At 66.4% G+C, this 40,622-nt stretch carries 39 protein-coding genes and 4 pseudogenes; 11 read left to right on the top strand and 32 right to left on the bottom strand.

Annotated features, from left to right (window positions below; all coding sequences use genetic code 11):
* The 22 genes and pseudogenes from ACVWY0_RS19635 to ACVWY0_RS19530 all read right to left on the bottom strand — a co-directional run.
* Nucleotides 1-278: acetyl-coenzyme A synthetase N-terminal domain-containing protein (locus tag ACVWY0_RS19635; protein WP_485838167.1), on the bottom strand; the 278-nt coding region annotated here is incomplete at its 3' end.
* A gap of 208 nt (nt 279-486) precedes the next feature.
* Nucleotides 487-2,127, bottom strand: coding sequence for a malate synthase A (gene aceB, locus ACVWY0_RS19630; RefSeq protein ID WP_485838166.1), 1,641 nt, complete (start codon nt 2,125-2,127; stop codon nt 487-489).
* Between the two features lie 226 nt (nt 2,128-2,353).
* Entirely contained in the window at nt 2,354-3,670 is a 1,317-nt protein-coding gene (aceA, locus tag ACVWY0_RS19625; RefSeq protein WP_485838165.1) for an isocitrate lyase, read from the bottom strand.
* Nucleotides 3,671-3,916: 246 nt separating this feature from the next.
* Nucleotides 3,917-4,927, bottom strand: a complete 1,011-nt coding sequence (gene adhP / locus ACVWY0_RS19620; protein ID WP_485838169.1) for an alcohol dehydrogenase AdhP — start codon at nt 4,925-4,927, stop codon at nt 3,917-3,919.
* Between the two features lie 420 nt (nt 4,928-5,347).
* Nucleotides 5,348-5,885: pseudogene (locus ACVWY0_RS19615) on the bottom strand (transcriptional regulator); the annotation flags it as partial.
* A 1,004-nt stretch (nt 5,886-6,889) separates the two neighbouring features.
* On the bottom strand, nt 6,890-7,444 hold the full coding sequence (locus ACVWY0_RS19610; protein ID WP_485838164.1) for a DUF6036 family nucleotidyltransferase: 555 nt from the start codon (nt 7,442-7,444) through the stop codon (nt 6,890-6,892).
* Nucleotides 7,441-8,085, bottom strand: a complete 645-nt coding sequence (locus ACVWY0_RS19605) for a helix-turn-helix domain-containing protein (RefSeq protein ID WP_485838163.1) — start codon at nt 8,083-8,085, stop codon at nt 7,441-7,443. The genes ACVWY0_RS19610 and ACVWY0_RS19605 overlap by 4 nt, the downstream gene beginning before the upstream one ends.
* Nucleotides 8,086-8,494: 409 nt before the next feature.
* The gene (locus tag ACVWY0_RS19600) at nt 8,495-8,617 is read right to left on the bottom strand and encodes a hypothetical protein (protein WP_485838162.1); all 123 of its coding nucleotides are present in this window, start codon (nt 8,615-8,617) and stop codon (nt 8,495-8,497) included.
* A gap of 100 nt (nt 8,618-8,717) precedes the next feature.
* Nucleotides 8,718-9,710, bottom strand: a complete 993-nt coding sequence (locus tag ACVWY0_RS19595; RefSeq protein ID WP_485838161.1) for an SDR family NAD(P)-dependent oxidoreductase — start codon at nt 9,708-9,710, stop codon at nt 8,718-8,720.
* Between the two features lie 55 nt (nt 9,711-9,765).
* On the bottom strand, nt 9,766-10,032 hold the full coding sequence (locus tag ACVWY0_RS19590; RefSeq protein ID WP_485838160.1) for a hypothetical protein: 267 nt from the start codon (nt 10,030-10,032) through the stop codon (nt 9,766-9,768).
* Between the two features lie 79 nt (nt 10,033-10,111).
* A pseudogene (locus ACVWY0_RS19585) lies at nt 10,112-10,828 on the bottom strand (zinc-binding dehydrogenase); the annotation flags it as partial.
* A 375-nt stretch (nt 10,829-11,203) separates the two neighbouring features.
* Entirely contained in the window at nt 11,204-12,169 is a 966-nt protein-coding gene (locus tag ACVWY0_RS19580) for a glycoside hydrolase family 3 C-terminal domain-containing protein (protein WP_485838159.1), read from the bottom strand.
* A gap of 29 nt (nt 12,170-12,198) precedes the next feature.
* Nucleotides 12,199-13,527 carry a glycoside hydrolase family 3 protein gene (locus ACVWY0_RS19575; protein ID WP_485838158.1) on the bottom strand — a complete coding sequence of 443 codons (1,329 nt, stop codon included), beginning with the start codon at nt 13,525-13,527 and terminating at the stop codon, nt 12,199-12,201.
* Nucleotides 13,528-13,869: 342 nt separating this feature from the next.
* Entirely contained in the window at nt 13,870-14,235 is a 366-nt protein-coding gene (locus ACVWY0_RS19570) for a hypothetical protein (RefSeq protein WP_485838157.1), read from the bottom strand.
* Nucleotides 14,236-14,346: 111 nt separating this feature from the next.
* A complete protein-coding gene (locus ACVWY0_RS19565) occupies nt 14,347-15,567 on the bottom strand; it encodes a cytochrome P450 (RefSeq protein WP_485838156.1) in 1,221 nt (406 codons plus the stop codon).
* On the bottom strand, nt 15,564-16,241 hold the full coding sequence (gene bioD / locus ACVWY0_RS19560) for a dethiobiotin synthase (RefSeq protein ID WP_485838155.1): 678 nt from the start codon (nt 16,239-16,241) through the stop codon (nt 15,564-15,566). The genes ACVWY0_RS19565 and bioD overlap by 4 nt, the downstream gene beginning before the upstream one ends.
* Nucleotides 16,238-17,395: an 8-amino-7-oxononanoate synthase gene (locus ACVWY0_RS19555; RefSeq protein WP_485838168.1), complete on the bottom strand. Its 1,158-nt coding sequence runs from the start codon at nt 17,393-17,395 to the stop codon at nt 16,238-16,240. The genes bioD and ACVWY0_RS19555 overlap by 4 nt, the downstream gene beginning before the upstream one ends.
* Nucleotides 17,396-17,403: 8 nt before the next feature.
* Entirely contained in the window at nt 17,404-18,762 is a 1,359-nt protein-coding gene (locus ACVWY0_RS19550; RefSeq protein ID WP_485838154.1) for an adenosylmethionine--8-amino-7-oxononanoate transaminase, read from the bottom strand.
* Entirely contained in the window at nt 18,759-18,995 is a 237-nt protein-coding gene (gene bsaP, locus ACVWY0_RS19545) for a biotin synthase auxiliary protein BsaP (protein WP_485838153.1), read from the bottom strand. Before bsaP ends, ACVWY0_RS19550 begins: the two co-directional genes overlap by 4 nt.
* Nucleotides 18,992-20,017 carry a biotin synthase BioB gene (gene bioB / locus ACVWY0_RS19540; RefSeq protein WP_485838152.1) on the bottom strand — a complete coding sequence of 342 codons (1,026 nt, stop codon included), beginning with the start codon at nt 20,015-20,017 and terminating at the stop codon, nt 18,992-18,994. The genes bsaP and bioB overlap by 4 nt, the downstream gene beginning before the upstream one ends.
* Nucleotides 20,018-21,356: 1,339 nt before the next feature.
* Entirely contained in the window at nt 21,357-22,175 is an 819-nt protein-coding gene (locus tag ACVWY0_RS19535) for a DUF1206 domain-containing protein (protein ID WP_485838151.1), read from the bottom strand.
* A 124-nt stretch (nt 22,176-22,299) separates the two neighbouring features.
* Nucleotides 22,300-22,731 carry a DUF309 domain-containing protein gene (locus ACVWY0_RS19530; RefSeq protein WP_485838150.1) on the bottom strand — a complete coding sequence of 144 codons (432 nt, stop codon included), beginning with the start codon at nt 22,729-22,731 and terminating at the stop codon, nt 22,300-22,302.
* A gap of 272 nt (nt 22,732-23,003) precedes the next feature.
* On the opposite strand from ACVWY0_RS19530, the gene ACVWY0_RS19525 reads away from it, so the two are divergent.
* From ACVWY0_RS19525 to ACVWY0_RS19495, 7 genes and pseudogenes are all read left to right on the top strand, one after another.
* On the top strand, nt 23,004-23,159 hold the full coding sequence (locus ACVWY0_RS19525) for a hypothetical protein (RefSeq protein WP_185263375.1): 156 nt from the start codon (nt 23,004-23,006) through the stop codon (nt 23,157-23,159).
* Between the two features lie 213 nt (nt 23,160-23,372).
* Nucleotides 23,373-23,606 (top strand): annotated as a pseudogene (locus tag ACVWY0_RS19520) (type II toxin-antitoxin system RelE/ParE family toxin); the annotation flags it as partial.
* A 57-nt stretch (nt 23,607-23,663) separates the two neighbouring features.
* Nucleotides 23,664-25,121 (top strand): NAD-dependent succinate-semialdehyde dehydrogenase, encoded by a 1,458-nt coding sequence (locus ACVWY0_RS19515; protein WP_485838149.1) that lies wholly within the window; start codon nt 23,664-23,666, stop codon nt 25,119-25,121.
* Complete coding sequence (locus tag ACVWY0_RS19510; protein ID WP_485838148.1) at nt 25,121-25,801, top strand: SDR family oxidoreductase; 681 nt, start codon at nt 25,121-25,123, stop codon at nt 25,799-25,801. Before ACVWY0_RS19515 ends, ACVWY0_RS19510 begins: the two co-directional genes overlap by 1 nt.
* A gap of 77 nt (nt 25,802-25,878) precedes the next feature.
* Entirely contained in the window at nt 25,879-26,952 is a 1,074-nt protein-coding gene (locus ACVWY0_RS19505; protein WP_485838147.1) for a DNA polymerase IV, read from the top strand.
* Complete coding sequence (locus tag ACVWY0_RS19500) at nt 26,949-27,338, top strand: carboxypeptidase-like regulatory domain-containing protein (protein WP_485838146.1); 390 nt, start codon at nt 26,949-26,951, stop codon at nt 27,336-27,338. Before ACVWY0_RS19505 ends, ACVWY0_RS19500 begins: the two co-directional genes overlap by 4 nt.
* A gap of 91 nt (nt 27,339-27,429) precedes the next feature.
* On the top strand, nt 27,430-27,810 hold the full coding sequence (locus tag ACVWY0_RS19495; protein WP_485838145.1) for a YidH family protein: 381 nt from the start codon (nt 27,430-27,432) through the stop codon (nt 27,808-27,810).
* Between the two features lie 257 nt (nt 27,811-28,067).
* Here the strand turns inward: ACVWY0_RS19495 and ACVWY0_RS19490 are convergent, their stop codons facing one another.
* The 4 genes from ACVWY0_RS19490 to ACVWY0_RS19475 form a co-directional block, all read right to left on the bottom strand.
* Nucleotides 28,068-28,286: a three-helix bundle dimerization domain-containing protein gene (locus ACVWY0_RS19490; RefSeq protein WP_058932601.1), complete on the bottom strand. Its 219-nt coding sequence runs from the start codon at nt 28,284-28,286 to the stop codon at nt 28,068-28,070.
* 107 nt (nt 28,287-28,393) lie between these two features.
* Nucleotides 28,394-29,638 carry a non-homologous end-joining DNA ligase gene (gene ligD / locus ACVWY0_RS19485; protein WP_485838144.1) on the bottom strand — a complete coding sequence of 415 codons (1,245 nt, stop codon included), beginning with the start codon at nt 29,636-29,638 and terminating at the stop codon, nt 28,394-28,396.
* A 105-nt stretch (nt 29,639-29,743) separates the two neighbouring features.
* A complete protein-coding gene (locus tag ACVWY0_RS19480) occupies nt 29,744-30,412 on the bottom strand; it encodes a DUF4386 domain-containing protein (protein WP_485838143.1) in 669 nt (222 codons plus the stop codon).
* Between the two features lie 273 nt (nt 30,413-30,685).
* Nucleotides 30,686-31,087 carry a RidA family protein gene (locus ACVWY0_RS19475; protein ID WP_485838142.1) on the bottom strand — a complete coding sequence of 134 codons (402 nt, stop codon included), beginning with the start codon at nt 31,085-31,087 and terminating at the stop codon, nt 30,686-30,688.
* Between the two features lie 254 nt (nt 31,088-31,341).
* Between ACVWY0_RS19475 and ACVWY0_RS19470 the strand changes: the two genes are divergently transcribed.
* Nucleotides 31,342-31,521, top strand: coding sequence for a hypothetical protein (locus ACVWY0_RS19470; protein WP_485838141.1), 180 nt, complete (start codon nt 31,342-31,344; stop codon nt 31,519-31,521).
* A gap of 224 nt (nt 31,522-31,745) precedes the next feature.
* On the top strand, nt 31,746-32,381 hold the full coding sequence (locus ACVWY0_RS19465) for a dihydrofolate reductase family protein (RefSeq protein WP_485838140.1): 636 nt from the start codon (nt 31,746-31,748) through the stop codon (nt 32,379-32,381).
* Between the two features lie 22 nt (nt 32,382-32,403).
* On the opposite strand, the gene ACVWY0_RS19460 is transcribed toward ACVWY0_RS19465, so the two are convergent.
* From ACVWY0_RS19460 to ACVWY0_RS19435, 6 genes are read right to left on the bottom strand one after another with little or no spacing between them, the layout of a single operon-like run.
* Complete coding sequence (locus tag ACVWY0_RS19460; RefSeq protein WP_485838139.1) at nt 32,404-33,228, bottom strand: HpcH/HpaI aldolase family protein; 825 nt, start codon at nt 33,226-33,228, stop codon at nt 32,404-32,406.
* Nucleotides 33,213-33,998, bottom strand: a complete 786-nt coding sequence (gene hpaH / locus ACVWY0_RS19455; RefSeq protein ID WP_485838138.1) for a 2-oxo-hept-4-ene-1,7-dioate hydratase — start codon at nt 33,996-33,998, stop codon at nt 33,213-33,215. The genes ACVWY0_RS19460 and hpaH overlap by 16 nt, the downstream gene beginning before the upstream one ends.
* A gap of 2 nt (nt 33,999-34,000) precedes the next feature.
* Nucleotides 34,001-35,086: a 3,4-dihydroxyphenylacetate 2,3-dioxygenase gene (gene hpaD, locus ACVWY0_RS19450; RefSeq protein ID WP_485838137.1), complete on the bottom strand. Its 1,086-nt coding sequence runs from the start codon at nt 35,084-35,086 to the stop codon at nt 34,001-34,003.
* Between the two features lie 32 nt (nt 35,087-35,118).
* The gene (hpaE, locus tag ACVWY0_RS19445) at nt 35,119-36,633 is read right to left on the bottom strand and encodes a 5-carboxymethyl-2-hydroxymuconate semialdehyde dehydrogenase (protein ID WP_485838136.1); all 1,515 of its coding nucleotides are present in this window, start codon (nt 36,631-36,633) and stop codon (nt 35,119-35,121) included.
* A 57-nt stretch (nt 36,634-36,690) separates the two neighbouring features.
* On the bottom strand, nt 36,691-37,398 hold the full coding sequence (locus tag ACVWY0_RS19440; RefSeq protein ID WP_485838135.1) for a GntR family transcriptional regulator: 708 nt from the start codon (nt 37,396-37,398) through the stop codon (nt 36,691-36,693).
* Nucleotides 37,391-38,911, bottom strand: coding sequence for a fumarylacetoacetate hydrolase family protein (locus tag ACVWY0_RS19435; RefSeq protein ID WP_485838134.1), 1,521 nt, complete (start codon nt 38,909-38,911; stop codon nt 37,391-37,393). The genes ACVWY0_RS19440 and ACVWY0_RS19435 overlap by 8 nt, the downstream gene beginning before the upstream one ends.
* A 204-nt stretch (nt 38,912-39,115) precedes the next feature.
* Here ACVWY0_RS19435 and ACVWY0_RS19430 point away from each other — a divergent pair, with 204 nt between their 5' ends.
* Together ACVWY0_RS19430 and ACVWY0_RS19425 are read left to right on the top strand one after the other, a co-directional pair.
* Nucleotides 39,116-40,129, top strand: coding sequence for a LacI family DNA-binding transcriptional regulator (locus ACVWY0_RS19430; RefSeq protein WP_485838133.1), 1,014 nt, complete (start codon nt 39,116-39,118; stop codon nt 40,127-40,129).
* Nucleotides 40,130-40,234: 105 nt separating this feature from the next.
* Nucleotides 40,235-40,622 (top strand): annotated as a pseudogene (locus ACVWY0_RS19425) (ribulokinase); the annotation flags it as partial.

Here is a 40,622-nt window from a genome sequence, read left to right as displayed (position 1 = left end):
GCGTTGACCTCGCCGCCCACGAACCATTTGGCGAACGGCGGGTTGGACCAGTCCAGCGCCTGGTCGAAGTCCTTGCTCCAGGTGAGCAGCTCGCGGGCCTGCTTCGCCCAGAAAGCCGGGCGGTCGGCGTCGGCCTCTGCGTAATCGGCGGCGGTGACTACGGCGTCGGCAGCGAATTCGGGGCTGGGGGCGAAAGTGCGGTTTTCGTGCAGCAGGTTTTCAAAGGCGTCGCCCTGCTTTGCCTGGTCGGAGGATGTCGCTGTGGGGGCGTTGGACATAAGTAAACCTCTTTGCTTTCTCTGCTATGTGCTGCGTTGGAAATGTGCTCTTTACCCACAAAAGAAGGGTGGTCCGGACCCGGCGGACCCGCCCCACACAAATCCATGCGGGGGCGTGGGCGATGGAGCTGAGTTTCCGCCCGCCGGGCCGCGGCCCGTCTCTCGGGGTGCCTGTTGCGAAGGCGTCGCCGACCGGCGGACGGACGTTTCAGACGGCCAGGGTCTCCGGTTCCCGGGATCCGTCGACGTACCGGGCGTACGCCGGAACTGTAAGGAAGGCAGGGAAGCCTGGGCCGAGGGTGACTTCTTCAAAGATGTCGCGGGCGTCGGCGAAGCGGTCGCCTTCGAAGCGTTCGAGTTTCGTGTATTCCTCGTCGAGCATGTTTTCCACCCAGTCGTGGGTGATGATTTCGCCGTGGTCGGTGATGGCGTGGGAGTAGATCCACTGCCACAGTTGCGAGCGGGAGATCTCCGCGGTGGCGGCGTCCTCCATCAGGTTGTGGATGGCGACGGCGCCGTTGCCGCGGAGCCAGGATTCGATGTAGCGGATGCCCACTTCGATGTTGTTCCGGATGCCCTGTTCGGTGATGGTCCCGGTGGTGGCGGCGATGTCCAACAATGCCCGGTCGTCGGGGGTGACGTCCTCGCGGAGGCGGTCCAGCTGGTTGGGACGTTCGCCGAGGGTGGCATCGAACACTTCGCGGCAGACCGGCACGAGGTCCGGGTGGGCCACCCAGGAGCCGTCGAAGCCGTCGTTGGCCTCGCGGGTCTTGTCCGCACGCACCTTCTCGAACGCGTTGGTGTTGGCGGCTTCGTCCTTGCGGTTGGGGACGGCGGCGGCCATCCCGCCGATGGCCATGGCGCCGCGCTTGTGGCAGGCGCGCACGAGCTGTTCGGTGTAGGCGTGCATGAACGGTTGGGTCATGGTGATCTGGCTGCGGTCCGGCAGGACGAAGCGGGGGCCGCGGGTGCGGAAGTTCTTGATGAGGGAGAAGATGTAGTCCCAGCGGCCGGCGTTAAGGCCCGAGGCGTGGTCTCGGAGTTCGAAGAGGATTTCTTCCATCTCGAAGGAGGCGGTGATGGTCTCGATCAGCACGGTGGCGCGGATGGTGCCCTGCGGGATGCCCAGGAGGTCCTGGGCAAGGATGAAGATGTCGTTCCAGAGCCGTGCTTCGAGCCGGTTTTCGATCTTGGGCAGGTAGAAGTACGGGCCTTTGCCCTGGGCCAGGAGGCGGCGGGCGTTGTGGAAGAAGTACAGCCCGAAGTCCACGATGCCGCCGGCAACGGGTGTCGCATTGATGAGCATGTGCTTCTCGGGCAGGTGCCAGCCGCGGGGGCGGACCACGATGGTGGGCAGGTCCTCGGCGGGACTGAGTTTGTAGTCCTTGCCTTCGGGGGAGGTGAAGTCGATCCGGCGTTCGAGGGCGTCGGTGAGGTTCAGCTGGCCCTGGATGACGTTGCGCCAGGACGGGGTGGAGGAGTCCTCCATGTCCGCGAGCCAGACCTTGGCGCCGGAGTTCAGGGCATTGATGGTCATCTTCTTGTCCACGGGGCTGGTAATTTCGACGCGGCGGTCTTCCAGGCCGGGGGCCGGGGGTGCGACGCGCCACTCGGGATCGTTGCGGATCCACGCGGTTTGGGGGAGGAAACGCGGGTCCCGGCCCTGGCGGATCTCGGTGCGCCGGTCACGGCGGGCCTGCATCAGCTCCTGAAGACGGGGCGCCGCTGCCTCGTGCAGCCGGGCCACGAAGGCCAGCGCATCCGGAGTGAGGACCTCGCCCTGGCGCTGGATGGGCCGGGCAGTCAACGTGACGCCGTTGATCGTGAAGTTGTCAGTGAAGCTGTTCATCTCAATCTCTCCTCGGATAAGTGTTCGACGGTGGGCGCGGTTTGGGGCCGAAAAAGGCAAACCTCCGCGTGCTATTCCCCATCCCCGCCTCGGGCCTCGCAGAGCTCGGCAGGGCGGGGACAGAGCCCCTTTTACGCACGCTTCCGGATCACCTTTCCCAGCCCCCGGGGGCCTTGGCACCATGGGTGCCGGCCGCCGTCGGGCCTTCCGGCGACCGGCCTGGGGATTAGTGGAACTGATCTGCTTCGGTGGAACCGTTCAGGGCCAGTGTGGATGCGTTCGGGTTGAGCGCGGTTGCGATGGCGTCGAAGTAGCCGGTGCCGACTTCGCGCTGGTGTTTGGTGGCGGTGTAGCCGCGGGATTCGGAGGCGAATTCCTTTTCCTGAAGTTCGACGTAGGCGCTCATGCCGTCGCGGGCGTAGCCGTGGGCGAGGTCGAACATCGAGTAGTTCAGGGCGTGGAAGCCGGCCAGGGTGATGAACTGGAACGTGAAGCCCATGGCGCCGAGTTCACGCTGGAATTTGGCGATGGTGTCGTCGTCGAGGTGCTTGCGCCAGTTGAACGACGGCGAGCAGTTGTAGGAGAGCATCTGGTCCGGGAAGTCAGCCTTGACGGCCTCGGCGAACTTGCGGGCCAGCTCCAGGTCCGGGGTGCCCGTCTCCATCCAGATGAGGTCAGAGTACGGGGCGTAGGCCTTGGCGCGGGCGATGCAGGGTTCGATGCCGTTGCGGACCTTGTAGAAGCCTTCCGGGGTGCGTTCGCCGGTGACGAATTCCTGGTCGCGGGGATCGACGTCGGAGGTGATCAGGGTGGCTGCCTCGGCGTCGGTGCGGGCGATGACCACCGAGGGGGTGCCGGCGACGTCGGCCGCCAGGCGGGCGGCGTTCAGTGTGCGGACGTGCTGCTGGGTGGGGATGAGGACCTTGCCGCCGAGGTGGCCGCACTTCTTCTCCGAGGCGAGCTGGTCTTCCCAGTGCACGCCCGACGCGCCGGCCTGGATCATGGATTTCATGAGCTCGTAGGCGTTCAGCGGGCCACCGAAGCCGGCCTCGGCGTCGGCAACGATCGGGACCATCCAGTCCTCAACGGTCTGGATGCCTTCGGAGAATTCAATCTGGTCGGCGCGGAGCAGGGCGTTGTTGATGCGGCGGACCACAGTCGGAACCGAGTTGGCCGGGTAGAGGGACTGGTCCGGGTAGGTGTGGCCGGAGTTGTTGGCGTCGGCGGCAACCTGCCAGCCGGAGAGGTAGATGGCACGGAGGCCGGCCTTGACCTGCTGCACGGCCTGGTTTCCGGTCAGGGCGCCCAAAGCGTTGGTGTACCCGCCGGTCTTGTGCTCGTCGGTGAGCTGCTTCCAGAGCTTCTCGGAACCGCGGCGGGCCAGGGTGTGTTCTTCGGAGACCCGGCCGCGGAGGCGGATGACGTCCGTTGCCTTGTAGTCCCTGGTCACACCTTCCCAGCGCGGGTTGGCGGCCCACTCGAGCTCCAGGGCGGCGGCCTGCTCTCCGGGCGTCTGATGGGTGGGCTCAAATGCTGCAGTCATCTTTGTCTCCTTGGTTGTGCCCGGGCCCGCCCTTTCCTGCGGCGTGCAGGTTGGGTTGGCTGATCCGGTACGGTGTTGCACGGCTTTTCAGCCGTAGGACGTCCGTGGCAAATGAATTGCTCCGGACGCTTTCCCTGCTGGCATCGGCGCCCCGTTGTTCCTCTTCCGACGCGGGGCCAGCCACCAGCGGCGGCGGGGGCCCGAAGGTATCTCCGTGACCCCGCCGGCGCCGGCGCCTGAGATTGGTCAGTACTTGATGACCACGCGGCCGTCGATCTTGGCGTGCTTCATCTCGTCAAGAACGGCGTTGACCTCGGCGAGTTCCCGGGTGGAGACGGTGGGGTGGATCTTGCCCTCGGCGTAGAACTCGAGTGCTTCCTCCAGATCCTGCCGGGTTCCCACGATCGAGCCGCGGACGGTCAGGCCCTTGAGCACAATCTCGAAGATCGGTGCCGGGAAGTCGCCCGGCGGCAGGCCGTTGAACACAATCGTCCCGCCCCGGCGGGCCATGCCGATCGCCTGGCCGAACGCCGAGGGGTGCACGGCCGTGACCAGCACGCCGTGGCAGCCCCCGGTTTCACGCTGGATGACTTCGACCGGGTCCTCATGCAGGGCGTTGACGGTCAGCTCCGCGCCGTGCTTCTTCGCCAGGGCGAGTTTGTCGTCGGCGATGTCCACGGCGGCGACGCGCAGGCCCATGGCCACCGCGTACTGCACGGCAATGTGCCCGAGTCCGCCGATGCCCGAAATCGTGACCCATTGTCCGGGCCGGGCCTCGGTCATCTTCAGGCCCTTGTACACGGTCACGCCTGCGCACAGCACCGGGGCGATCTCCACCGGATCGGAGCCGGCCGGGATGCGGGCGGCGAAGCGGGTGTCTACCAGCATGTACTCGCCGAAGGAACCGTCAACGCTGTAGCCGGCATTCTGCTGCGCCTCGCACAACGTTTCCCAGCCCGTCCGGCAGTACTGGCAGTCACCGCAGGCGGACCAGAGCCAGGCATTGCCCACGAGATCTCCGACGGTAAGGTCCGTGACACCTTCGCCCAGGGCAACCACTTCGCCCACGCCTTCGTGGCCGGGAATGAACGGCGGTGACGGCTTGACGGGCCAGTCACCCTCGGCCGCGTGGAGGTCGGTGTGGCAGACGCCGGTGGTGATGACCTTGACAAGCGCCTGGCCGCGGCCCGGCGTCGGAATGGGAAGGGTCTGGATCTGGAGATCCTTGCCGAATTCGGTTACTACTGCTGCTTGCATCGTCGTCATTGTCGATATTCCTTGCGTCGTTTGTGCGTGGAGCAAATAGTGCGGGGAATGAAATTTTGGAGACGGGCCGGAAGAAGCCGGCTTGTCTTCCGAGTGGCTGCTGGCCACAAGGTATTCCCTGGCCTCCTGATGGTGGCCCGGCATCAGGAGTGGATTTCACATCCGATGCCGGAGGACTTGTAGCCGCCGAACGCCGCACCGGCCGGGTAGGCATGGTGGGACTGGCAGATGTGTCGGGCGTGGATAGCCCGCCGCCGTTCCGTGCCGCGGGCTTGGAACGTGAGCGGGGCCGTGTCGTGGTTTGCCGTGCGAAGAAAATCGTCGCTGGCTCCCGCGATGAGCGGGACGATGGCCGTGCCTTCAGAATAGGCGCGGCAGGGTTGCAGTCAGGTTGCAGCCCTGTGAGTCAACTCACTTGCGCCGGCGTGTTCCAAGTTCGGATTCCAGACGCTCGATATCAGTGACCACCGCAGCCCTCTTGGGCGAACGCGGCGGCAGCAGCCTCAACGCCGCTCTGCGAACACCAAGGTCATCTTTCGCCTCCGGGCAGGTCGGCGTACTGCAGCAGGGCTTCCGAGCTGCCGTCCGCGAGGAGTGCCTCCCGCAGGAGTGGGGAAACACGATCCCCAAGCTCCACAACGCCCGGAGCCTCGGAGTCAGGAAGCACTGGACCGCGATAGATTTCCAAAGCGACCCGGTGCGCCCCGCGCTGGAGGCAGCCGAGAACCTGGCCAGCGTCCGGCAGTACGTCTATGGTCAGTCTGTAGGGCCGGGATTCCGGTACAGCTGCAGGGTTGAAGAGCTGAAGGACTTTCCTCAACCGGACCATCTCCGACCGAAGGGTCATTGCTGAAACCTCCCCGAACAGCAGGCTGCACAATTTCTCAGCGCTCAGCCCGTCCGGATGGATGCTCAGCAGGGCCAGCATCTCACTGTACGGGGCCCTCAGTCGTTAACGGCGACTGGAAGGATTTCGGGCGCCGGATACTTGCCGCGAGTCGGTCGAACGGCCCGTCAGCGACCGTGGTTCCTGCAGGTCTTTTGCCTCCTACGAGTGGGAGCACTCACTCCGGTCATTCGGCTGTCGGCCGATCGGACCATGGAATGGCTGAAGGGAGGTGGAATTGCTGTGAAGACACCAGAGACCAAGAGTGGCGCGCGGCCTACACAGGAATCCGCAGCGAGCTCGGGCATGACCCGTTTGCCGTCACGCGTGGACCCCTCCGGCCGGAATGTCTTTGTCAGGACAAAGAAGAACCGCACCCCCTCGATGCGGGGTGCGGTAGTTGGCGTAAGGCTTTTGATCCGGAGAATTGGGGGTGTGGACAGTGTCCACACTTTGCTGCTCGGTCTGGGCCGTACATCGGTCGGATCGGGCCGAATTGCGCATGTTTCCAGGAGTTCTCAGTGTTTGCATGGGCTGGAGTCCGGTTCGAGTCCCACCTCGGGCACAGTGTTTCCCCTGTTCAGGGGCTTGTGAGCCTCTGAGTGTGCACAAATTGTTCTCATGCGGGCCCCTTCGGGGCCCTTTTTGTTGGCCGGTGCTGTGGCCGGGTGGCTCCCTCCTCCGATTTTGAGTAGTGGTGTCGCTCGTTACTTGTTCATGGGTGGAAGTGTCCGGAACTGCATGACCTGGCTGAAGGCGGGGGAGCGTTTCTGGATGGCCTTGTCGACTGTTCTGAGTTCATGACTCTTCATAGCGGGCTGCCTTCGTGGCGACACGAAACAGGCTGTCTTCCTGACATGTTTTGGCAGAGGGTGGCAGATTTCGCCGGCGCCAAATGCCATGAGCGGTTAGATGCGCATTCGCTCCGGTGGCGGGCAAGGTGTTCACCCGTCGCCAGCGCTTTATCGACGGTCACGGAACTGTTGCACACGGGAGCTCGCGAGGCCTTCGGACGCCCCGAGTGGGTTGGCTCGCCTTTGACGCCCACTGCTCCGAAAGGTGTCGGATCAGGCGTCAGGTTCGAGGGCGGTCGATGCGTCGAGAGCGTCGTCGACGACTATGAGGTAGTTGTCCCGGCCTGCGGCCAGGGGGATGGAGTGGTGCCCGTATTTGTCGTAGGCGAGGTCGACGGCGTCGTTGGCGTTGGTGATCTTGAGCTTGCGCAGGAGCCGGGCGATGTCGAGCGTGTCTTTGTCTCGTTCGGCCGCAATTTTCATGGCCAGGAGCGTTTCGGTGTCTGCCGCCTGGATGGTGAGCCCGTCGAGTTGTTCGAGTTCGACCCAGGTGGCATTGTCGGGGACGAAGGCCGCTGCGTTGGAGTTGAGCCAGTCCGGTGCGAGGTCATAGTCTGCAGCCATTTCTGTGACGACGGTGTTGACGACGGCTTTGTCGGCGTAGCTGGCGTCGATGTCGGCGGTGGGGCGGTTGCCGATTCCTTGCAGGATGAGCGCGGCACCGCCCACGAGTTTGACGTCGCCGTGGATGCCGCGGGCCTGCAGGCGTCGTCCGAGCTCCTGGAGCAGAGCGCGGATTTGTGCGGCGGTGAGTTCTCCGCCGCTCATGCGGTAGCCAGGCTGCGTTCGCGGATGAAGACGTTCATGGAGGCGAGTTCCTCTGGCGTTTCGGACATGGTCAGTTGCTTCATGGGTTCTCGCACGCTCCGGTAGGACTCTGCGGGCATCCATGCTTCGTCGAGGGGTTTGATGCGTCTGGTCCAGGCCGGAGCGGGCTGGCCGAGCCGGTGCGCGGTGTAGTTGGTGATGCCTGCCAGAGCTGCGGACCAGTGTGGCTCTTTGAGCCGGGGGCTGCGCTGGAGTAGCGGTCTTCCGGCTTTGAGGGATGCGGTGGCGTAGTCGGCGAGCATCTTGATGGCGAACTCATAGTCGCGTGAGTCGATCAGTTGGGTAAAGGTTTGGGCGTAGTCTCGCCTTGCCGGGTCGTATTCTCTGCCGCGCGGGATCGATTCGGTGGCGGTCAGCGACAGGCCAAGGGCTGCCAGGATGGCCAGGGTTTTGCCGAGCTCGGCGCGCTCGTGGCCTGATTCGAGATCTATGAGGAATTTCCTTGAGACGCCGGTGCTCGCGGCGAGGGCCTGTTGTGACAACCCGCGGTCCTGGCGCCGGGCACGGATGATGGCGCCGACTGCCGCGGGCGAGTCGATACTGGTTTCAAATGTGATGGCATCCTCCCTTGCTGCCTCCATTATGTCACCAAACGGTGACAGGAGCATCGTTGTTGGCAAAGCCCCTGCATTTAGTCGGCCGGTCATGTCCTGCGCCGTCGAATGACCGATGAACTGAGAGAGGTCGGCGGCGGATGGAAGGGAGTGGGTGATGTACGTGGATCCTCGGTTCGGGGTCGACATAAGCGTCTGTCCGAGGACCTCCGGCGGGAATTCCCGGATATGAAAGTCTTGTCCGCCCGGAACATCCGGTACATGACGACATTTGCCGGCGCTTGGTGGGAGGGTCAATTGCGCAACAGGCTGTTGCGCAATTGCCCTGTATCGGGGAAAGCGGCGTGGCTCACGAGGGGATTCTTACGGCATCCAGGAATACCTCGAGGTGAGGTACGTGGCGGTGGGCGGGCTCTGACCACCCGGACCTGGGGGTTCATGAGCTGCGCTGGTTCTTCATCAGGCGTTTGGATATGGTCGTTGCCGCCTGTTTGACGGCGAGCACTGCGTTCTGGACGTCGACGAGGTTCCTCCGGAAGAAGCCTGTCAGCTTGTCCAACGGATCAGGCCTACGGGATCGTAGAGCTCCACGTGCCCGGCGAGAGCTAGTCCATGTGGTTGGTACTGGGAAGGCGACCATTCCCAGTAACCAGGTCCGCTCAGCTGAGCGTCGCCCCGGTGCGCTGCGCGTACGCCTCGAGCAGACGGTCCTGCGCAGCGGTGTTGCGGACATCGGCGTGCATGCGGGTTTCCGGCGCCCGGTGGAAGAAGAATTCTCCCGTGACCCGGCTTGCGGGCTCGATGCCTTCTGCGAGCCACACCTGGGTCATGTAGCCTGCGCGGAGGTTGTCGGGCGCGTAAGGGCCGTTGTGGAACCCCATGACGGTCGGCACCCATCCCGGGGCCACCGCGTTGACCCGCACCGTGGTCCGCCGCTGGGCCACGGCCATGGCGAGCGTGAGGATCTGGGTCTTGGTGTCGTCGTAGCTGAAGTCACGGCCACCGGATCGCAACGCATCCGGTTTGAGGTCGCCGCCAAGGTGCAGATCCGAGGTGAGGTAGATCAGCTGGGCAGGAGCGTTGACGAGTGCCGTCAGCAAGTAAGGTGAGAGCGAATTCGCGTTCAGCATCTCTTCACCGGAGAGGCCGTACTCCCCGGCGTTGTTGATGATGACGTCGAACGCCCCCAGCTTGTTGATCTGGCCGGCGAGGGCCCGCGTTTCATCGAGGTCCCTCAATTCGCCGACGACGACGGCCTCGAGGTCGGGAAGATCGCTCCGCACGTCCCCAGCACGCTGCTCGTTGCGCGCGTGCGCGACGACCCGGTGGCCACGGGCGAGAAGATGCGCCGCGGCGAGTTGGCCGAGGCCCGCGGTGGATCCGGTGATCAGGATCCTCTTCCGTTCTCCTTCTCCTGTGGTGAGCGGGCGGATGTTCTCCTCGATGTAGCGCAGCTCGTCTGCGACTTCCTGCGTGTTGTAGCTTCCGACCCCGTACCGGCCCCCGCTCGCGGCGGCGCCACCGCCGGCCGTTTGCGTGGTGCCAGGTGCCGGCGGGTTCTCGCGGGACGGAGCCGCGGTGCACGCTGTCAGGATGCCCGTGCCGAGCAGGGCTGTCGAAAGGAGGAGGGTGCGTCTGGTCATGGCGGTCATGGCGGTCTGCTGCTTTCTCTGAGATGTTCCGGGGACGGCCTGGCTGTGGTGACGGCTACATGGTGAGGCGTTCCTGGTGGATCCGTGCGCGCGAGACGCCGAGGCCCCGGAGGGTTTGCTGCATGGCGAGGACGGCGGTGTTGGGGCCGACGACGACATACATGGCGCCGTCCAGCTGCTCCTGCGTCAGCCGATTCGCGATGTGCGCACGGGTGAAGCGCCCCACCCGGATGTACGCATTGAAGCGGCCGGGGTGTGCCGAACAGTGGTCCTGAATCAGCCGGGCGTAGTAGGCGTCGTCCGGCTGGCGCACCGACCACACGTCAGGAATATGACCGTTGCTACCAGCGTGGCCGGGACGGCACTTGCCGACGGGGCCCCAATCGCAGATTGAGATGCTGTCACGGGCGCAGGAGTACCTTGATGGCGCGGCGCTCGTCCATGGCTTTGTAGCCCTCGGCCGCCTCGTCGAGCGGCAACTCAAGGTCGAAGACCTTCCCCGGGTTGATGTCCCCACGGAGGATGAGGTCGATCAGTTCGGGAAGGTAGTCCCGGACCGGGGCGGGTCCGCCGTGCAGGTGGACGTGAGAGAAGAACATTTCCAGGCCCGGCAGTTCGACGTCGTGGGCGACCCCAACGAAACCGACGTGCCCGCCGGCGCGGATGGAACGGATGGCCTGCATCATCGATTCCTGGGTGCCTACGGCCTCAAGGACGGAGTGGGCACCGAGGCCACCGGTGAGTTCCTTGATCTTCGCCACGCCCTCATCGCCGCGTTCCTCAACGATGTCCGTTGCGCCGAACTCGCGGGCCAGCGCTTGCCGGTCAGTGTGGCGGGACATGGCGATGATGCGCTCGGCTCCCATCTGCTTGGCCGCGAGGACGCCCAGAAGCCCGACGGCGCCGTCGCCCACCACGGCGACGGTCTTGCCCGGCCCGACTTCGGCGGCTTTGGCGGCGAACCATCCGGTTCCCAGGACATCGGAGGCCGCCAGCAGCGAGGGAACCTTATCGGCGTCGGGCATTTCCGGGGTGGCCACCAGGGTGCCGTCGGCAAGGGGGATGCGCATGAATTCGGCCTGGGCGCCGCCTACTCCCTGGCGGTGCACGCATCCGCTCGGGACACGACTGTCATGGGGACGCTGTCAAACGCTGGCTCCAGGCTCGTATCAGGTCACGCCCGGTCCGGCGCCAATGCTTGTTGCGTGCCGGGCCGCGGGGCTGACAGATCAACGCAAAGACACCAAGGGTGTATCCCAACATGGGTCAAGCCGCCACGACCAAGACTTCCGAATCTACGGCTCATGATTCGACAAGACCAGACTGACAATCCCAACACACCCCGGTGGCGCCCATCGATTGGCGGACCTGTCCCGGCACACCAAATGCAAACCAGATGTCAGCCGACAACGGTTTGTCATGGCCGATGATGCGGATTCCGGAGTTGGGCCGGTGTGGGGATGGTCCGCGCGGGCCCGGACCATCCCCTCTAGTCAGTTCATTCGGAGTCGTGCGCGGATGTCGCCGAGGCCGCGGGCGACGAGGAGCTCGCCGCCTGTGAGCGGGGACCAGGCGTTGGCGTTCTCGTCCCAGCGCCTGAAGAGGCGTGGGTCGCAGGTGACCGTCACCGTGGCCGTTTCGCCTGCGGGGACGTCGATACCCGAATACCCCGCGAGGCGTACCGGCTGGCTCTCGTCGGCGGGGTTGAAGTACACCTGCACGGTCTCCCGCGAGGGGCGTGCCGAGGTGTTGGTGATCTCGACCTCGAGCGTTGGGGCGGCGCCGTGGACGGGCCGCACGGCACCGTACTCCCATGACCCGTACCCGAGCCCGTGCCCGAACCAGAACAGGGGTGCTGGTGCGAGCCCCTGCCGGTAGCCGCGGTATCCGATGGCGGTGCCTTCGCTATAGTGCACGGCGAGGTTCCGGTCCGGGGTAACGTTCCATGCCGGGCTCGCGTCGTCCGAGATGGGGTAGCTCGTGACAAGCCGCCCGGTCGGCTCGGCCTCGCCGGTGAGCACCGCGGCGACTGCTTCTCCGGCCTCTTGGCCGGGCAGGCCCGCGATGAGGACGGCGTCGACGTCGGCGAGCCAAGGCATGAGGACCGGCGTCGCGGCATTGACGACGACGATGGTGTGCTCCGCGGCGGCGGCGACTCTGTGCACGAGTTCGTCCTGGCGTCCCGGAAGCTTCAGGGTGGTCTTGTCGACGGCTTCGGTCTCGTCTTCCTCCTCTGCTGTGGTCAGGGCCTCGTCGTCGGTCTGGGCGTCCTGTTCTGCGACCAGAGCGACGCTGCCGAAGGATCCCGTTGTGAGCAGATGGCTTTCCTTGGAGAGGTTCAGCGCAGGGTTGCCCGCGAGGATGGAGGCCCAGTCGACTCCGGCGAAGTCAAGGCGCACTGTGACGAGGGCATCGGCGGGCACGTCGAAGGTGTCGGTGTACGACGGGGGACGGAGCATCGCCTCGGCCGGGTCGACGCCCGAGACGGTCAGCTCCCGCTGTCCGAGGATCCCGGTGTCGGTGGAGATGGTCCACGTTCCTGCCCCAACGCCTCCGAGCCGTACAGGACCGGGTCGGTCACGAAGCCGGGGTCCGCCGTGATCGGGCGGTTGCGCACCTGCACGCCGTCTACCACTGTCACCGGATGCCCGTACCGTGCGGTCAGTGCGTCCGCGACAGAGGACACATAGGGCGGGGTGACCTGGGCGGAGCCGCCGCCCATGCCTTGGGTGGCGATGGCGTGGCGGCCGATGAGCGCGATGGGGCCTTCGCCCGTGAGGGGCAGCGCGCCGCCGTGGTTCTGGACCAGGACCATGCCGCGGGTCGCGATGCCGCACAGCTGTTCCTTGCGGAGCTCGGAGTCTGGTGCTGGCATGCCGGCCTTGAACGGGCTTGTACGAGCGCTGGCGTGGTCCACCCTCTGGCGGAGCGCACCTGTGCGCTCGGCCAGGAGCAGGAGGCGCGCGAGGTGCTCGTCGACGGTTGACTCGGCCACGTCTCCGCGCTGGACGGCGGAGACCAGGCGCTCGCCCCACGGGCCCTGCGGGCCGGGCATGACGAGGTCGAGGCCGCCGTTCGCGGATTCGACCGTGCGCTTGGTGGCGAACCAGTCGCTTATGATGAGCCCGTCCCAGCCCCATTCGCCCTTGATAATCTGGTTCTGGACGTGGTCCTGCTCCGTGGCGGTGACGCCGTTGATGTCGTTGTAGGCGGCCATCATCGACCACGCCCCGGCGTCCTCGACGGCCACCTCGAAGGGCAGGAGATACACCTCGCGCAGAGCGGTCTCGGACACGCGGGAGTCCATGAAGTTGCGTAGGGTCTCGGATTCGTTGGCCACGAGGTGCTTGAGGCACGCGGCGGTGCCGTTGCCCTGCATGCCGCGAACGTAGGCGGACGCGGTGCGGCCGGTCAGGTAGGGGTCCTCGGAGTAGGCCTCGAAGAGCCGCCCGCTCAGGGGGCTGCGGTGGAGGTTGATGGTCGGGCCGAGGACCACGTGGATGCCCTGCCGATGTGCTTCTTCGGAGAGCATGTGGCCGACTTCCTCGGCGACGGAGTCGTCCCAGGCGCCGGAGATGAGCGTCGCGTTCGGGAAGAGGGCGACGGCGTCCCCGCCGATGAACTTGAGCCCGCGCACGCCTGTGGGCCCGTCCGAGAACGCGAGCGGGGCGAGGCCGATCGTGTCATTGCCCGGGAGGGTGAACGCCGTTTCCCCCGTGAGCAAGCGGACCTTGTCTGCCAGATCGAGCTGTTCGATGATCCGGAGCAGGAGCTCCTGGTCGTCGGAGGGGGCGAGGGTGGTGTGTTCTTCAGTCATTGGCTCTCACTGTGGGTGGGTGGGTGGGTGGTGTGGAATTGGCTTGGCGACGTTCAGAGGCCGGTGGTCTGGCCGCCGTCCACGACCATGGCGCGGCCGACAGTGAAGGCGCCGGGTTCGGAGCGGAGCCAGAGGACGGCTGAGGCGATGTCCTCGGGGCGCCCCAGGCTAGCGGGTTCCGAGGCTTCTCGCTACGTGCTGCTCGAGGTCGAAGGCCGGCCTGGCGCCACTGCCGCCGTCGAACACCATGGCCACCCGAGCAGACGCGTCCCACCGGCGCCATGGCGCCTCGTGAGTCGCGATGAAACGCACCCAGGCAGAGTGCATTGCATCCGCGAGGATCTATGGGGGATTCGGGCCGGTCGAACCTTCGACACGTTCGGCGTCGAGGTAGGCCCAGACGAACGGGAGCTCGGCGCAGTGCAGAGCCAGGCCCATGCCTCGGGCTGGGTAGCGGTAGTCGTAGAGCCAGGTCGGGGCGGGCCGCGCCCCGGCCCACGAGACCATAGGGAGGCGGAACGTGGAGTCGGTGGCGAGCTGGGCGAGCAGTCCGGCCAGGCCGCCGGGGACGTCGCGGTGGGCCTTGAGCCAGCCGGACCCAGCTTCGCCGAGGCCAGCGGGCCGGGGCCGCTCCTGCTCGATGCGGGCCTGCAGGTCAAGGAGCTCGTCTTCGGACAGCCGCGACAGTCCGGCGCGGGTGCATGTCACGGCAGGGATTGTCAGAGAGCCACCTTGAAGAGTCGCATCCATTTACGAATGATGTGCACAGTCACCTGCCGCAGTACTCGCAGATGGCGGCTGACTTCTTCTCGGCTTCGTCTATGGACTGTTCGCCACGGTGACAGTCCGGGGTGCTTGGAAAGACAGGAGTCTGATCCAGTCGGGCTGGTACTCCTGCAGATGTACTTCCGGCAGGGCAGTGGTGGTCTCCTGGACAACTATGGCGGCCTCCAGTTCGGCGAGCTTGGCGCCGAGGCAGCGGTGGATGCCGGAGCCAAAAACAAGGCCGTAGCCGGTGGATTGCCCGCGCCGAAGCGCCTCCGAAGTCATTGACAGACGCTCGGGTCCGCCCGGTGACGTGACGGTGTTGCCGCTCAGTTCGAGGAGGATTTCGGTGCCGGCCGGGATCAGGCCACCACCGAGGGTTGTGTCATGGGCGGCCACCCGGCGCCAGGTTGGGACGGATGATTCCGTGGCAAGCACGTGCCGGACCATGGTCCCGGAGCCTGCTTCGGATGCCGCGTCCTTCCAGCCCGCCGGCGCGGACCCCTCCAGGAGCCGGAACAGGGTGGTGCTGATGAGCTGTGTGGTTGTTTCCTGGCCTGCTATCAGCAGGAAGTAGCCGAGCGAGCAGATTTCAGGCGTGGACAGGCCGTGCTCGGCCAGGGATTTGAGCAGGTTCCGTCCGGGGGCCGCCCTGGATTCCGCGACGAGCTTGCGCAGCCAGACATAGAAATCTGCGGCGCTGTGGGCCAGTTCGAGTTGCCGGTCCTCGTCGGGCCAGCCCCAGAACAGCTCCATGGACTCAAGGCCCCACCGTTTGAGGTCCGCAAGATCCCGAACGGGCAGCCCGAGGAGTTCGAGCATGACGACTGCCGGGGGAAACGCCGCGACCGCCTGAACGAGGTCCACTTGGCCGGAATATTCGAGCTGGTCCGCGGCGTTCCGTGCCGCTTCCTGGGCCAGTTCCCGGATCCGTGGCTCCATGGCGGCGACCGTGGCGGGGGTGAAGAAGCCTGCCACGATCTTGCGGATCCCGGCGTGTGTGTCCGTGTGGTTGCTGGCCAGGACGGGAGGCAGCGCAAAGCGCACGCGCTGCAGCACCCGCAGGGCCGGTCCTGCCAGGGGCGTCACGGCCACCAAGGCATTCGCGGGGCTGAAGTCGGCAGGCCGGTGCAGCACTTCACGGACCACGTCCGGGTCTCGCACCACGAGGTACGGGCAGCTGGCGCCGCCGGCCTGTCCTGGGGTCTCAGTCTGTCCCGGACCTCCACCCACCCGCGCCTCCGCGGATCCCGCGGCCGTCATCGCCGGGTTCATGCGGGCAGGCCGTTCAGCCAGGCAGCTGCTCCGGCACGGAAATCCGCCGGCGACAGTTCCGCCGCGTGCTCCGGAAGGGCGCCGAGGAAGGGCACCCGCAGCGATCCGAGGACCTGCCGGTTGCTGTCGTGTAAGACATCAGGGTTGCGTGGCCAGCTTCCCAACACGACGCCAATAACCTTCAGGTCCCGCGCTCCCAGCGCTTCGAGGGTCAGTGCAGTGTGGTTCAAGGTCCCGAGCGCCGGCCGGGCGACCAGCACAAATGCCGCCGCCAGGAGCGATCCGAGATCCGCCAGCGTGCCGCCGTCGGAATCAAGCTCCACCAGCAGGCCACCTGACCCCTCCACCAGGACGTGGTCGTGGGACGCCGCGAGCACGCGGATTTCCTCGGAGTGCTTGGCCACCCGGGGGAGCGGCGTTCCGTCGAGGGCGGCTGCGGCGACGGGCGCCAGCGGCTGCTGCAGGACGACTCCGGTTTCGGCTGTCACGGCGCCGGCGAGCCGGACAATTTCGGCGGCGTCGGAATCGCCGTCGGCGGCTCCTGACTGGCACGGTTTGTACACCGCGACGCTGCGCCCCGCTCCGTGGAGGACGGCGGCGAGGGCCGCCGTCGTGATGGTCTTTCCGACGCCGGTGTCCGTTCCGGTGACCAGGATGATGCCGGGCAGGTTCATGGAAGTTCCTCCAAAATGCCGCGAAGCACTGCGCAGCTGTTGTCGATTTCCCCGGGTGTAAGGGTGGCGCGCGCGGTGAGCCGCAGCCGCGAAATCCCGTCCGGAACGGACGGCGGTCGGAAGCAGCCGATCCGGACGCCGGCAGTCCGCGCCGCCTCGGCAGCAGCCAAGGCAGATGCGGCGGACGGCATGGCGATGGACTGGACGGCCCCCGCTGTCTGCTCGACGGCGGCGCCGCGGGATGCAAGGGCTGGGGCGAGCCCTGCGCTCAGCGCGGCAGCGTTGCTTAGGACGGATCCGGCCCGCCATGGCTCGTTCTGGATGATCCGCACCGCTGCGAGGGCGGCGGCGGCGGAGGCAGGCGCGAGCCCGGTGTCGAAGATGAAGCTTCGGGCCCGGTTGACGAGGTGTTCCCGCAGCAGGGCGGATCCCAGGACCGCTCCGCCCTGGCTGCCCAGGGCCTTGGACAGTGTCGCGGTCACGATCACGTTCGGATGCCCGGCGAGGGCTGTCCCGGCCACCGAGCCGGAGCCCTGGAAGTTGCCGGTGCCGGTGACCCCGAGGCTGTGGGCCTCATCGATGAACAGCACGGCGTCGTGGTCCTCGGCCAGGGCCAGCAGGTCAGCGAGCGGGGCTTCGTCGCCGAGGACGCTGTAGAGGGATTCGACGGCGATCAGCGCGCGCGGCTCCGACCGGTCGGCGAGCAGCCGCCCGGCGTCCTCCACGCTGTTGTGGGTGAACGATTCCGTGCGGGAGCGGCTGAGTCGGAAACCGTCGATCATGGAGGCGTGACAGTGTTCGTCCGCGACGATCAGGGTCCCGGGGCCGCCGAGCGCCGTGATCACACCGATGTTTGCCAGGTAGCCGGAGGAGAACACCAGCGCCGTTTCCATCCCCGCCAGCATGGCCAGTTCCTGCTCCAGGTCCAGATGCAGCCGGGTGGTTCCGGCCACCAGGCGCGAGGACGTGGCGCCCGTGCCCCACAGCGACGCGGCCGCCGCAGCGGCCTCGGTAACCCGAGGGTCTGCCGCGAGGCCCAGATAGTCGTTGCTGGCCAGATCGATGAACTGCTCGTCCGCGGCGCGGGGGAGTGGGCGGCGGACCAGTTCCCGGCGCTCCCGGACTGCGGCCTGCCGCTCGAGCCACTGGGTCATCGAGGTGCTCATGCCGCACCTCCGGACCGTGCCGGGACGCGCTCGTGGACCTCGGCGACGGCGGCCGTCATGCCGGCGGTGATCTGTTCAACGTCCCCTGCGGTGCTGATGTATGGGGGCATGGTGTAGACGAGGTTCCGGAACGGCCGGACCCAGACCCCTTGCCGGATGGCCGCGGCGGTGACAGCGGTGACGTCGACGGCGTCGTGCAGTTCGATGACTCCGACGGCGCCGATGGTGCGGACATCCCGGACGGCCTCGAGTGCCAGGGCGGGGGCGAGCCCGGACACCAGGCCCGCGCCGATCCGGGCAACGTCGGCCCGCCAGCCGCCGCCGTCGATGATGCCGAGGCTGGCGTTGGCCACCGCACAGGCCAGCGGGTTGCCCATGAAGGTAGGGCCGTGCAGCAGCGCCCCGGCCTGGCCACGGGACACAGCCGACGCAATCTCCCCCGTGCAGAGCATGGCGGCGAGGGTCAGGTACCCGCCGGTCAGCGCCTTGCCCACGCACATGATGTCCGGTACGACGCCGGCATGATCGGCCGCGAACAGCTCTCCGGTGCGCCCAAAACCGGTGGCGATCTCATCGAAGATGAGGAGCAGACCGTGCCGGTCCGCCACCTGCCGCAGTGCCGTCAGACATTCGGCCGGGTAGGCGTGCATGCCACCGGCACCCTGGAGGACCGGTTCGACGATGATCGCGGCCAGCTCCCCGGAATGCACAGCCGCGATGTCCCCGAGCTCGGATGCCCACGCCCGCACGGTTTCCGGAGTCGCGGAAGCAGCCGCCGGGGGACGCGGCGCAAACACGTTGCCGGCCAGCAGGCCCGGGAAGGCGGAATGCATGCCGTCCACGGGATCGCAGACCCCCATCGCCGCGAACGTATCGCCGTGGTATCCGCCACGGATGCCCAGGAACCGTTGCCTCTGCGGGTAGCCGGACGCGGTCTGGAACTGCACCGCCAGCTTCAGCGCAACCTCCACGGCGACCGAACCCGAATCCGCGAGGAACGCCCGCTTCAAACCGGGCCTTCCGGGCGCGGACGGGGCCATGTCCACCAGCCGCTCGGCAAGTTCCACGGCGGGGGCGTGTGTGAGTCCGCCGAACATCACGTGGCTGAATCTCTCCAGCTGCCGGCGCGCGGCGGCGTCCAGCACCGGGTTGCGGTAGCCGTGGATTACCGACCACCACGAGGACATCGCATCCACCACCTCATGGCGTGCGCCGTCTTCGCCTCGGAGCTTCAGCCGCACGCCGTCGGCCGCCTCGACCTCCCACAGCGGAAGGTCCGGGGACGCCGGCGCGTAAGGATGCCACAGCCGGGCGCGGTCCCGCTGGATCAGACCCGGCTGTGTCTCGCCACTCATGGTGCAAGCACTCCGTGGCGGGAGCATTCGGCGGTCCAGCCCAGTGGCGTCACCTGGACTTTCATGCGGCGCCGGCAGGCGGCGCAGTACCGCGGCGGTTCCATCGCGAGATGTTCGCCGCAGCGGCGGTGAACGTCCGACGCCGGGCTGTCGCCACCGTCGGACGGTACGCCGCAGTGCCCACAGAACGTAGCGGTGGAGTCAGTGGTTGAGCCCGTCGAAACCCGCTTCATAGTGTCTTCTGGAGTTCCTTGATGGGCATGTTCAGCTCGACGAGCAGGTTCAGGTCGGCGTCTGCCGGGCGGCCCAGGGTGGTCAAGTAGTTGCCGACGATGACGGCGTTGATGCCGCCCATGAGGCCTTGGCGGGTGCCGAGGTCGCCGAGGGTCAGCTCCCGTCCGCCGGCGTAGCGGAGCACGGTGCGGGGCATCGCCAGCCGGAACGCGGCGATGGCGCGGAGGGCGTCCTTGCCGTCCATGATGCCCTGGTTTTCCAGCGGGGTTCCGGGGCGGGGGTTGAGGAAGTTCAGCGGGACTTCGTGCGGTTCCAGAGCCGCAAGCTGGGCTGCGAGTTCCGCGCGCTGTTCCAGGCTCTCGCCCATGCCGATCAGGGCGCCGCAGCACAGTTCCATGCCGGCGTCTTTAACCATGTTGCAGGTGTCCAGGCGCTCCTCGTAGCTGTGCGTGGTGACGACCTCGGGGAAGTAGCTGCGGGCGGTTTCGAGGTTGTGGTTGTAGCGGTGGACGCCCCAGCTGGCGAGCTGGTCCACCTGGCGCTGGGTCAGCATGCCCAATGAGCAGGCGATGTTGATGTCCACTGCTTCGTTGATGCGGTCTATGGCGAACTTGATCTGGTTCATGAGCTTGATGTCAGGGCCGCGGACGGCGGCGACGATGCAGAATTCGGTGGCTCCCGTTGCGGCGGTTTCCTTCGCGGCCTTGACCAGCTCGGGGATGTCCAGCCACACGCCGCGGACGGGGGAGTCGAACAGGCCGGACTGGCTGCAGAAATGGCAGTCCTCTGGGCAACCGCCCGTCTTGATGGAAATGATGCCCTCCACCTCGACGTCCTCACCGCAGTGCCGCAGCCGGACCTCGTGGGCCAGCTGCAGGGCGGCGGGCAGATCCCGATCCGGCAACCTGAGGATTTCCACCAACTGGCTTTCGGAGAGTCCGATTCCCTGCTCCAGGACCTGTGTCCGGGCGGTCTCGAGGATGGTGCCGGTTTTGGCCTGGAGGTGTGGCTGCATCGTCATCGATTGTCCTTTTGGGGGTGCTTAGCTGGGGATATTCCTCCGAACAAACGCTAGGTCCCAGTTAGAGGCGAGATTTTGTTGGGTTCCGACAAAGTGGTGAAGCTGATATTGGACGGAGCAGTTGACCCGGGTAACGGACCCACTATCGGCTCGGCGTCCGGCAGACACCTACCAACTTCAGGACGCACTAATGCCGCAGCTGTGGCATTCCCGGATTGGAGCATGGCTCTGGCGAGTAGGCGAAGAGGGTCCTGAAGGACGCGGCCCGGGTCATGTGGCTGTCGGCCGATCGGACCATGGAAGGGCTGAAGGGAGGTGAAATCGCTGTGAAGACACAACAGACCAAGAGCGCGGCGCGGCCTGCACAGGCATCCCGCAACGAGCGCGGGCATGACCAATTGTCGCCTTTCAGGGACCCCTCCGGCAGGATCAATTTTCTCAGGACAAAGAAGCGCCGCACCCCTTCGATGCGGGGTGCGGCAGTTGGCGTGAGGCCTTGACGAGGAGAATTGGGGGTGTGCACATTGTGCACACCCGGGGCTTCGGATCGGGCCGTACATCGGCCGGATTGGCTCGGATTGCCTATGTTTTCGGGAGTTCCCAGTGTTTGCAAGGGCTGGGGTCCCGTTCGAGTCCCACCTCGGGCACGTGTATTCCCTGTTCAGGGGCTTGTGGGCCTCTGAGTGTGCACAAGCTGTTCACTTATGGGCCCCTTCGGGGCCTTTTTGTTGGGGCCGTTGCTGTGGCCGCGCTCCTTCCTTACGGACGAGGTCTTGGCTTGATCCTTCTCCATGGCGTTCGCGGGTCCAAGCGACATGACGTGACTCAAGCACCAAGTTCACGAGCCGACGCAACGTGAACGCCTCCATGACGTCATTCGTTTCCGTTGTGCGTCGGGAGGTGTTTGGGGGAGCCTTGGTACCGCTTTGGTACCGTGGGTGTGGACGTGAATCTGCGCGTTCCCGAAGATCTCGACCGCCGGCTCGATGAGCTTGAACGTTCCTGATCTGGGTTGGCGTGGTGCTGTTGATCCTCGCTGCCGTCGGCTTCTACATGGGGCGCAGGAGGACCTGAGCACGGTCGGCAGGAGTCTGCGTGCTGCGGGTCGTTCTGTCCTGCAATCGTCTGCGGCCGCATTGATCTGGATCCGCGTGTGAACAGAGGCTTCCGAAAGATCGGCAGGGCTCACGTCCGCTTCGTGCAGATCGGCACCGGTGAGGTCTGCTGACCTTCCCGCTGCGCTGCCCCTTCGCCGGTCGACGCGCTCCTGGCGGCTCCCGGGCGGATCGGCCGTTCCCTCAGGTCAGTGGAGCAGGAGCCGGCCGCGTCGGCGGGAGGCTTACATCCGCGCGACTTTGGCCTTCACCATCAGGTAAAGGCCATAACAGATCAGACCGGCGCCGACGGCGGTCAGCATATAAACTCCGTACGGCTGCTCGCGCAGGGCCTTCAATCCGCCGTCCAAGCCGGTGGACTCCTGAGGGTGGGCTTTAACTGTGGCAATGATGACCAGCAGTCCCACCAGAAACAGTGCGATGCCCTCTGCTACGTAGCCGACCACGCCCAGCCCCGTCACAACGGACCGGCCAGTGCCCGAGGACGGCAGCCGCAGATCCTTCCTGAACGATGCCTTGCATCCGAGGACCACGAAGACAATGCCGACGACGGCGACCGCGGCCCCGATGGCGATCAGCAGGAACGCACCCCCGGGTGCTTTCATGATTGAGACCGTGAAATCGCTGGTGGATTGTCCGCTGTTCTTGCTGTTTCCGCTTGCCGAGGCAGCGAACGTCAGCGCGATGACGGCGAACACTACCGCCTTGCCTGAGGCGGAAAGTTTCTTCCCCACCTTCTTCTTGGCTTCCAGCTGACCGTAGGCGAACACGGCGTTACCGGTTTGCCAGAGCGCCAGCGCCACACAGGCAGCGAATCCGGTCCACAGCAGCAGCAGTCCGCCGGGCTGGCCGGCGAGCTGGGCGACGGCCCCGCCCTGGTCCGCCTCTCCAGCCTTGCCGGAGGCCAACTGGATAGCGACGGACCCGGTCAGAACGTGCAACACGCCGCTGACGGCAAAACCTGCCCTGGCGGCGATCACGAGAGCCCTGGAGTTCGATGCGTCCTCCACCGCGTCCGCGGCGTCCTTCAGCTCTTTCTTCATTTTCCGATCCTCAGTGCGAGCGCGAGCAAATGCGGTGGTGTGCAACACGCCTATTTTCCCACGGGAACCCACGCTCAAACAGGCCCGGTCTGAGCCGGCGAAGACGAACTGACCCGGAGCCGGCTCAGTGGCCGGTGCGCATGCGATCGCGCGCGCAATTCACAACGGCGGACAAGTCGAGCCCGTAGGTCGGCCCGTCGCCGGAACCGTACTCCTCGAGTCGGGCCGCACCGCGCTCGAAAAGCCGGTGCGCGCCAACACTGTTACCCCGGGCGGCGTGGGTGAGCCCAACGCAGATTTGGGCGAGTCCTTGCCAAAGGTTGCGTTCGACGGCCGGTCCGGCTTTCCAGCGGGCCTCGAGTACCTCATGGGCGGCGAAGGGCCGGCCAGCTTCCACCAGACTCCGGGCCGAGACCAAAGTCTGCGCCGGCGGCAGCGGCTCCTCCGAGACCGGTTCGACGCCAGCGCTTCCGTACGGCAGCGGCCGCCCAAGAGCGTCACGCGGCCGGGCCTGCCGCGGGCGCCTTGAAGCGTCCCGATCCCTTTCATCGGTCATTGCAGTTTCCGCCCTGAGCGCCCCTGGACCTCATCAACGTTCATACGCCCAATCCTAAGACCCCGGTCCTTCGAACATTCGTCACCGCACTAAGGTCCGCCGCGTGGTCTCGTCGGCGTGTTCATCCACCAGACGCGAGGTGTCGCCACGGTCCATACCCAAAGCCGACTGCGCGGAATATACTTTAGCTCCCACCCCACATTGGGAGAGAAGCGATGATGCGCGGATTTGGCAGACGCAGATTGGGCGGACGCGGAATAGGTCTTATCGGGGTGATCTATCTGGTCATAGGACTGCTGGTTGCTGGAACTCACGGCTACCTCGTGGCCTGGAACATCCCGGGCAATGTTTTGGAAGGTCTGGCTGCCATACTTCTCTGGCCGCTCGTCGCGTTCTTCGCCGTCGATCTGCATGCCCTAATCGCTTGAACCCAACAAGAATCAAGCCGCACGACGACAGGACGTACGCAGCTACGTTACGGTTGAGGCCGCCGCCTGAGGAGTGTGGCTCCAAATGCGTCCGACGGACCCATATTCCCGGTTTGCGCATTTGGGTTGGAGTGAGCGAAGTCGGTGGCCCTGCCGAGTGAGTCAGGCAGTCTGCCGGGTGTTTGACGACCCGCGCCAGCGTCGCTTGGTCGTCCATTGGTCGACACAGTGGTTCGTTCACGGCATAAGAACATGAAGGAGCTGCGGCCGGGATCGAGCGGGCGGTCGGAACTGCGAATCCTGTTTGCCTTTGATCCGGAGCGGCGGGCGATCTTGCTTGTCGCGGGGGACAAGGCGGGCAACTGGAGCAAGTGGTACACGACGAATATTCCGGTTGCTGATGACCTGTTCGATGATCATCTGAGGATTCTGAAAGGAGGGGCATAGTGGCGAAGTCCATGGAGGAACTACTGGCAAAGCGTCCGGTTGACCGGGCAGCTGTGGATGCCCACAAGAAGCGCATGGTCGATGAGGTCCGGGCTATTCATCGACGGCGAGTGGACGGACGCGTCCGACGGCGGCATCTCCGCCGTCGAGGATCCCTCCACTGGTGCCACTCTGGCTTGGATCGCCGATGCCTCCCCGGCCGACGGCGACCGTGCGCTTTCCGCCGCCGCCCGGGTCCAGGATTCCTGGGCGGCGACGCCGCCGCGCGAACGCGGCGGGATCCTCCGCCGCGCCTTCGAACAGGTCACCGCCCGGGTGGAGGACTTCGCCCTGGCCATGACCCTGGAAATGGGCAAGCCGCTGGCCGAATCCCGCGGCGAAGTGACCTACGGCGCTGAGTTCCTGCGCTGGTTCTCCGAGGAAGCGGTCCGCATTTCCGGCCGCTACTCCACGGCACCGGACGGCAAGTCCCGGCTGCTGGTCACCAAGCGCCCCGTGGGCCCGTGCCTGTTCATCACGCCGTGGAACTTCCCGCTGGCCATGGCCACCCGCAAGATCGCCCCGGCCATCGCGGCCGGCTGCACCATGGTGCTCAAGCCCGCCAACCTGACCCCGCTGACGGCGCTCCTGCTCACCGAAGTCTTCCGGGAAGCCGGCCTGCCTGCCGGCGTCCTGAACGTCATCCCCACCACGCGTCCGGGCGAGGTGACGGGACCCCTGATCCGGGACAGCCGCCTCCGCAAGCTCTCCTTCACCGGGTCCACCGGCGTGGGCCGGCAGCTCATTGCCGACTCCGCCCACCAGGTGCTGCGGACCTCCATGGAACTCGGCGGCAATGCTCCTTTCCTGGTGTTCGAGGACGCAGACCTCGACGCTGCCCTGGACGGCGCCATGCTGGCCAAGCTTTGGAACATGGGCGAGGCCTGCACCGCCGCCAACCGCTTCATCGTGCACGAATCGCTGCTCGGCGAGTTCAGTCGGCGCCTCGCGGAACGGATGGCCTCCCTGAAGCTGGGCCGCGGCTCGGCGGAAGGCACCAACATCGGGCCGCTGATCGATGCCAAGAGCCGGGCGAAGGTGGACGAACTGGTCCGGGACGCGGTCGCCGGGGGAGCCACGGCACTCACCGGGGGAGCGCCGTCGGACGGTGGCGGGTACTTCTACCCGCCCACGGTCCTGAGCAACGTGCCCGCCACTGCGCGCATCTTGCAGGAGGAGGTGTTCGGTCCGGTGGCTCCCATCGTGAGTTTCCGGACCGAAGCCGAGGCGATCGCCCTGGCCAACGACACGGAGTTCGGCCTGGTGGCCTACGCCTACACCCGCGACCTCAACCGCGGGCTGCGGCTCTCCGAAAAGGTGGACGTGGGGATGTTCGGCCTGAACACCGGCATCGTGTCCAACCCGGCAGCCCCGTTCGGCGGCGTCAAACAGTCCGGCCTGGGCCGCGAAGGCGGCACGGAGGGCATCGAGGAGTACCTCGAGACCCGCTACATCGGCATCGCGGACCCTTCCTGATGCTTCGCATCCTCGTCACGGGCGGCACCAGCGGGATCGGTGCCGCCCTGGTACGCGAGTCCCTCCGCGCCGGGCACACCGTGTTCACCACAGGGCGCGACGCCGGACGGCTGGCCGCGTTCCTTGACTCCTGTTCGGGTCTGGGCAACGTCCATGGGGTTGTTGCCGACGCGGGGGACTGGGGACAGACGCGCGACGCCGTGGCTGCCGCTGCCGCGGCAATGGGTGGGATCGATGTTGCAGTCGCCAACGCCGGGTTCTCGGCTCCCGGCGACCTGGCGGACGGCGACCCGGAGCGCTGGCGGGACATGGTGCTCACTAATGTCTACGGCCCGGCAGTCCTGGCGAAGGCTGCGCTCCCGGAGCTCACCACCAACCGCGGCCACTTCGTGCTGATGGGCAGCACGGCCGGCCGCAGGGTGTATCCGGGCAATCTGTACACCGCCACCAAGTGGGCTGTCACGGGTTACGCGGAATCGCTCCGCCAGCAGCTCGTGGGCACCGGGGTCCGGGTACTGCACATTGCCCCGGGCCGCGTGGACACGCCGCTGTGGAAGGTAGCGCCCGACGCCGCCATCGCCCCTGAATCCGTGGCGGGGGCGTTTCTTTGGGCTTTGTCCCAGCCCGCCGGCGTCGACGTCTCAGAAGTGGCGATCCGGGCCACGGGTCAGGCCTTTTAGCCGATCATCATTGGGATCAGAGGCCACGCCCGGTGGAGGCCGATGCTTGCCAGGGATGTTTAGGGCAGACTGGTGGCGTGAGCGGAATCCGGTGGGTGCTGCATGTCGATCTCGACCAGTTCATCGCGGCGGTCGAAGTACTCCGGCGGCCGGAGCTTGCGGGGAAGCCGATCATTGTCGGCGGTCGGGGGGACCCCACGGAACGAGCGGTGGTATCGACCGCATCCTACGAAGCCAGGGCGTTCGGTGTGGGTTCCGGAATGCCCTTACGCATTGCGGCCCGGAAAGTGCCCGACGCTGTGATCCTGCCCGTCGATCAGGAGGCTTACCTCGCGGCGTCTGAAACGGTGATGGCTACGCTGCGCGCGCAGCCCGGCGCCACCGTGCAGGTGCTGGGTTGGGATGAAGCCTTTATGGGCACTGAGACAGAGAATCCGGAAGCCTACGCCCGGCAGGTGCAGACCGCTGTCCTGGAGCGAACGCAGCTGCATTGCAGCGTGGGCATCGGCGACACGTTGGTCCGGGCCAAGGTCGCCACCGGTTTCGGCAAGCCGGCCGGCGTTTTCCGTCTGACTGCCGGGAACTGGCTCGACGTTATGGGCAGTCGGCCCACCAAGGACCTGTGGGGTGTCGGAACCAAAGTGTCGGGCCGGCTGGCCAAGCTCGGCATCAATACAGTGGCCGAGCTCGCCGCGTCCGAGCCCCAGAACCTGGTTCCGGAGTTTGGCCCCAGGATGGGTCCTTGGTACGCGGAGCTCGGACGCGGGGATGGCGCCAGCGCTGTGGACGATACGCCGTGGGTTGCCCGCGGGCATAGCCGGGAGACCACCTTCCAGCGGGACCTGACCGAGCCCGCCCAGGTGGACGACGCCGTGAGGGAGCTGACAGCTCGTGTCCTTGAGGATGTTGTGGCTGAAGGACGGCCCGTGGTTGGGCTGACTCTGAAGGTTCGGTACGCGCCGTTCGTGACCAAGAACCACGCGAGGAAGATTCCCGAGACATTCGACCGGGAGGAAATCCTCGCGCGGGCCTTGGACCTCGCAGCAGGAATCGAAGCGGGCCGTCCGATCCGACTCCTAGGCCTGCGGGCCGAAATGGCCATGCCCGACGATGCCCGAAAGGGACATACGCCTACGCGAGGCGGTTGGTGAGTGAGGTGAAGTGTTCCGTCTCGGTTTTATTGGCCGCCGTCCTGTGGTTGTGCGGGTGCACCAGTCCAAACGGTCCGGTCACGGGGCATTCCGGGGATGTTGCCGGGGTGGTCCTGACCGCCCCGGTCTGTCCCGTCGAACGTGTTGGTCAGGAGTGTCCACCGCGCCCCGTATCAGGGGCCGCGGTTGTGGCCTTGGACGGGGATGCCGTCCGGGGCTCAACACAAACCGATAGCACCGGTGCCTTCCATCTGGCTCTGCCGGACGGTCGTTATGTGATCAGAGCGACCAACGTTGGCGGTTACGCTTCGACGGCAACCGAGCTTGTGGTCATCTCGGACAGGCCCGTTCACATCACGCTGGTTGTTGACAGCGGGATTCGCTAGGCCTGATCCGGGCAGGGCCGGCAGATGTCGGCACCGAACCAAGCTATTCCGGCGGCATACGATGGGGAAACCCCGCACCGTAAGGAGAACAATGACCGAACCGGATCAAGGACGCGGCTGGTTGGCCCGCAGAGTGCTGCCCGGCGGCGTAGAGCCGGATCCGCGGTTTACCCTGGCCAACGAGCGGACGTTCCTGGCCTGGGTCCGCACGGCCCTGGCCTTCCTGGCGGGCGGGCTGGCGCTGGAAGCCTTCGCGGTTGAGGCCTTTCCCGAGCCCTTGCGCAAAGCGCTGGCCGTACTCCTGGTGGCTATCGGGATGCTGATCAGTGCCGGCGCCGCAGTGCGGTGGGTCTCCATCGAGTCGAGCATGCGGCACGGAAAACCACTTCCCCTGCCGCTCATTGTTCCGCTCCTCGGCCTGGGCGGGGCAGTCACTGCAGCCGTCGTGATCACCCTGATCGCGCTGAACTAGTGCCGGGAGCTCCGGCTGCCCCCACGCACCAGGACCCCGGGCTCCAACCCGAACGCACGGTGCTCTCCTGGGGCCGGAGCCGCACTACGGTTTCTGGATTCTGATTCTCATCGCGGTGGCGGGCACCATCGCGGTCAGCATTTACGCCCCAGCCCGCTTCGCGCCGGTAGGGTAAATGACTGGGCCATGCCGGGCAACCGCCACCTCGAATGAGATGGCGCGTCCCCGACCAGCTGCGGACGCGGTTCGGCGGGACGTCAGGTTTCCCTGTTCCGGCGGGAGAACTCGCGGTGGAGTTTGTTCCTGGCGCCGTGTTCGACAAGGGTCGGGATGTAGGTCCGGATCCGGCCGGCATCGAGTGTTTCGTATTCCTCTGTGACGACCCGGACGACCACCGGCCGGGGTGCGTCGGGATAGCGTGCGGCGAGCAGGTCGGTAACTTTGGCGATGGTGTCGTGCTTCTCCGTATCTTCCATCCAACTAGTTTGATGCCGATGAGTTGTGGCGTCTATCACATTTTGCAGGGATGGGGGAATCGCTGAAGACCCGCTCGACGCGCGCACGTCCGGTTTCCGTTGCGGTGTCAGGGCCCTGGCCGCCCGGGCCACTCCTTGCCGGCCCACGGGTCGTAGTCGGCGATGAGCTCCTCCTGTGGCGGACGCTCCGGTTCAGGGACGTGCTGCAGGTTCACCCGCACCCGGTACCAGAGCGAGCTTGATCCGCGCATTCCGTCGACGAGTACATCGGCGGGGTGCAGGGCCGGGGTGACGTCCGCATGCCGGGACTTCCACTCATCGAGTGCCGCGAGGGCCTCGGGCTTGGTCCTGGTGCGGGCAACCTCGATGAGCGGCATCAGCGACTGCCGGCGGCCGGAGCCGTCGCCGCTGCGCGGCGGCTTCTCGGCGGGGCCGAGCTCGGCCGCCAGTGCCAGGAGTCCGTCGAGTGTGCCCACCGCGTCATCGATGCCTGAGTGGGGGTCACCCACGTCGGCGAAGCGCCCGGGCACCGTGCGGACCGTGAACTGTTCCGGCCGGATGGAGCGGACCTCATCCCAGGTGAGCGGCGTCGAAACCCGGGCATCGGGCAACGGTCGGATCGAGTACGCCGATGCCACGGTGCGGTCCTTCGCGTTCTGGTTGAAGTCGACGAACACGCTCTCGCCGCGCTCTTCCTTCCACCAGCGCGCGGTAGCGAGGCCGGGAGCGCGGTTTTCGACCTCGCGGGCGAGGGTCTCGGCGGCGAGCCGCACCTCGCGGAACGACCACTGCGGCGCGATGCGCACCAGAATGTGCAGTCCGCGCGATCCGCTCGTCTTCGGCCACCCCACCAGCCCCACGTCATTGAGCACCTCCCGCGCGACATACGCGATATCAACGATCTGGGCCCAGTCAACGCCCGGCATCGGATCGAGGTCCACCCGGAGCTCGTCCGGGTGTTCAAGGTCCTCAGCGCGCACGGGATGTGGGTTGAGGTCCAGGCAGCCAAGATTCACCACCCACGCCAAGCCCGCGGCATCCCGGATGACGGCCTCCTCGGCTGATGTCCCCGACGCGTAGTGCAGCGTTGTAGTGTCGATGAAGTCGGGGTGGTTTTCGGGCACGCGCTTTTGGAAGAACGGTTCAGCGTCGATGCCTTTCGGGAAGCGCTTGAGCACCATCGGCCGGCCGCCAGCGCCGCGCAGCGCACCATCCGCGACGGCGAGGTAGTAGCGGACCAGGTCGAGCTTCGTCAGCCCGGGCTCGGGGAACACCACCTTGTCCGGACTCGAGATTCTCACCTCAGTGCCGGCAATGTCGAGGATCTCGGCCGGGGTCTTCGACGGGTTCATGCCGCCACGCTAGCAACGATTGGATGCCCCAGCCAGACCTGCTGAAGGGAACAGCTGCACCACGAGGGATGGCCGGAGGGGAGCCGGACACTCCGTGCGCGCAGGTCAAAGCAGCAGGACCACGGCGACTGCCACCAGCCAGAGTGACCACACCACGTAGGTCACCGGCGTCAGCGTCGCGGCCAGCTTCCAGCCATGCGGTTCGAACGATCCCACAAATTCCAGCGAGCACAGTGCCAGCACTGCGCCGACGACGATCCCCACAATCCCGAGCCAGTCCGGAACGGCGGTGCTCTGGATCATGGCCATGCCGGCCAGCACGCTCCACGCGCCGCTGAACAGGTAGCCCAGATGCTCGCCCACAGCCACGCGCAGACAGCGGTTGAAGGACTGGAACACGACGTCCACTGCTTCCTGACGGGCTGCGGGGGCATCGGGGGCGGTCGCCGTACGGGCGAGATAGGGCGCCAGGAACGGCCAGCGGATGAGTCCGAGGAACTGTACGACGGCGGCCAGCACGCCCGCCGCCGACCCCAGTGCCAGCAGGGTTGAGTCCGCTCCGGGCAGCGCGCCGGACAGCAGGACCGCCGCCGACGCCAGCAGCACCGCCGTCATCGCGAACAACCACCACAGCAGCACTAGGCCTGACCCGCCGTCGCGGAAACGCTGCAGGATTTCCTGGGTGGGCTTGCGGAGGATTTCCGGATAATCGAACGTCGCGGCCAGGGCAGCGAACGCGGCATTGAATGCCAGCGGCAGGACGATCAGCAGCACGCCTGCCGCGACGGCGGTGGTCGCGGCTGCGCCCCGGCAGCGTTTCCGGCGCCGGCTGAATGTCCGTCAGTTGAACGCCCGACGGCGGCGCTCACCGGGCGAGCGGACGGCCCGGTTCTGGCGCCGAGAACCCGGCGGAGGACAAGGCCCGTAACGACAGTGGCCACCACCGCGCCGGGAGCCGAACGCGACGTAGCCGCGGTCGGCGTCGACGATCACATTGGCGGTGACCGTCCAGCCGAGGGCTTGGCCAGCTCCTCGCCGGGATCTCCGTCACCGCATAACGGCGGCGACCGCGCTGATTTCGACCAGTGCCCCGGGCACGCCCAGCGCCGCGACACGCGCTCCGGTCACCAGGGCCGGTTCGTCGGACGCGAGTTCCGATGCGATCGCCCCGTACGCCGCCGCGAGGTCCACCCCATCGACGAAAAGCACTGTCCACTGCACAACGTCGCAGAGGGTAGCGCCGGCTGCGGCGAGCGCGGTCCGTGCGTTCTCCAGGGCGCGGGCAGACTGGACGGCCACATCGCCCTCCCCGACGAGTGAGTCGTCGACGTCGACGGCGTTCTGGCCGCCGACGTAGATGGTGGTCGCGCCGGGCGGCACGATGGCGACGTGGCTGAAGGCCGGGCTCGAGATGAGCCCCTGGGGGCGGATGCGCTGTATGGGTGCCATGCCTGTATGTTCTCACCGACCGCAGGCCGAGGCGACCCGCGAAACATAGCGAAAGCTTCAACGGGACGGCTGCGTACCGCCTTCAAGCATTGCGGCACCGTTCATGCGCAGTTTGCACACGCGGATACCCTGGCAGATACGCTCAATCAGTCGCGCGGCCAGTGCGAACGCCGCGCCGTGAAGAATGCCGATCCATTACGCCTGGAACGAAGCGACACGGCGGGGTGTGGGGAACCATGGCGGGAGATCAGTTCATGAATAGCTCACCCGCTGCCCTCCGGATTCAGTTTTCGGACCGGAACCTTTCGTGGTGGCCCGTGCTGCTGTTCCTTCCAGCCCGGGCCCTCCTGTCCTTCCTGGCGCAGATAACCACCGCCGGCATCCTGTGGGCCGCAGGCGACCTGACTCCCTGGGAATCCTCCCGGGGTGACTGAAGGGCGGAACCGGGCGCTGGCGGTGGGTCGGGAACGCGACGTCGGTCGCTTGGGTACGCGACATGCTGCGCTCAAGCTGGTCCCGAACCGGTGAGCCAACGCCGCCCCTTGAACGTCTGAGCGCTGCAGGGCTAGCATTGCCGGCACGGGCGCCGATGCCACACCTGTACAGATGCCACACCTGTACAACGCGGTGCCGACGTCGATCAATCGAGGAGACAGCCATGGGCGAGACAACTGCAGAGGCGTCCTCAGCGGATCTGATGGTCGACCTGATCATCTCCCTGGACGGGTATGCCTCGGCCGAGGGGTGGCCAGGCTGGTGGGGTCTGGAGGGGCCTGAATACCTGGCTTGGCTCGGGCAGGAGGGCGAGAAGGACTACACCTTCCTCCTCGGGGCGAACACCTACCGGCTGATGTCCAGCATGTCAGAGGAAGCAGCGGCCGACGCCTCCAGCTTCTCCGAGGATGAAGGGGCCAGCCTGACCGGCCTTGCCGCCGTGCCCAAGGTCGTCTTCTCTTCCACCCTGCAGGAGCCCCTAACGTGGCTGAACACGGAGCTGGTCACCGGGGACGCGGTCCAGGCCGTGGCGGAGCTGAAACGGACCAGGACCGGGACCCTGAGCACCCTGGGTAGCCTGAGTCTCTGCCGGTCGCTGCTGACCGCTGGCCTCGTGGACAGGTTCCGGTTGGTCGTCTTCCCGGTGATTACAGGCAGCACCGGGCGTGAGCGGATCTACGACGGCTATCCGGATATCTCGCTCAAGATGGTGAACAGCAGGACGTTGGACGGTCGGCTCCAGCTGCTTGAGTACATCCCCACCGTACTCAGCGGTCCGCCGGGCAGCGGCCCCACCTGAGCCAATCCGTGGTGTTCCCTCGTCAGTAGCTGGCGGGGGTTTCGCCGTCGGAGGGCTTAGTGAACGCGGCGGCGAGTGCTTCGGAGCCGCGGGCCAGGATGGCGACGTCGGCGCCCACCAGGACAAAGGCGGCTCCGGCCGCCAGGTAGCTGCGGGCGGTGGCTGGGTTGAAAGCGTTCACGCCGGCCGGTTTCCCGGTTGCTTTTGCGGCTGCGAGGCAGTGTTCGACGGCGGCGCGCACCTTGGGGTGTTCCTGCTGTCCCAGCAGACCCATGGAGGCGGCGAGGTCTGACGGTCCCAGGAAGATGGCGTCCACCCCGTCCACTGCCGCAATCTTCTCGACGGCTTCGACGGCCGCCGTCGATTCGATCTGGACGGTCACACTGACGGTTTCGTTGGCCCGCGCGAGGTAGTCAGGGACACGGCTCCAGCGTGAGGCCCGGGCGAGGGCGGATCCCACGCCACGGACGCCGTGCGGCGGGTAGCGGGTGGCGGCGACCGCGGCCTGGGCTTCGGCGGCCGAGTTGACCATGGGGATCAGCAGGTTCTGCACTCCCAGGTCCAGGTATTGCTTGATCAGCACGGTGTCGTTGACCGGCGGCCGGACCAAGACTTGGACCGGGTAGCCGTTGACGGCCTGGAGCTGGGCGAGGATGGATTCGAGGCCGTTGGGGCTGTGTTCGGCGTCGATGAGGAGCCAGTTCAGGCCGGATCCGGCGCAGAGCTCGGCGATCAGCGGGCTGCCGGAGCAGACCCACATTCCCGCCAGGGGGCGGTCAGCCGCGGCGAGGGCGTGGCGGAACGTGTTCGCGTAGTCAGGATTTCCGGGTTCTACTCGAAGCGGCATGTGATGGCCCCCAATGGTCCGTAGTCGGCGTGGACGGTGTCGCCCTTGTACACCCACAGCGGGCGGGTGAAGGAGCCGGCGAGGATGATGTCCCCGGCTTTCATGCTGTCGCCGTGGGCGGCGATTTTGTTGGCGAGCCAGTGCACGCCGTTGGCGGGGTGGTCCAGGACGCCGGCGGCCACACCGGTTTCCTCCACGGTGTGGTTTTTGTAGAGGATTGCCGAGACCCAGCGGAGGTCCACGGCGTCGGGCTTTACCGGGTTCCCGCCGATCACCATGGCGCCCATCGCGGCGTTGTCCGCGATGGTGTCCACGATGGTCCGGCCCTCCATTTCGATCCGGGAGTCCAGGATTTCCAGGGCCGGCACCACGTAGTCCGTGGCGTTCAGGACGTCGAAGATGGTGCAGCCGGGTCCGGACAGGTCCTTCTTCAGCACAAATGCCAGTTCAACTTCCACCCGGGGATGGGTGTACCGGTCCCATTCCACCAAGCAGCCGGTTCCGAGCACCATGTCATCGAAGATGGCGCCGTAGTCCGGCTCGGTGATGCCGGTGGCGGCCTGCATGGCCTTGGAGGTGAGGCCGATCTTGCGGCCCACCAGCGTGCGGCCGGCGTCCTCGTTGCGCCGCCGCCACAGCTGCTGCACGGCATAGGAGTCCTCCACCGTCATCTCCGGGTAGCGGGCCGTGAGGCGGGGGATCGGGGTGCGGGTCCGGGCGGCCGCCAAGAGTTCGTCGGCGATGGCCTCAATCGTCTTCGCGTCCAGCATGGCTACAGCTGCGCCCCGAGCTTGAAGCCCGTCCGGTCCCCTTCGGGGGCCCCGTCTTTGCGGGTGTAGGAGAAGCCGTCGGCGCCCACGGTGACCGCCATTTCGCTCTTTTCCTCACGCACGACGACGGGCTGCGGCTTGCCGTCGAGGTCCAGGACGAGGGAGGCCTCGGTGTACCAGGAGGGGACCACGGGGTTGCCCCACCAGTCGCGGCGCTGGTTGTCGTGGACGTCCCAGGTGACGACGGGGTTGTCGGGGTCGCCGGTGTAGTAGTCCTGGGTGTAGATCTCGATGCGGTGGCCGTCGGGGTCGAGGATGTAGAGGTAGAAGGCGTTGGAGACGCCGTGCCGGCCGGGGCCGCGTTCGATCCGGTCGCTGATGCGCAGGGCGCCCATCTTGTCGCAGATCTGGATGATGTTGTGCTTTTCGTGGGTGGCGAACGCGACGTGGTGCATGCGCGGGCCGTTGCCGCCGGTCAGGGCGGTGTCGTGCACGGTCTGCTTGCGGTGCATCCAGACCGCGTAGGTGACGCCGTCGGAGTCCTGGATGTCCTCGGAGACGCGGAAGCCGAGGTCCTCGAGGTACTTGCGGCCGCGGGGCACGTCCGGGGTGACCTGGTTGAAGTGGTCCAGGCGGACCAGTTCGCCGGCGGAGTAAAGGTCGTAGCGCTGGGTGAGGCGTTCGACGTGCTCCACGTCGTAGAAGAACTCGTAGGGGAAGCCCAGTGGGTCCTCGACGCGGACGGAATCGCCCACGCCTTTCGTGAAGCCTTCCTTGCGGCGTTCGGTGCGGCAGCCCAGTTCCTTGTAATAGGCCTCGGCGGCGTCCACTTCGGCGGGGGACTTCACCCGGTAGGCGAAGGCGGCGACGGCGGCGATGGGTCCCTTGCGCAGCACGAGGTTGTGGTGGATGAACTCCTCCAGGGGGCGCAGGTAGATGGTGTTCTCATCTTCCTCGGTCACGTGCAGGCCCAGGACGTCCACGTAGAACGCGCGGGACCTGGCAAGGTCGGTGACCACGATCTCCATGTAGGCGCAGCGGACGATGTCCGGTGCCGGGACGGTGGGGGTGCGGACAAAGTCAGTCATGGGATTCTCTCTTCTTTGAAAGGGCTTGGCGCTCAGGCGCCGAATTTGGGGGTGTGGACGGTGCCGAGGCTGATGTGCACGGCCTGCTGGTCGGTGTAGAAGTCGATGGAGCGGTAGCCGCCTTCGTGGCCCAGGCCCGAGGCTTTGACCCCGCCGAAGGGGGTGCGGAGGTCGCGGACGTTGTGGCTGTTGAGCCAGACCATGCCGGCCTCGACGTTCTGGGAGAAGTTGTGGGCGCGGGTCAGGTTCTGGGTCCAGATGTAGGCCGCGAGGCCGTAGCGGGTGTTGTTCGCCAGGGCCAGGGCTTCCTCGTCCGAGTCGAAGGGGGTGATGGCGACGACGGGGCCGAAGATTTCCTCCTGGAAGATCCGGGCGTCGGGGGCGACGTCGGCGAACACGGTGGGTGCGATGTAGTTGCCTTCGGGGAGGTGGTCGGGGCGGCCGCCGCCGGCGAGGAGCCTGCCTTCGGACTTGCCGATCTCCACGTAGGAGGCCACCTTCGCGTAGTGCTCCGGGTGGACCAGGGCACCCACTTCGGTCTTGGGATCGTGCGGGTCCCCGACCACGATCTTTTTCGCCCGGGCGGCGTACTTTTCGCAGAACTCGTCGTAGATGGCGCGTTCGACGAGGATGCGGGAACCGGCGGTGCAGCGTTCGCCGTTGAGGGAGAAGACCCCGAACAGGGCGGAATCGATCGCGGCGTCGAGGTCGGCGTCGGCGAAGACCACGCACGGGGACTTCCCGCCGAGCTCCATGGAGAGGCCCTTGAGGTTGGCGGCGGCGTTGCGGAAGATCGTCTGCCCGGTGGTGGTCTCGCCCGTGAAGGAAATCAGCGGGACGTCCGGATGCTTGACCAGGGCATCGCCGGCCTCCTCGCCGAGGCCGTTGACCAGGTTGAAGACACCGTCGGGGAGGCCCGCGTCCTTGAAGATCTGCGCCCAGAGCGAGGCGGAGAGAGGCGTGAATTCGGCGGGCTTGAGGACCACTGTATTGCCGGTGGCCAGGGCCGGGGCGAGCTTCCAGGACTCCAGCATGAACGGCGTGTTCCACGGCGTAATGAGACCGGCGACGCCGATCGGCTTGCGGTTCACGTAGTTGATCTGGGCGCCGGGTACCTTCATGGCGTCGTCGAACTGGGCCACGATCAGGTCCGCGAAGAACCGGAAGTTCTCGGCCGCACGCAGCGCCTGGCCCTTGGCCTGGGTGATCGGCAAGCCGGTATCGAAGGTCTCCAGTTCGGCGAGGCGCTCCTCCTGGGCCTCGACGGCGTCCGCGATCCTGTTGAGGATGCGGGCACGGTCGCGTGGCTTCATCCGTGGCCACGGTCCGTTGGTGAAGGCTTCGCGGGCGGCGGCCACGGCGAGGTCGATGTCCTCCTTCTGGCCGGCGGCGGCCGTGGCGTAATTCCGGTTGGAGACCGGATCCAGGACGTCGAAAGTCGCTCCGCCCACGGAGTCAACGAACTGGCCGTTAATGTAGTGCTGGATGTGGGTGGGGAGGTCCTGCGGCACGTAATGGTTCGTGGTCTGTTCGGCGGTGAACGTCATTGTTGTTTCCTAACTGATAGTGCAACGCGGGGTCACTTCTTGCCCATGCGGGGCCGTTTATCGGGCGTTAAGTGACCCCGCGTTGCTTTGGGCGAGGTAGGCGTCCAGGGTGGCGGAGCGGTGCCGGCGGGCGGATTTCTCAATCTCTTCCGCGCCGGCGTCGGCCTCGATGAGCCGGAGCAGCGCCTCGTGCTCGTCCACCGATTCGTGGGCGCGGCCGGGGACAAACCGGAAGGTGGAGGACCGGAGCGAGGCGAGCCGGTTCCAGCCCCGGTGGACCAGGTCCAGGATGTGCGGGTTGGGGCACTGCTCAAAGAGGATGCTGTGGAAGTCCTGGTTCAGCGCCGTGAAGCGGACGGGGTCGAAGTGCTGGAGGCATTCCCGCATGTCCTCGTTCACGGCCCGGGCGCGTGCAATGTCCGCCGGGCCAATCAGCGGCGCGGACAATGCGGTGGCGGCTCCTTCGACGATGCTCAGGGTCTGCATCGTGTAGAGGTACTCGGTGGGATCGATCCCGGAGACCGTAGCGCCGACGTTCCGCTCGAACGTCACCAGTCCTTCGGCCTCCAGCCGGCGGATCGCTTCACGGACCGGGACGACGCTGACGCCCAGATCCTTGGCGATGGCGGCCAGGACCAGCCGGTAGCCGGGGGAGTAGGTTCCGTCCACGATCCGTGCCTTGACGGCCGCGTAGGCCTGCTCGGACTTGCTGGCAGCTGGTCCGGTTCCGGCCTGGACACCTGCGGCGGTTGCCGTTTCAGTCATTGGCTGTGCCTGCTTCCCATTCCTGGTACTTGGTGCGCCAGGCGGCGTTCAGCGGGTAGAGGCCGTCCACACTGTGGCCCTGTGCCACCATTTCCGCGATGAACGTTTCCTCGCGCTCCTGGATAATGGAGTCGTCCGCGACCTCCTCGGCCAAGGCCGGCGGGATCACCAGGATGCCGTCCGAGTCCGCGACGATGATGTCCCCGGGCTGCACGGTGGTGCCCCCGCACGCGATGGTGATGTCCGTGTCCCACGGGATGTGCCGGCGCCCCAGGACGGCGGGGTGCGGGTTGGCGTAGTAAGTAGGCATGTCCATGGCCGCGACGGCGGAGAAGTCCCGGACGCCGCCGTCGGTGATGATGGCCGCGGCCCCGCGGACCTGGGCGCGCAGGGCCAGGATGTCGCCGATGGTGCCGGTGCCCTTCTCGCCGCGGGCGTCCATCACCAGGATCTCGCCCTCATTGACGGAGTCGATGGCCTTCTTCTGGGCGTTGAACCCGCCGCCGTGGGTCTTGAACAAGTCCTCGCGGTTGGGCACATACCGCAGGGTCCGTGCCAGGCCCACGATCCGCTTCTCCGGACGCGTTGCGGTGAGGCCGTCGATGCTGACGTTGTTCAGGCCGCGCTTGCGCAGCTGGGAGGAGAGCGTGGCGGTGCAGACGCTTTCCAGTTTGGCCTTCAGCTCAGGGGTCAGGACCTGCCCGACGGCGGCGATTTCATTGGGCGGAAGGCCCGCCGCTGCGCGCGAACCGTACGCCTCCTCCCGCTGCGCGTCATCAGCCTTGGGCTGCGCACCAAAGTCAGCGAACGCCGTCGTACCTTCCTCCACCCGGGTGACCAGCCGCCCCGTGGAAAGACTGGCGGATGTGCTGGCATCAACGGTGCTGACTTCAACGGTGCTGACTTCCACCTCGACGACGTCGCCCGGCTTGGCCACGGAGGCGCCGGCGGGGGTGCCGGTCAGGATGATGTCGCCCTTTTCGAGGGTGAGGAGCTGGGACAGGTCGGCGATGAGGCGGGCGAACGGGAAAAGCAGATCCGCGGTGGTGTCGTCCTGGACGAGGTCGCTGTTGTGCCAGGTGCGGATGCGCAGTTTGGCGGGGTCCACGGCGTCTGCGCGGATCAAACCGGGGCCGATCGGGGTGAAGCCGTCGCCGCCCTTGGACCGGAGGTTGGAGCCCTTGTCCGCGTAGCGGAGATCGTAGACGCCGAGGTCGTTGCCGGCGGTCACCCATTCGACATGGTTCCAGGCGTCCTTCATCCCGACGCGGCGGGCGGGCTTGCCGACGATCAGGGCGATTTCGCCCTCAAAGCCGAGGAGTTCGCAGCCGGCCGGACGCTCCACGACGGAAGGGGCTTCGGCCGAGCCGTACGCCAGGGAGGAAGACGGCTTCAGGAAGTAGGAAGGCTGCTCCGGCGTGCGCCCACGCTGGGCTGCGCGGCTGGGGTAGTTGATGTGCACCGCGATGACCTTGCGGGCCGCGGCCAGGGTGTGGTCGGTGACCTGATCCAAGTGCTGCTCCTCATCGAGTACGAAATCGTATACGAAGAAATATCGCAGATATCCCTGTTGACGTCAATGGGCATGTCCGTTGCACAGGCTGTGAGGGACAGTGCGGTGGCCCTTACGGTGCAGGCTTCGTCGCTGCTTTCGGATATCGGTCGCGGCCATAGACTGTTCGACACCACCTTGTCCTCCCACCGAAGGGTCCCTCGTATGGGCGGCAGCATTGACCGACGCCTCCCACGCCTGGAAGACGTGGCGGCGCGGGCAAAGGTGTCCCACCAGACGGTCTCGCGTGTCATCAACAACCACCCCAATGTCAGCAGCGCCACCCGGGAGAAGGTGGAGGCGGCCATTGCCGAACTCGGCTACCGGCGCAATACCGCTGCCAGGAGTCTGGTCACCCGGCGTTCACAAACCATAGGTGTGCTCGCGGCCGAAATGGGGCAGTACGGCCCGGCCAACACTCTCCTCGGAGTCCAGCAGGCTGCCCGGGAGGCCGGTTACTTTGTGAGCATCGAGGCCATCAAGGAGGCTGGAGCGGATACTATCTCGGACGCCGTCCGCCATCTCACGGACCAGGGCGCGGACGGGATCATCGTCATTGTGCCCCACGACGGTACCGTTCAGGCGCTGGAGGGCCTCACCCTGGACGTTCCCGTGATCCTTGTAGGTGCCGCCGGTGGGGGGCTCTTCAGCGGAGCGTTGGTGGACCAGAAGCTTGGCGCGCGTCTGGCGGTCTCGCACTTGATCGACCTGGGCCACCGGCGGATCGGGCATGTTTCCGGGCCTCAGGACTGGGTGGACGGCAGGTCGCGTGCCGAGGGGTGGGGTGAGCGGCTCCGCGAAGCCGGCCTGGCTGATGACCTGTTGATCGAAGGGGACTGGAGCGCCGGCAGCGGGTACCGGATCGGCCGGCAGCTTGCCGCTGACCGCACGGCTACGGCCCTGTTTGTGGGCAATGACCAGATGGCCCTGGGCCTGCTGCGCGCCTTCAGCGAAGCGGGGGTCCGCGTGCCCGACGACGTCTCCGTGGTCGGCTTCGATGACCAGCCTGAGTCGGGCTACTTCACGCCGCCGCTGACCACCGTGCGCCAGGATTTCGAGGAACTCGGCCGGCGCTGCATGAATGTCATGCTTAGCGCCCTTGAGGGCGGCGCGGGTGCGGGCACCACCGTGGTGGAGCCGGAGCTGGTTGTCCGCAGCAGCACGTCCGCTCCCGCCTGATTCTTTCCTAATCGTCCTAGTCGATGCCCGGGACTTGACGTTCCAATTGTTAGCGCTCACAATTGAACCAATCCGCGCAAACCGGACCAGCTATTGGAGGACTTCATGGACGTCACAGTGGACGGCACAGACAGCTACGTCATCGGCGTGGACTACGGAACGCTTTCGGGGCGGGCCGTTGTGGTCCGGGTCCGTGACGGCAAGGAACTGGGCAGCGGTGTCTTCGACTATCCACACGCGGTGGTCACGGATGCCCTGCCGGCGGATGTAGCGGGCGCTGCGGGCGACGGCGCCGCCCGGCTTCCCGGGGAATGGGCGCTTCAGGTGCCCAATGACTACCGCGACGTCCTCCGCCACGCCGTCCCCGCCGCGATCGCGGACGCCGGGATCAACCCGGCCGCCGTCGTCGGCATAGCCACTGACTTCACGGCCTGCACCATGGTGCCGGTCAAGGCCGACGGCACCCCGCTCAATGAACTGCCCGGCTTTGCCA

The organism is Arthrobacter sp. UYNi723 (assembly GCF_054057635.1).
The sequence above is the reverse complement of the archived record's forward strand: the minus strand, read 5'-3'. Positions and strand labels throughout refer to the sequence as shown.

Bases quoted from the DNA above. Each gene is read 5' to 3' on its own strand.
- bsaP (WP_485838153.1), bottom strand. From the start codon at position 18,995: ATGAAGCGGGTTTCGACGGGCTCAACCACTGACTCCACCGCTACGTTC.
- aceB (WP_485838166.1), bottom strand. From the start codon at position 2,127: ATGAACAGCTTCACTGACAACTTCACGATCAACGGCGTCACGTTGACT.
- ACVWY0_RS19465 (WP_485838140.1), top strand. From the start codon at position 31,746: ATGGGCGAGACAACTGCAGAGGCGTCCTCAGCGGATCTGATGGTCGAC.
- ACVWY0_RS19490 (WP_058932601.1), bottom strand. From the start codon at position 28,286: ATGGAAGATACGGAGAAGCACGACACCATCGCCAAAGTTACCGACCTG.
- bioB (WP_485838152.1), bottom strand. From the start codon at position 20,017: ATGACGATGCAGCCACACCTCCAGGCCAAAACCGGCACCATCCTCGAG.
- ACVWY0_RS19610 (WP_485838164.1), bottom strand. From the start codon at position 7,444: ATGAGCGGCGGAGAACTCACCGCCGCACAAATCCGCGCTCTGCTCCAG.
- ACVWY0_RS19440 (WP_485838135.1), bottom strand. From the start codon at position 37,398: ATGACTGAAACGGCAACCGCCGCAGGTGTCCAGGCCGGAACCGGACCA.
- ACVWY0_RS19470 (WP_485838141.1), top strand. From the start codon at position 31,342: ATGAATAGCTCACCCGCTGCCCTCCGGATTCAGTTTTCGGACCGGAAC.
- hpaE (WP_485838136.1), bottom strand. From the start codon at position 36,633: ATGACGTTCACCGCCGAACAGACCACGAACCATTACGTGCCGCAGGAC.
- ligD (WP_485838144.1), bottom strand. From the start codon at position 29,638: ATGAACCCGTCGAAGACCCCGGCCGAGATCCTCGACATTGCCGGCACT.
- adhP (WP_485838169.1), bottom strand. From the start codon at position 4,927: ATGCAAGCAGCAGTAGTAACCGAATTCGGCAAGGATCTCCAGATCCAG.
- ACVWY0_RS19515 (WP_485838149.1), top strand. From the start codon at position 23,664: ATGCCCACAAGAAGCGCATGGTCGATGAGGTCCGGGCTATTCATCGAC.
- ACVWY0_RS19510 (WP_485838148.1), top strand. From the start codon at position 25,121: ATGCTTCGCATCCTCGTCACGGGCGGCACCAGCGGGATCGGTGCCGCC.
- ACVWY0_RS19475 (WP_485838142.1), bottom strand. From the start codon at position 31,087: ATGGCACCCATACAGCGCATCCGCCCCCAGGGGCTCATCTCGAGCCCG.
- ACVWY0_RS19495 (WP_485838145.1), top strand. From the start codon at position 27,430: ATGACCGAACCGGATCAAGGACGCGGCTGGTTGGCCCGCAGAGTGCTG.
- ACVWY0_RS19595 (WP_485838161.1), bottom strand. From the start codon at position 9,710: ATGACCGCCATGACCAGACGCACCCTCCTCCTTTCGACAGCCCTGCTC.
- hpaD (WP_485838137.1), bottom strand. From the start codon at position 35,086: ATGACTGACTTTGTCCGCACCCCCACCGTCCCGGCACCGGACATCGTC.
- ACVWY0_RS19565 (WP_485838156.1), bottom strand. From the start codon at position 15,567: ATGAACCCGGCGATGACGGCCGCGGGATCCGCGGAGGCGCGGGTGGGT.
- ACVWY0_RS19575 (WP_485838158.1), bottom strand. From the start codon at position 13,527: ATGACTGAAGAACACACCACCCTCGCCCCCTCCGACGACCAGGAGCTC.
- ACVWY0_RS19535 (WP_485838151.1), bottom strand. From the start codon at position 22,175: ATGAAGAAAGAGCTGAAGGACGCCGCGGACGCGGTGGAGGACGCATCG.
- ACVWY0_RS19555 (WP_485838168.1), bottom strand. From the start codon at position 17,395: ATGACCCAGTGGCTCGAGCGGCAGGCCGCAGTCCGGGAGCGCCGGGAA.
- ACVWY0_RS19530 (WP_485838150.1), bottom strand. From the start codon at position 22,731: ATGACCGATGAAAGGGATCGGGACGCTTCAAGGCGCCCGCGGCAGGCC.
- ACVWY0_RS19580 (WP_485838159.1), bottom strand. From the start codon at position 12,169: ATGCTCCGTCCCCCGTCGTACACCGACACCTTCGACGTGCCCGCCGAT.
- ACVWY0_RS19605 (WP_485838163.1), bottom strand. From the start codon at position 8,085: ATGGAGGCAGCAAGGGAGGATGCCATCACATTTGAAACCAGTATCGAC.
- ACVWY0_RS19550 (WP_485838154.1), bottom strand. From the start codon at position 18,762: ATGAGTGGCGAGACACAGCCGGGTCTGATCCAGCGGGACCGCGCCCGG.
- ACVWY0_RS19430 (WP_485838133.1), top strand. From the start codon at position 39,116: ATGGGCGGCAGCATTGACCGACGCCTCCCACGCCTGGAAGACGTGGCG.
- hpaH (WP_485838138.1), bottom strand. From the start codon at position 33,998: ATGCTGGACGCGAAGACGATTGAGGCCATCGCCGACGAACTCTTGGCG.
- aceA (WP_485838165.1), bottom strand. From the start codon at position 3,670: ATGACTGCAGCATTTGAGCCCACCCATCAGACGCCCGGAGAGCAGGCC.
- bioD (WP_485838155.1), bottom strand. From the start codon at position 16,241: ATGAACCTGCCCGGCATCATCCTGGTCACCGGAACGGACACCGGCGTC.
- ACVWY0_RS19460 (WP_485838139.1), bottom strand. From the start codon at position 33,228: ATGCCGCTTCGAGTAGAACCCGGAAATCCTGACTACGCGAACACGTTC.